This is a genomic window from Cellulomonas phragmiteti, assembly GCF_016862775.1.
Classification (GTDB): Bacteria; Actinomycetota; Actinomycetes; order Actinomycetales; family Cellulomonadaceae; genus Cellulomonas; species Cellulomonas phragmiteti.
Genome location: NZ_BONP01000030.1, coordinates 1 through 45420, shown reverse-complemented (window position 1 = coordinate 45420; position 45420 = coordinate 1). Strand labels below are relative to the sequence as shown.

The following is a 45420-nucleotide window of genomic DNA, read 5'->3' as shown; positions in this document are numbered from 1 at the left end:
TGAGAGAGCAATCCAGCCCGGGGGTCAGCTGGTGCGGCCGCTGTCGGTGCTGTCCACGGCCTTGCCGGCGATGCTCGCGACGAGCGTGTTGAGGTCCAGGCCGGTGAGGGACTTGATGACCTCCTGGCCCTCGCCGAGCACCTGCCCGACGGTCCGCGTCATGGCCGACGCACCGTCGGTCGAGACCACCGTGAGCTGGTCGATGTTGCCGATCGGCTCGGCGGCGGCACGGACGATCTCCGGCAGCAGGGCGATGACCTGCTGGGCCAGGACCGCGTCGCCCTGCTCGCGCAGCGCCTCGGCCTGGGCGCGGGTCGCGTCGGCCTGGGCCAGACCCTCGGCGCGGGTCGCGGTCGCGCGGGCCGCACCGAGCGCCTCGACGGCCTTCGCCTCGGCGAGCTGGCGGTCGCGCTCGGCGTTACCGGCGCGGATCGTGGCCTCGGCCGCGGCCTCGGCGTCCTGCACCGTCGCCGTCTTGTTGGCCTCGGCGATCTTCATGCGCCGGTACGCGTCGGCCTCCGTGGCCGCGTTGGCGGCGTCACGCTCGGCGTTGGCCTGCTGGACCGCGGCGTACGCGGACGCCTCGGCCGGCTTGCGGATGTCGATGTCGAGCTGCTCCTCGGTGACCTTGGCCTTCTCGGCCAGCGCGTCACGCTCCTGCAGGGCGACCAGCTTGTCCTGCTCGGCGCGGGCCAGCTGACCCGCGGCGTTGGCCTCGGCGTTGGCGCGGTCGGTCTCCGCCTTGATGCCCGCCTGCTTCAGCGCGAGGTCGCGCTGGCGCTCGGCGATCGACTCCATCGCCTGGATCTTGGCGAACTCCGAGACCTGCTGCGCCTCGGCCTCCTTGACCTCGGCGACCTGCCGGGCGCGCGCCGCCTCGGCACGGCCCAGGTTGGACAGGTAGTCCGAGCCCGGGGTCGAGATGTCGGAGATGTTGAGCAGGTCGACCTGCAGGCCCTGCTCCGCCAGGTCCGTCTTGGTCGAGTTGACGACCGCGTCCTGCAGCGACTTCCGGTCGCTGATGATCTGCTCGATCGTCATGTCGCCGATGATCGAGCGCAGCGAGCCCTCGAGGGACTCCTTGATGACGTCGGTCAGCGTGGCCTGCTGGGACAGGAAGCGCTGCGCGGCACGCCGCACGCCCTCCTCGTCGCCCCGGACCTTGAAGTTGATGGACGCCTTGATCGCGAGCTTGATGCGGTTCTTGTCGACGCCCTCGACGGTGATGCCGATCTGCCGCTGCTCGAGGGAGATCGGGAAGCCCTGCTGCAGCACGGGCCACACGAACACCCGTCCGCCGACGATGACCCGCTGCCCGGTGTCACCCGTCGCGGCCTTGCCCGCGCCGCGGCCGACGATGATCAGCGCCTCGTTGGGGGGCACGCGCCGGATGCGCTTGGTGATGAGCGCGATGACCGCGACGAACGCGATGATCAGCGCGCCCACGGCGAGGATGGTCGCGCCGTCCTGGAAGATTCCGTCCAACATGGTGTCCCGGCTGGGCCGGGCCCCTTTCCTCTCGGTGCTGCCTGGGTCCTGCTCGGGCCGCGGTGCGGCTCAGGTCGGTGGGTGGGCGGCGCGCAGCGGGTGGATACCGGCGCGGGTCACACGGCTCGGACGTGCACGCGCGACCCCGAGACGCCGATCACGACGACCCGGGTGCCGGGGGCGATCTCCTCGTCGGCCCAGGCGAGCCGCGCCTCGAGGTCGCGCACGCCCTCGAGGCGGACCTCCCCGCCCTGCGGGCCGGTGGTCGCGGTCGTCGTGCCGTACGCGCCGTCGACGGGCGGCGGCGGGGCGTCCTCGGTGTCGGACAGCCGCTTGATGGTGAGCTGCGCGACCGCCCCGGCCAGCACGGCGAAGCCGGCGCCGATGACGTACGCCCAGACGAGCTCCAGGTCGGAGGACAGCGCGATGACGCCGCTCGCGCCGAACACGACGGCCCCGACCCCGGCCGCGATGCCGGAGAACCCGCCCTCCCCGATGTCGAAGGACTCGAAGATGTCGCCGAAGACCAGCGAGGCGAGCAGCAGGACGAGGCCGATGCCCCCGATGACGAGGAAGACGGTCACGGGCGTAGGTCCCTTCGGTGGGGTGCGCGGTCAGTATGCCGCAGGCCGTGCACCCCCCGGGTGGGCCCCGGGACCCCCGGTGGACGCCGACCGGGTGAACCGGGGCTGTGGACGGCTCGGGACGTCCGCCGCGACCCGCCCCCGGGTCCGCCCGGTCCTGTCAGCGGACGCCGACCGGCACGTCCGGCGTCCCCTCCAGCGTGACCGTGGCGCGCACACCGCCTGCGGGCCGCGGCTCCAGGGTGAGCACGCCCTCGTGGGCCGTGACGATCCGCTCGGTCAGCGGCAGCCCCAGCCCGTTGGACGTCGCCGGGCCGCTGCGTCCGCGGGACGTCCCGCAGCCCGGCACGACCGCCTGCACCTGCCGCGCGAACGGCTCGAGGGCCACCGCGAGCCGGTCCGCGTCCAGCAGCGCGCCGTCGTTCTCGACGCGCAGCCGCACGCGGTCACCCCCGGTGAGCGTCACGGCCACGCGGCCGCCCGCGGGCAGGTTGTGCCGGACGGCGTTGCGCAGGAGGTTGTCGACGACGCGCGCGAGCAGCGTCGCGTCGCCCGGGACCGTCGCCGGGTCCACCCGCGCGGTCACCTGGACCCCCCGCTCGCGCGCCTCGGGCCGCAGGTCCTCCAGCGCGTCCTCGACGATCACGTCCAGCGCGACCGGTCGCCGCGCCAGCGCGCCGTGGTCCAGCGCCGCGAGGTCCAGCAGCGCGGCCACGAGGTCACCGGCACGTCGCGTCGTCTCGTCCATCCGGTCCAGGAGCACGGGCAGGTCGGTGCCCTGCGGGTCGTCGCGTGCGACGTCGAGCAGCGCCCGCAGGACCGCGAGCGGGGTGCGCAGCTCGTGCGACGCGTTCGCGGCGAACCGGCGCTGCGCGTGCAGGTCGCGCTCGAGGCGGTCGAGCATCGCGTCGAACGTGTCGGCCAGGTCCGTGAACTCGTCGCGACGCGCGCCGCGCAGCCCGACCCGCCGCGACAGGTCCCCCTCGGCCGCCGCCCGCGCCGCGGCGTTGAGGTCCTGCAGCGGCGTCAGGACGCGCCCGGCCAGCCACCACCCGCCGACGGAACCCACGACGAGGAGCACCGCGGTGGCGATCCCGCACGCCCGCACGACCGCGGCGAGGATCTCGCGGCGGGACGCGATGGGCATGTCCAGGTCCTTGGGGTTGGCCGCCGTCAGCGGGTAGTTCGGCACGAACCGCATGACCGCCCACACGCACACCGACATGACGAGGGCCGCCACCAGCAGGAACGCGACGTAGCTGAGCGTCAGGCGCAGCCGTGCGGTGACCCGCGGGCCGCGGCGCCCGCCCGGGCTCACGCGTCCTCCGGGTCACCGACGCGGTACCCCACGCCGGGCACGGTGTGCACCACCCACGGCGTCCCGAGCCGCTTGCGCAGGCCGGAGATGGTGATGCGCACCGCGTTGGTGAACGGGTCGGCGTTCTCGTCCCAGGCGCGCGCGAGCAGGTCCTCGGCGCTGACGACCCCGCCGCCGGCGGCGAGCAGCACCTCCAGCACGGCGAACTGCTTGCGGCTCAGCGGCACGTGCAGCCCGTCGCGGAACACCTCGCGCCGGAACGGGTCGAGCCGCAGCCCGGCCGCCTCGAGCACCGGCGGCGGCGTGGCCCCGCGCCGGCCCAGCGCGCGCACCCGCAGGACCAGCTCGCGCATCTCGAACGGCTTGGTGAGGTAGTCGTCGGCCCCGACGCCGAACCCGCGCGCCTTGTCGTCCAGCGTCGCCGCGGCCGTGAGCATCAGCACGCGGGTGCCCGTGCCCGACGCGACGACGTGCCGGCCGACGTCGTCGCCGTGGATCCCCGGCAGGTCGCGGTCGAGCACGACCACGTCGTACGCGGTGTGCGCGAGACGCTCGAGCGCCTGCTCGCCGTCGTCCGCGACGTCCGCGGCGACCGCCTCGCGGCGCAGCGCCGTCTGCACGGCCTCCGCCAGGTAGCGCTCGTCCTCGACGACCAGCACCCGCACCACGTCACCCCGGTTCCGTCGACGACCCGACGCCCCGAGTCTAGGAACGGGCGTGTATCGCCGGCGTCTGCGTTCGGCGAGACGCGCTCGCAACGTCGGGACGCCTGGACTGGCGGCATGACAGCGACCACCAGCTCCACGACCACCACCACGACCGCACCTCGCGACCCTCGACCGGCCCGCATCCGCCGCACCGCACGTCCGCACGCCGTCCGCCGGGGCTCGCGAGCCGCCCGGGCCCTGGTGGCCGCGCTGCTCGTCGGCACCCTCGGGACGGCGTGCGCGCCGGGCGTCGTCCTGCGTCCCGGGGAGCAGGCGTCGACCGCCGTGGACGACCCCCGCCTGCTCGACGACCAGATCGACCCGTTCGACGACGCGCACCCCGCGATCGCCGGGCTGGACCAGGTGCTGCGGGTCGCCGTGCAGAGCGCCGCCCGCGACGCGCACGCGCGCGGTGTCGACCTGTGGGTGACGTCCGGGCTGCGCACGGCGAACCAGCAGCGTGCGCTCATGGACGCCGCCGTGCAGCGCTACGGCTCCGAGGAGGAGGCCCGCCGCTACGTCGCGACCCCCGAGACGTCGAGCCACGTGACCGGCGACGCCGTCGACATCGGGCCGACGGACGGCGCGGACTGGATGGTGCGCCACGGTGCCGCCTACGGGCTGTGCCAGACGTACGCCAACGAGATGTGGCACTTCGAGCGGGCGACCGAGCCCGGCGGGACGTGCCCGGAGCCGAAGGCGGACGCGACGCAGTGAGCGTGACCCCGCACGCCGGGCCGACGCCGGCGTGCGGGGCCGGCGTGCACTGGGCAGGGTGGGGGGATGGACGAGGTGACGGGACGGGACCCCCACGACGGCCCCGACGAGCAGCACGTGCCCCCGGCGGGTGTCGACGACGCGACCGTCGCCGCGGTGGGGGGTGTGACGGCGGCGTTCGAGGTGGTGGAGCACGCCCGCGGCATGCTGTACGCGTTCCACCGGCTGATCGGCCGGGCCGACCTCGAGCTGCAGGAGGCGCTGGACGACCTCGAGGCGGCCGGGCACGGGGAGCTCGCCGACCGGGTCCGGGCGGACGTCGTCGGGCGCAACGTGCTCGAGGGGCGGTGGACGTTCCAGGTCGTGGAGGACTTCGACGACGGGTACCACCGGGCGTTCGCCGACGCGGAACGGCAGGTCCGTGAGGAGCTGACGGCTGGGCGACGGCACGTGTTCGAGGCGCAGCTCAAGGAGCGCGAGCGCACCCACGGTCGTCGGGGTCACGAGGCGCGGCCGGCCGAGCCGGTCGTCTGAGCCCGGCCGCGCCTCACCCCACCGCGGATCAGTCCTGGACGAGCTCGACCGGCACGCCGTAGCCGTCGCTGTCGTTGAGCACCTCCTCGACGGCGGTGCGCTCGGTCCCCGCGCGGTAGCGGACCTCGACGACCGCGCGGTCGGGGTCGTCGGCGCAGGGCACTCCGCTCGTGACGCGCACGCCGCCGCCGACCCCCTCGATCCGGGTGGTCAGGTCGGTGTGCGCCTCGAGCGCCGCGGCGACCTCCGCGGCCGACGGGAGCTGATCGCACGGGGGACGCGCGACGTCCGATCCGAGCGGCCGGATCACACCGAGGGCGACCAGCAGCACCACGAGCACGACCAGCGAGACCGCGGCCAGGACCCAGGTCAGCGGACGCCGCCGCACGCCGGTGGCGCGTCCGGCGCTCACGGCTGCACCGCCGCGGCGACCGCGGCACGACGCGCACCGACCGTGTACTGCGTGTCGGCGGCCGCGACGACGTCGTCGTCGTGCGTCGCGACGACGACGGTGCACCCGGCGCGCGCCCGCGCGACGAGCAGGTCGATGACCGTGCGCCGGTTCGCGTCGTCGAGGGACGCCGTCGGCTCGTCGACGTACAGCACCCGCGCGTCCTTGTAGACGGCGCGCGCGATCGCCAGCCGGTGCTTCTCACCACCCGAGAGGTGGGCGGCCCGCTCCTCCTGGCGGCCGGCGAGCCCCGCGACACCCAGGGCGTCGAGCATGCGCGCGCGGTCACCGCGGGCCCGGTTGGTGAGCACCCCGGCGCGCATGGTCACGTTGAGGGCGACCGACTCCTCGTCCATGATGCCGGTGTCCTGCAGCACGAAGGCCGAGTGGTCCCGCCAGAACCGGCGACGCCGGCCGGAGCGCCAGGCGGTCGTGTCGGTCCCGTCGACGAGCACGCGTCCCGAGCTCGGCACCTGCAGGAGCCCGAGGCAGTTGAGCAGGGTCGTCTTGCCCGAGCCGGAGGGCCCGACGAGCACGGTCATGCGACCCGGCGCGCACGTCAGGTCGACCCCGTCGAGCACGGGCACGCCGTCGATGACGACGCGGAGGTCCTCTGCGGTCAGTTCCATGTCCTCCTCCTTCACTGCTTGCGCAGACCGAGGTTCGTGAAGCTCCAGCGCGCCGCTGCCAGGTGGGTCAGCGGCGAGACGAGCAGGGCGAGCGCGGCGACCGTCACGACGAGCGCCAGCTCGCGACCTTCCTGCCAGGCGACGACGAGCGCCGTGATCGCCAACCCGGCAACGACCTCACGGCCCACGCGCGGCGCGAGGATCTGCGCCCACGACCGACCCGCGAGGCGCATCGGGAAGTCGCGGCGGGCTCGCAGCATCGCGGTGATCAGGGCACCCACCGCCGCCGTGAGCGTGAGGGCAGCGGCGAGGGCGAGCAGGGACACCCCGCGCAGCCAGGCGAAGTGCGCCGTGTACTGCGCCTGGAGCGCGCCCGCCTCGGCCACGTAGCGGACCTCGACGCTGCCCTCGAGCCCGTGCGCGCGGACGAGCTCGAGGGTCGGCGCGAGTCCCGTGAGCACGATGTTCTGCGACGACGTGAGTGACGCGAGGAAGTCGTCGTCGAAGGTCTGGTGCAGGGCGGGGACGACGGCGACGAGGGCGTCGTCGAGGAACTCCAGCTCGCCGCCCCCCGCCGTGGCCATCGGGAGGGTCACGCCGTCCGCCACCCGGTAGAACTGCAGCTGGGCGTACACCTCCTCGCCGGGGCGCGGGTCCCGCGACCAGATCTCCAGCGAGGGCACGAGGAAGTCCCGGACCTCGGCGGGGACCTGGCCCGCCGGCACCTGCACGAGTCCGCCGGACCCCGTGCGCACGGAGCCGCGGCGCATGAGGTCGAGCCAGTCCTGGTTGACGAGCGCCAGGTGACCGACCTCGCCGAGGTCGTAGCCGTAGGCGGGCTCGGAGGCCCAGGTCGAGGAGAGCGCGGCGCCGCCCGCCTCCTCGGCGTCGGCGAGCAGGGCCCCCACCGCCGGCATCAGCTCGACGAACCCCTCCTCCCCGAGCGCCGACGGGAACACCAGGGACACCTGGTCCGCGAGCGCGTACCAGGTGGCCTGCTGCTCCGCGGCACGGCTCGCCTGGTTCCAGGCCGTGACGGCGGGGCCGACGGCGGAGACCACGAGCGTGAAGACCAGCGCGGCGACCACCGTCGTGACGCCACGCAGACCGGTGACCGGGGACCGTCGCGACGCGAGCGACTCGGCCGTCGGCCACGACGCCGCCGACACGGCGAGCGCGGCGACGGCGGACGTCGCGACGACCGCACCGCTCAGCACGAGCAGAGTACGGAGGTAGAAGGGGACGAAGACCGCGCCCTGGCCGACCGCCACGACGGCCGTGGCGAGCACGACGACCGCGGCTGCGGCCACCGCGACCGCGGCGAGGAACCCGCCGACGTCCTCGAGCTGGATGCGCCACGCCGGGACGCCTCCGAGCACCCGGACGGCGCGACCCCGCGCCCGCACCGACAGCCAGAAGAGGACGAGCGTGACCGTCAGCACCGAGGCGGCGAGCAGGGAGCTCGCGAAGCTCGCCTCGCGGACGACCAGCTGCAGCGTGGACACGAGGTCGGCCTCGGCCCAGTCCACCGACACCCGGTGCTGCGCGGCCCAGGTCTCCAGCGCCTCGCGGTCGCCGGCGGCGCGCGTGACGAGGTACTCCCCGGTCGCGAACGAGTTCGCCAGCGCCTCGGGAGGGGCGACCCGCACGTCGTCCCGGCCGCCGAACGTCGCGACGCTCGACGGGACGTCGGCGTCGGGCCCCACGGGGACGTAGACCGTCCCGGCGCCGCCGCCCGTGAGGTCGGCGGCGACGCGGACGAGGCCGAGGCCGCCCTCCTCGCTCACCCGCGCGAGCTCGGTGAACGCCCGCTGGTCACCCAGGTGCGCGTCCGCGAAGTCGAGGGTCACCGCGGCGCGGGCGCCGAGGCCCTGGGGCAGCGAGCGGTCGTGCAGGTCCGTGACGATCGCGGCGACCAGCGCCACGAGCGCGAAGAGGACCAGCGTCACGCCGGTCACCACCCTGCGGTACATCGCACCGTCTCCCCCGTCCGGCGGGCGCTCGCGCCCGTCCCCCCGCACCGGATCCGGTGCTGCGTCGAGCCAACACCGCGCGGGCCCGGAGTGTCATCGGGTCTGGGTCGGGAGCCGGGCGGGCCGTCTCGGACCTCGGTCCCTCAGACCTGGGTCCGACGACGCGCCGCCGCCCCGGCGCCTACATTCGTCGTGTGACGTTCGCCCGACCGCGGTCCCTCGTGCTGCCGGTCCTCGGTGCCGTGCTGCTGGTCGCCGTGCTCGCGACGGTCGCCCTCGGGCCGGTGCCGTGGGTGGTCGCCCTGGCGGGTGGTGGCGTCGGCATGGTCACCGCCGCCTGGGCGGCGATGCGGCTGCGGTCGGAGCGGCTCGCCCACGCGCGCGACCTCGCCCGCTGGAGCGCGGCCGAGGCCGTCCTCGGTGAACGCATCGCGATCGCCCGGGACCTGCACGACCTGGTGTCGCACGGGCTCGGACTGATCACCGTGCGCGCGGCGGCGGTCCGGCACACCGCGGCCGTCGCGGAGCTCGCCGGACCGGCCGGGACGTCGACCACCGGATCGCCGACCACCGTGACCGCGCCCACCGTGACCGAGCTGCGCGCCGCGCTGGAGGACGTCGAGCAGATCAGCCGGGACGCGACGCTCGAGCTGCGCCGCATGCTGCGCGCGCTGCGCGGCGCCGACGACCCGGCCCCGCTGCGGCCCTCGGAGTCCCTGGCAGCCGTGCCGGAGATCGTGGAGGCGACACGGCGGGCGGGTCTCACGGTCGACCTGCAGGCCGACCCCCTCCCGGACGTGTCCCCGGGCGTGCAGCTCGCGGTGTGCGCCGTCGTGCGCGAAGGGCTGGCCAACGCGGCTCGGCACGCCGGGGCGACCCACGCGCAGGTGCGGCTCGCCACCGACAGCGACGGCGCCGTGCGCGTCGAGGTCACCGACGCGGGCCCCGCCCCGCACTGGGTCCCAGCACCCGGCGCCGGGCACGGCGTCACCGGGCTGCGGGAGCGCGTGCTGACGCTGGGTGGCACGCTCGAGGCGGGGCCGCAGGGGTCCGGGTACCGCCTCACGGCGTGGCTGCCGGACCGCGAGCGGTGAGCGCCGCCCCCGTCCGCGTCGTCCTCGTCGACGACCAGGACCTGCTCCGGCGCAGCCTCTCGATGGTGCTCGACGCCCACCCGGGCACCACGGTCGTCGGGGAGGCCGGCGACGGTGCGGAGGCGATCGACGTCGTCACGGCGACGTCGCCGGACGTCGTCCTCATGGACGTGCGGATGCCCCACGTCGACGGCATCGAAGCGACCCGTCGGCTGTGCGCCGACCCGACGCTCGCCGGGACCCGGGTGCTCATGCTCAGCATGTTCGAGCTCGACGAGTACGTGTACCTGGCGCTGCGCGCGGGTGCCAGCGGCTTCCTGCTCAAGGACACCGACCCGGCGGACCTGCTCACCGCCATCGAGCGGACCGCCCGGGGCGAGTCCCTCTTCGCCCCGTCGATCCTCACGCGTCTCGTCCAGCACTTCGTCCAGGAGGCGCCGCCCGGTGCGCCGCCTGCGCCGAGCGCGCTCACCGCGCGGGAGATCGACGTCCTGCGCCTCGTGGGGCGGGGACGGTCGAACGACGAGATCGCCGGCGACCTCACGATCTCGGTGAAGACGGTCAAGACCCACATCACCCACCTGCTCGACAAGCTGGCGGCACGGGACCGCGCCCAGCTCGTGATCGCCGCCTACGAGTCGGGGCTCGTCGGCGCACGCTCCGGCTGACCCGCGGACGACACCCTGCCGGGCGCACGCCCGGGGACGACGCGGGCCGCGCCCGGCCACCCTCGTGGTGACCGGACACGGCCCGCGGTCGCGCGTGCCGACCGAGGTCAGCAGGTGCGGTAGTAGTAGGCGTCCGTGGCGTCCCAGTAGTTCAGGCCGAACTTCTCCGCGATCGACTTCTGGCCGCTGGCCGTGTTGACGCTGCGCACGAGGCTGCCGTTGTAGCTGACCGACGACCCGTGGCACTTGTTGACGGTGTAGTAGGAGCGCACGTACGCGTTCCAGAAGCCGTAGTTCCAGGTGCCGCCGGCCGACGGGTACTGGGTCTTGGAACCGGCACTCAGCCAGGTGGGCAGGGCCCCGCCGGGTGCAGCGCCGGCGGGCAGCGCGACGCCCACGGCCAGCACGGCCGTGATCCCGACGGCCAGGGCGGAGAAACGAGTCTTCTTCACGGGTGACCTCTCCTGATCCTGGGGGGTCACGGTGACGGCAGCGGCCGCGCCCCCCGCGGTGTCCCACGCACGCCCGACGGACCGCGTGGCGGTGACCGGCGGGCCGTCCGACCGGGCTGGACGGCTGCCGAGCACTGCGACCAGTCGAGCGCACCTGCCCATACCGGCACATCTGCCGCAGGGCAGCACGGATCTGCCAAAGGTCAGAACCTCGACGATCTGCCGCATGACCCGAGACAGACGCCCGCGGCGGCCACTACTCTGCAGCCGCACGACGTGGAGGCCGACCAGCTGTGCTGCGTCGTCGCCCGCGGACATCACAGGCGGGGGGCCGGTGTGATTCGGGTGGTGGTCGCGGATGACCAGGCGGTGGTCCGGTGGGGCTGGCGTGCGTACCTGCAGCCGGCCGAGGACATCGTCGTGGTGGGTGAGGCCGCCTCGCGCGTGGAGACGGTGGCGCTGGCGCGCGAGCGCGACGCCGACGTCGTCCTCATGGACTCCCGCCTGGCGGGCTCCGACGGCCTCGCCGCGATCCGGGAGCTCACCGGGCGGCACGGCCCGCGCGCGGCCGTGGTCGTCGTGACGACGGCCGACGAGCACGCCTGCGAGGCGTTCGACGCCGGTGCGGTCGGGTTGCTCCTCAAGGACGCCACGCAGGACGAGGTCGTCACGGCCCTGCGCACGGTGGCGCGCGGCCACGGCTGGGTCACCCCCTCGGTCGCGCGGCACGTGATCGGCGAGCTCACCCGCCGCCGGCACCGGCACGCCACGGAGCAGCGGGCACCGGCCTCGACGGTCTCGTCGCTGACGGCCCGGGAGATCGAGATCGTCCGCGCCCTCGGTCAGGGGATGAGCAACGCGGAGATCGGCTCGGCCCTCCACCTCGTGCCGGGCACCGTCAAGTGCCACCTGGCGCGCATCAGCGCGAAGATCGGGACGCGGGACCGCGTCCAGACCGTCGTGTGGGCCTACACCCACGGCATCCTGCCCCTGCCCTCCCCGGAGCACGCGGACCACTGACACCCCGCCACCCGACCACCGCCGCCCGGGCAGGGACGCTCTGCACATTCCGGGCGTGTGCGGCACCCGGGTGTCGGTCCGGTGCGGCAGGGTGCTCCCCGTGACCTCGACGAACGACCTGCTCCGCCGCGCCGCCCGCCGACGTGACCCGCGGTCCTGGGTGGTGGTCCTGGTGGCGGCACTGGCGGTCGGCCTCGGTGCGCCCCTGTGGCTGGACGCGCGCGCGTCGGCCGGGTACCCGGTCACCGCCCAGGACCTCGCGACGGGCCGGGCCGCGCTGGACTCCCTCGTCGTGAAGGGCCGGGCCCCGCGGACCGGGTACGACCGCGACCAGTTCGGTCCGGCGTGGGCCGACGTGGACCGCAACGGCTGCGACACCCGCAACGACGTGCTGCGGCGCGACCTCGTCGACATCACCGTCAAGCCCGGCACCCAGGACTGCGTCGTCCTCACCGGGGTCCTCGACGACCCGTACACCGGTGAGTCGATCGCCTTCGAGCGCGGCGAGCGCTCGTCCGAGGTGCAGATCGACCACGTGGTCGCCCTCGCGGACGCGTGGCAGAAGGGCGCCCAGGGCTGGCCCGCGGAGCAGCGCAGGGCGTTCGCCAACGACCCGGCCAACCTGCTGGCCGTCGACGGCAGCGCCAACCAGCGCAAGGGTGCGGGCGACGCGGCCACCTGGCTGCCGCCGAACACCGGGTACCGCTGCGCGTACGCCCTGCGCCAGACGGTCGTGAAGGCGGCCTACGGCCTGTGGGTGACCCAGGCGGAGCACGACGCGCTGTCGCGCGCCATCGACAGGTGCGTCGTCGTGGAGTGACTCACGCGCCCCGGCGGGCCTGCAGGTCCTCGGTGGCCCCACCTGGGCGACGCTCGACGCCCGCGGCGCCCCCGAGGCGCCGGGTGACGGCACGAGCCGCGAGGACGACGGTCCGCGCGTGCTCCTGGACGACGGCGGCCGGCATGCGCGACGCGGGCGCGACGACCGCCAGCGCCCCGACGACGTCGCCGGTGTGGTCGAGCACGGGCGCGGCGACGGCCCGGATGTCCGGGTCGAGCTCCCGGTCGTCGACCGCGAACCCGCGGCGGCGCGTCCGCATCAGCTCGGCGCGCAGCTCACCGGGATCGGTGATCGACCGGGACGTCACGGGCCGCAGCCCGCCGGCGACGGTGCGCTCCACGAGGCTCGCGCCGGCGACCGACAGGATCGCCTTGCCGGTCGCGGAGCAGTGCATCGGCACGCTGGAGGGCCAACGACCCGACGTGCGGGCGGCACCCGGCGCGGAGCGGTGGCCCGCGAGGCGGACCTGCAGACCGTCGGGGACGGCCAGGACGGAGGTGCAGCCGCTCGTGCGGGCGAGCTCGTCGAGCGACCCGGCGGCGACGGTCTCGACGTCGAGACCCGAGAGGTACGCGTGGCCGAGGCGCAGCGCGCCGGGCCCGAGCCGGAACCGACCGGTCGCGGTGTCGCGGCGCAGCAGCTCGGACTCCAGCAGGGGGGCGGCCAGCCGCAGGACGGTGGACTTGTGGACACCGAGCCGGCGGCCGATCTCGGCGGCCGTGAGGCCCGCGGGGTCGGTGTCGAGCGCGCACACGTCGAGCAGTGCCAGAGCCCGACGCAGCGACAACGACTCGTTGCGGCCAGGCCGCGGTTCGGTGTCGGGAGGTGTGCTCACCGCTTCACTATCGCAGACACTGGACGCCCGTCCGATTGCTCGGGGCACCCGATTTTCGGGGCACTCCGGGGCACAGGTGGCACATCGTCACACAACGGGTGGGTGATTCAGGCGGAGGGCCACGCCGCCAGGAGCCAGGCCCCGCCGACGGCCAGCAGCGCGCCGCAGACCAGCAGGAAGACCCCGACCCAGACGACCGCCGGCACGTGGGTCAGGCCCGCGAGCAGGCCCGCGTCGGACTCGTCACGCCCTCCACGGCGGCGGACGCGCCGACGCTGCACCTGCATCTCCAGGACGGCGCGCGGCGCGCCCAGCAGGAAGAACCAGGTGAGCCCGGCGGCGACCACGGTCTGCACCTGCGCGGACGCCCACAGCGTGACCACGACGAGCACCGCGCCGCTGACCAGGACCGCCCACAGGCCGTACCAGTTGCGGATCTGCAGCAGCACGAGGGCCACGACCACCAGCAGCAGCCACAGCACGCCCAGCGCGTACCCCTGGGACAGGAGCCACGCGGCCGCGACACCGAGGACGGCAGGACCGGGGTAGCCCGCGGCCACCGTCGCGACCATGCCCGGCCCGCGGGGCCGCCCGCGCGACACCGTGAGGCCCGAGGTGTCGGAGTGCACGCGGATCCCCGACAGACGCCGTCCGGCCAGCACGGCGACGGCGGCGTGCGCGGCCTCGTGGACGATCGTCAGACCGTGCCGCAGCAGGTGCCACACGAACGGCAGCGTCAGGGCCGCCAGCACCACCCCGCCGACGACGAGCACCATGACGCGCCCGGGGGCGGGCTGGGGCGTGGTGACCTCGTCCCACAGCCCGCCGAGCCCGGCCCCACCACCGGGCGCGGACGCCGTCAGGGCCATGACGCCGACGGCGGCGGCACCGGCCGCGCTCACGGCAGCTGCTCCAGCACGACGTCCGCGCCGGTCGCGGTGAACCGCACCCCGTCGGGGACCACGACCGCCTGCTCGAGCACGATGCCGGCGGGCAGCCCCTCGAGCGGCACCTCGATCCCGACGAGCCGCTCCGCGACGTCCCCGGGGAGCTCCTCGAGCCGCAGCGTCCCGGCGCCGAGAGTCACGTCCTGCACGTCGACGAGCAGGCGCCCGTCGGCGACCCGCGGCACGAGGCCGGCCGTGAGGGGGATGCCGAAGAGCTCGCCCGTGGCCCGCAGCAGGTCGCCGTCCACGGCGAGGTCCATGTCGACGCGCGCGCCCACCACCTGCTGCACCGACGACGTCGGCACGGTCGCCTCGAGCCTCACGCCGCCGACGCGGTAGGGGGCGTCGAGGGAGACGTCGGTGGCGTCGAGCGTGACGTCGGTGGCCGCGATCCCCTCGAGCGTCACCCCGTCCGCCGTGGCGTGCACGTCGTCCAGCGAGCGCGCGAACAGCTGCGGGAGGAACGGGAAGCCGTCGATCCGCACCTGGGGCGTGCCCTGGACGTCGAGCTGCTGCGTCACGACGGCCGCCGCCTGCTCCTCGGCGCTGCTGCGTGCGAACCCGTCGGCCACGTAGGCCCCGGCCGCGACGAGTCCCAGCGCGACGACCGTCGACACCACTGCTCTGGCTCCCATGCGTTCCCTCCGTCGTGCCCCCCGTCCGGGGCCCACCGTAGGGGGCGGGACGAGGGGTCGCCCGCGGGTGAGCGTAGGGGGTCGGCGCGGACCCCGGGTGCTGTGGCGTCCGTCACATCCTCTGTCTAGGCTCAGGGCACGTTCAACGGAGGACGCGATGGTCTGGGCTCTCCTGATCCTCACCTCGGTGGCACCCACCGTGCTGCTGTGTGCCGCCTGGGCGCTCATCCCCTCCTCGGACGAGACGCCGCGGTGGCGCGTCGCGCTGGCCGAGAGCCTCGAGGCCGTCGCGGAGCGGCTGCGCCACCGGCACGTCGAGCCGTTCGACCCGTTCCTCACGCTGCGGGTGCAGGAGCGGCTCGGCGCGGTCGCGGACCACGTCCGCCGCCTCGAGGGCGACGAGCGGGCCTTCGCGCGCGCGGAGCGGATCATCGCCTCCCAGCTCGCGTACGACCAGCTGCTCGCCGAGGCGTGCCACCTGGCGGGTGTCGAGGTGCGACCCGCGGCGGCCGGCGACGCGCAGGAGAGGTTCCGTGAGGAGGTCGAGCTGGCGGCTCGCGGCTGGACGTGGTGAGCCCCGCCCCGCCCGACCGGATCAGCCCGCCCGACCGGCTCAGCCCGCCAGGACGGCTCAGCCCGCCAGGACGGCTCAGCCCGCCAGGACGGATCAGCCTGCGAGGACGGTCAGGGTGCTGGGGCCGGCGGGAGTCGGACGGACCTCGATGCGGTCGGCGATCGCCTGCTTGAGCGCCTCGACGTGCGAGACGATGCCCACGACGCGGCCGCCGTGGCGCAGCCGGCCCAGCTCGGCGAGCACCTGGTCGAGAACGTGCGGGTCGAGCGCCCCGAAGCCCTCGTCGACGAACAGCGTGCCCAGCTCGACGCCCCCGGCCTCGGCGGTCACGACGTCGGCCATCCCGAGGGCGAGGCACAGGGAGACGTAGAACGTCTCGCCACCGGACAGCGTGCGCGGGTCGCGTGCGCGCTCGGTCCGGTGGTCCACGACGCGCATCGCCAGGCCCACGGCACGCGAGCGGACGTCCTCCTTCTCGTCGGAGCGCACCAGCTCGTACCGGCCGTCCGACATCACGGCGAGCCGCTCGTTGGCGGCGGCGACCACGTCCTCGAACCGCCGGCCCAGCACGTACGTGGCGAGGGACAGCGCGTGGGCGTTGTCGCTGCCCGTGCCGGAGGCGAGGTTCGCCATGCGGGTCACGGGGGCGGCCGCCGCGACGGCCGCGTCGAGGTCCTCGGCAGCCCGGCGCACGCGCGCGGCGGCCTGTCCGGCGGCCTCGGCCCGGGACGCGGCGACGTGCGCGCGACCCTCGACGTCGGCGGCCGCCGTACGGGCCGCGAGCTCGGCGGTCCGGGCCGCGGCCACGTCGGCGACGACGTCCTCCGGCAGCGCCACGACGGCCGGGTCGGCGAGGCCGGCGGTGACGCGTGCCAGGTCGGCGGTGTGGCTGAGCACGCGGCGCTCCAGCTCGGCCAGCGCGGGCGGTGCGCACCAGGCGTCCCGGGCCTCGTCGTCGTCCGCGAAGCCGTGCTCCGCCAGGGCGAGGTCCAGCTCCGTGCGGCGGCGGCCCGCGTCGGCGGACGCGGCGCGCTCGGCGTCCAGGGCGTCGAGCAGGTCGGCGGCCTGGGCGGTCCGGGCGTCGAGCGCGGCGTACCTCGCGGCGACCGTGGGGTGGTCCCCGCGCGCCTCGACGACCTCGGCCTCGGCCCGCCTCAGCGCGTCCCGCTCGGTCTCCACGGTGACCTCGGCGGTGCGCACCTGGGTCAGGACCTCGTCCCGCACCGCCTCGCGGCGACGCGTGGCGGCGTCGTGGGCGGCGAGCTGTGCCTCGAGCGCGGTCGCGCGGGTGGCCGCGGCCGTGACCGCCGCCACCTCGGCCTCGGCCTCGTGCAGCGCTGCGGCCGCGGACCGTGCGTCGTGCGCGCCGGTGCGTGCCGTCAGGCCGTCGACGCGCTCGACGAGGCCGGCGCGGCGGGCGGCGGCATCCGCGACCCGGGCCTCCGCCGCGGCCCGCGCCTGCTCCGCGGCGAGCACCTGCTCGGCGGTGACGTGGTCGGCGCCGACGGACGCGGGGGCGGGGTGCTCGCACGCCCCGCACACGGGGCACGCGTCGCCGTCGACGAGGCCGGAGGCGAGCTCGCCGGCAAGGCCGGCGACGCGCGCCGCCCGCAGCGCGGCCTCGTCCGCGAGGGCGGCCCGGGCCACGTCCGCGGCCGAGGCGACCGCGGCCTGCGCCGCGGCGAGGTCCGCGCGGGCCGCGGCCAGCGCGTCGACGTCCGCGACGAGCACGCGAGCAGCGGCCCGGGCCGCGTCCGCGGCGTCGGCCCGCCCGGCGTGCGCACGCGCCGCGTCACGCTCGCCCTCGAGCGCGGCGCGCGCCGCCGGGCGCGCGGCGAGCCACTCCTCGGCGGCGGCCACCTCGGTCCGCAGGTCCTCCAGCGCGGCCGCCAGGGCGCGGACGGTCCGCCGGCGGTCGGCCAGTCCTGCCTCCACCGCCACGGTCCGGCGCAGCGCCGCCGCGGCGTCGGCCGCCGCGTCGCGCTGCGCCCGCAGGTGCGGGCGCCACGCGTCGGGGTCGCCGCCGGCGGGCAGCAGGTCGTCGGGCGCCGCGTCCGACGCCGCGACAAGGGCCTTGGCGGCTGCCTCGTGCGCCGTCGCGGCGTCGTGCCAGCCGGTGAGCAGCGGCCGGACCGCGGCGGCCGACCGCGCACGGCCCAGACGCCGGACGTCCTCGTCGTGCTCACCGGCCGCGGCGTCGAGCCGCGCGTGCTCCGTGCGGAGCGCCGCCCGCCGGGCCACCAGGGCCGAGGTGTCCCGGGCGTGCTCGTGCGCGGCGCGGGCCACGTCCCACGCCTCCCGGGCCGCGGCGGACTCCTGCGCGAGCGCGTCGGCCGCGGCGTCCAGCGCCGTGGTAGTCGCCACCAGGACCTGCGCGACACGCTCCGCGACGGGCGTGCCGACGACGGCCGCGTCGAGCGCCGCCCGGGTGGCCGCCTGCTCGTCCGGGCCCAGCGCGCACGCGCCCAGCAGGTGCGCGACCGCCTCGCCGCAGCGGGCACGGGACGCCTCGACGGTCCGTGCGGCCTCGGCGCGCAGCGCAGCCAGCCGCTGCTGCAGCTGCTCGTAGACCTGCGTGCCGAAGATCTTCTGCAGCAGCACCCGGCGCTCCTCGCCGGTGGCGCGCAGGAACCGCGCGAACTCCCCCTGCGGCAGCACGACGGTCTGGACGAACTGCGTCCGGTCCAGCCCGACGACCCGCTGCAGCTCGGCCCCGACCTCGTCGAGCCGGGTCCCGAGCAGCACCCCGGACCCGTCGAGCGCCTCGGGGCCGCCGCTCACGTCGGCGCCGGCGGGGAGCCGCCACGCCGTGACGCTCGCCTGCGCGGTCGTCGTCCCGGTGCCCCGCCGCTTCGCCCGCTGGTACGCGGGGGTGCGGCGCACCCGGTAGACGCCCGCCGGCACCTCGAACACCAGGTCGACGACGCTCTGCACGTCGTCCGCGGCGTACGCGGACCGCAGCCGCTCGTCCGAGGCGTCCGCCCCCGCGACCTTGCCGTACAGGGCGAAGACGACCGCGTCGATGAGCGTGGACTTGCCCGCGCCCGTGGGCCCCTCGAGCAGGAACAGACCGGACTGCCCCAGCGCGTCGAGGTCGACGGTGTGCCGGCCCGCGAACGGGCCGATCGCCTGGACGGTGAGCGAGCGCAGGTGCATCAGGCGCTCCGCTCCGCCGCGGCGACGTGCTCGTGCGCGTCGCGCAGCACCTGCAGCTCGGCGGCCGACGGCCGGGCGCCGGTGACGTGCGCGACGAAGTCGGCGGCGACGAGGACGGGGTCGGCCGCGGCGGTGACGAGCACGGGGCGCGTCGCCGCGTCCTGCGGACGCTCGGGCCGGTGCTGGACGACCAGCGCGTGGGCGAACCGCTGCCGGACGCGCCGGAACAGGTCGGCGGGACGCACGGGGTCGGTGACCGTGACGCGCACCCAGTCGGACACGTGCGGCTCCCCGGCCGGACCGAGCAGGTCCTCGAGCGTGCCCGTCACGTCGGCCATCCGCCGCGGGACGGGTGCCGGCACGAGGGTGGCCACCGGCGCGTCGCCCGCGAGGTCCACCAGCACCGAGGACTTGGGGTGGTGCTGCTCGGAGAACGAGTACGCCAGCGGTGAGCCCGAGTAGCGCAGCAGCGTGCCCGCCGGCCCGTTCACCACCTGGGGACCGTGCAGGTGCCCCAGCGCGACGTAGTCGACACCGGCGAAGACGTCGGCCGGCACGTGGTCGACACCGCCGACGCGGATGTCACGCTCCGACTCGCTGGCCCGCCCGCCGACGACGAAGGCGTGCGCCGCCACGACGACCCGCGGGCGCCCGGCACCGCGGCGCGCGGCCACGTCGGCCCGTACGCGGGCCATCGCGGCGCGCGTGACGGCCTCGTGCGAGCGGGCCAGCAGGGTGCGCGCCCCGTCGGCGGCCACGGGCGCCAGCTCGGCCCGGCACACGTCGGGGTCCAGGTAGGGCAGCCCGTAGACGAGCGCGCCCGCCACCTCGACGGGCTCGGCGAGCGACGCGACGCGCGTGCGCAGCCGGACCCGCTCCCGCATGAGCGCGGAGCCGAACCCCAGGCGCGTCGCGGAGTCGTGGTTGCCCGAGGTCACGACGACCGTCGTGTGCTCCGCGAGCCGCGCGAGCGTGTCGGACAGCAGCGTCACCGCCTCGACGGGCGGGATCGCGCGGTCGTACACGTCACCCGCGACGACGACCCCGTCGACCTGCTCCGTGCGCACGACGTCGACCAGGTGGTCGAGGTAGGCGGCCTGGTGGTCGAGCAGGTCGACCCCGTGCAGGGTCCGGCCCAGGTGCCAGTCCGACGTGTGCAGCAACCGCATGCCCGGAACGTAACCGAGCCCTCCGACATCGCCGCGACCGACCCGCGGCGGGCGTCACACGTCGTCGTCGATGACCTCGCCCATGCCCACCATGTCGAGCAGCTCACGCAGGACGCCGTGCGGGTCGTGCAGCGTCAGCCCGACCCCCGACTCCGAGGCCGCCAGGTGCAGCTGCAGGACGAACGCGACGCCGGAGGAGTCGATGAACGTCGCCGCGCTGGAGTCGACGACCAGGGGCAGGCCGCTCATGAGCGCGATGCCCATGGCCGCCGACGCGGACTCGCGCAGGGACGCGTCGATCTCGCCGACCAGACAGACGAACGCGCGACCGCCGCGGTGCTCGACGCGGATCTCGTGGTCCGCGGGCTCCGGGGTCAGCTCCACGGCAGCGGTCAGCTCGGTCATGGTGGCGTTCGTGCTCCTCGTGCCTCGGGCCGGTACGTCGTCGTACCGGGGTGCGACGGGCGGGACGACGGTACCCACCGCCGCCCACATCGGCGCGACGGGAGGACGCCTCGCCCCGTGACAACGTGCGGCCGCGCGCGCCTGTTCCCGGGCACGACGGTTCCCGGTCCCGGACTTGACCCGGGCTTGACCCGATCGGGTCAGCCCGCCTCGCTGACGTCCGCGACGGTCGCGCCCAGGGCGCGCACCAGGTCGTCCGTCGCGAGCGTGATCCCCACCCCGTGCCCGCCCCCGCCGATCGAGACCCGCCGCCCGGCCGCGCGCTCGTCCACCACGACCGGCCACGTGCGCGTGGTCCCGAAGGGCGTGATCGTGCCGCGCTCGAACCCCGTCACGTCCTGGGCGACGGCCGCGTCCGGCATCGACAGCCGGCTGACGCCGAGGAGCGCCCGCAGCTTCGGCCACGAGATCGTGCGGTCACCGGGCAGGAGCACCAGCAGGTGGTCGTCGTCGCCCCGGCGCACGACGATCGTCTTGACGAGGTCGGCAGGCTCGATGCCGCGGGCGGCGGCCGCCTCCGCGAGCGAGCCCACGCGCCCGTGACGCGTGCGCACGTACGCGACGCCGGCCGCGTCGAGCGCCTCGACGGTCCGCCGCTCGCCGTCCGAGCGCAGCTCGGCGTCGGGGACGGCAGCGGGGGCAGGGGTCGCGTCGCTCACATCCCCCACGGTAGCCACCGCACACCGCGACGGCGCCGGTGAGCACCGGTCAGGCGAGCACGACGACGAGCGCGACGACCGCCCCGAGACCCGTCAGCAGCGCTCCCGCGAGGAGCCACCACCGGCGGGCGCCGCGCGGCGCGTCGACCGGTGCCGCAGCGACGGCCTCCTCGCGCGCGGCGAACACGCTCAGCCAGTCCTGCTCGGGCGTCCAGCGCTGCTCCGGAGCCGGCCACGGGTCGGGGATCCACTCCTCCTGCGGCACCCACCGCGCGGGGAGCGGGCGAGGCCGGTGGTCGTGCTCCCGCCCGTCGGCGTCCTGGTCGTCGTGCCCGCGGCCGCCGCGCTCCCGGCGCTCGTCGGTGACGCGCCGGCGGGCGACGCGCTCGCGGCCGGGCAGGTCACCCCACGCCTCCGCGTCCGGGTCCGACGACGCGGCACGGGCGGGACCACGGGCACGGCGGGCCGCGTCGTTGGCCCACTGCGCCCCGTGCGCGTCACGCGGCTGCTGCGGGCCGGGCGCGGGCGGCGGCCACGGCTGCTCGAGCACGGCTGCGGGCTCCCGTCGTCGGGGTCGGTCGATCCGGACGAATCGCCCAGAGCCACAGCATGCCGCGTCGCGCGCCGTCACCGCGCGCCGTTCACCCCAAAGGGTGAGGGCTCTCATCGTCGTGACGCCGCGCGCCGCGACCGGACGCGCGCCCGACGCCCGGGTCGAGCAGCGCTCAGACGGGTCGGCGGTGGTGCGGCGGCACCTCGTGCAGCAGGTGCTCCGTGTGCTGCAGCACGTTGGTGACCAGGGCTGCGACGTGCTCGTCGGGCTGGCCGTAGTAGACGGTCGTGCCCTCCCGGCGGGCCGTGACGAGCCGGCCGGCGCGGAGCTTGGCCAGGTGCTGCGAGATCGCCGGCCCGGGCCGCTCCAGCGCATCGGCGATCGCGGAGACCGACATCTCCGTCCCGTCGAGCATCGCGAGGACGGACAGCCGCGTCCGGTCGGCGAGCAGGCGCAGGACGACCACGGCCTGGTCGAGCTCGACATCGGCCGGGACGTCGCGCGAGCGGGTCTGCACGACCGTCATGGTCGCACCTGCACAGGGACCTGCACAGTCGGCGCGGTCGTGGGCCGCGCACGCGGCCACAGGAGGGTGCCGGCGGCCGTGGCCACCGCTGCCACCGCCGCCATGGTCAGGGCCACCACGTCGAGGCCTGCCAGGCCGAGCCACCCGACGGCGGGGTACGTGAGCAGCCAGAACGCGTGCGACAGCGAGAAGTGCGCCGCGAAGGCTGCGGGCAGGTCCGGTGCCGGAACGTGGCGCCGCAGCATCCGTCCCACCGGCGTCTCCACGGCGGACCACCCCGCCCCCACGGCGACCCAGAGCCCTGCCACGGCGAGCAGCGCCGTGCGGGGCCCGCCGGCACGCAGCGCCAGGGGCAGCAGGGCCGTGGCGACGGTCAGCACGCACGCGCCGGACAGCATGACGGCCCGGTCGCCGACACGCCGCAGGAGGGGTGGCAGCGTCACCGCCGCCGCCATCGATCCCGCACCGTGCACGGCCAGCACGAGCGCGACCGTGCCGTCCCCGCGGCCGAGCACCGAGCGCACGAGCACCACCGTCTGCACCAGGACGACCGCCCCCGCCGCGGCGACCGCCAGGTCGAGTGCGAGGACCGGCCGCAGGGCGGGGACGCGGACGAACAGACCGGTGCCGCGTCGCACCGCACGCCCGACGTGGCCGCGCGGACGCTCGGCGCCCCCCGGGGGCGCGACCCGGGGCACGACGGTCGCCGCGACGAGCAGCGCCGACCCGGCGAAGCCCACGGCGGTGCCGGCGAAGAGCGACCCGAACGGCACGACGAGCAGGAGAGCCGCTGCGAGGACGGGGGCCAGGACCGCCTCGAGGTCGTAGGCCAGGCGCGACAGCGACAGGGCCGCGGTGTAGTCGTCCTCGTCGGCGAGCACGTCGGGGACCACCGACTGGAACACCGGGGTGAACGTCGCGGACGCAGCCTGCAGCACGACGACCAGCAGGTACACCTGCCACACGTCGCCGACCCACGGCAGGGCGGCCGCGGCCGCGAGCCGGACGAGGTCCGCGCCGACCAGCACCGTGCGCCGGTGCACCCGCGCCAGCACGGCGGTGGCGACCGGCGCCACGAGGACGTACGCGACCATCTTGAGCGCGAGGGCGGTCCCGAGCACGACCCCGGCGTCGCCGCCGGCGAGATCGTAGGCCAGCAGGCCGAGCGCCACCGTCGCCAGGCCGGTGCCCGCGAGAGCGACGACCTGCGCGCAGAACAGCCGCCGGTAGGTGGGGTTCGCCAGGGCACGCCGCATGGTGCGAGCATGCTGCGTCTCTGCGCATCTACGCAAGCAGTGCGTCCACCGGCGCCGGTCCGGACCCGATCACCTCGGCGAGCACGTCCCGGCCGGCGGGCGCGATGATGGGCGGTGCCGCCGGAAGGAGCGCCCGTGCTGACCAGCCTCGTCGTCGGGGTCCTGCTGATGAACCTGTTCGCGGCGGCGCTCGTCGTCGCCCGTGCACCCGTCTACCGGACGCGCCTGTACCGGCCGATGCTGCTCAACCTCGTCCTGTCGGCGGCGCCGCTGGTCGTCCTGGGGGTCGCGGTCGTGCTGGTGCTGCCGCTGCTCGTCGTGGGGGCGCCGCGCGCGGTCGTCGGGGTGATCGCGGCCGTGCTGGGTCTGGTGTGGCTGCTGCTGCTGCCCAACTCCGGGTACCTCATCACGGAGCTCAACCTCAACCACCGCCAGGAGGGCGAGCGCGTCCCCGAGTGGTACGACGTGCTGCTCGTCCTCGTCCTGGCGATGTCGGGCGTGCTGACGACGGTGCTCAACGTGTTCCTCGTCCTGCTGGTCGGCCTGGCGGCCGTCGGCGACGACTCCGCGACCGCGCTGACGAGCCCGCAGGCCCGCGCGTTCGAGGGGGCGCTGCTGCTGCTCGTCGCGTTCGGCATCTACCTGGGCCGGCACGTGCGCCTCAACTCGTGGGACGTGACGCACCCGCACCTCGTCGCCGGCAAGGTCCTGCGGCACCTGCGGTCCCCCGGCGCCCGCGGGAACGCGATCGGGTTCACGCTCCTGGGGGCGCTGTTCTTCGCCCTCATGTACCTGGTGGTCATCGGTCCGGTCGTGCAGGGGCTGGTCGATCTCGAGCGGCTGCGGGACGCCGGCGCGGGCTGACGGGTCGCCCGCCCCGGCGTGCGCATCCGTCCCGCGCCCCGTACCGTTGGCCCAGGTGAGCCGGGAAGCCTGGTCGGCGCCGTCTTGACGACCCTCCAGGAGCCGCACATGAGCAGTCGCACCACCACGCGTCACCACCTCGACGCCCGCCCCGCCCCCCGCACCGTCCGCACCCTCGCCCTGTGAGCCTCGGCCTCGCTATCGGCGGGGCCTGGGCACTGGTCGCTGCGGCGCCCCTCCTGACCCGCGTCCTGGGACGCCGTGCCGGATGGCTCCTCGCTGCGTGCCTGCTCGGGCTCACCGCCCTCGTCGTCTCGGCACGCAGCACCGGGGACGTGCAGGCCGAGTACGCCTGGATGCCCACGATCGGCGTCTCGCTGCGCCTGCGCCTCGACGGCCTGTCGTTCCTGTTCGCCCTCGTCGTGCTCGTCGTCGGCGCGCTGGTGCTCGTGTACTCCAGCAGCTACGTCCGCACCCGGACCAGCGGGTTCTTCACGCTCATGACCGGGTTCGTCGCCGCGATGCTGCTGCTGGTCCTGGCCGACGACCTCGTCGTGCTGTTCGTCGCGTGGGAGCTGACGACCCTCTGCTCGTACCTGCTCGTGCTGCGCTCCGGGTCACGGGCCGGCGCCCCGGCGACGCGTGTCCTGCTCGTCACCGCCGCGGGCGGGCTCAGCCTGCTGGGTGCCGTCGCCGTCATGGTCGTGCGCACCGGGACGACCCACCTCACCGCGGTCCTCGAGCACCCCGCCTGGCAGCAGGACCCGACGTTCGCCGGGACCGTCGCCGTGCTCGTCGCGTTCGCCGCGATGACCAAGTCCGCGCAGATGCCGTTCCACTCGTGGCTGCCCGACGCGATGGTCGCCCCCGCACCTGTCAGCGCGTACCTGCACGCGGCCGCCATGGTGAAGGCCGGCATCTTCCTGCTCATGCTGCTCGCGCCGGGCGCGTCCGCCTCGGCCCTGTGGACGCCGCTGCTGCTGACCGTCGGACTGACGACGTCGGTCGTGGGCGGCCTGTTCGCGCTGCAGCGCACCGACCTCAAGGAGCTGCTCGCCTACTCGACCGTCAGCCAGCTCGGCCTGCTCGTCGCGGTCATCGGCGTCGGGACGTCCGGGGCGATGCTCGCGGCGAGCGTGCACGTCGTCGCGCACGCCCTGTTCAAGTCGGCCGCGTTCATGTCGGTCGGCCTCATCGAGACGCGCACCGGCAGCCGCGACATCCGTGAGCTGCGGGGCCTGTGGCGGGCGATGCCGGGGGACAGCCTCATGCTCGTCCTCACCGCCGCCAGCATGGCCGCGCTGCCCCCGCTGCTCGGGTTCGTCAGCAAGGAGCTGGTGCTCGACGCCATGCTGCACTCGCCCGCCGGGGCCGTGACCGGCTGGGTCACCGCGCTCGTCGTCACCGCCGGCGCCGTGCTGACCGTCGCGTACAGCCTGCGCATGCTCGTCACCACGCTGCCCGGCCCGGCCGCCCAGGTCACGCCGTGGCGCACCACCGTGCCGATGTCCCTGGCCATCGGCACGGCCGCCGTCGGCGGCCTCGTCCTGGGCCTGGCCGTGCCCCTGCTCGACGCGGTCGCCGCACCGGCCGCCGCCGTGGCCGCGGGCGTCCCCGTCGCCGACGTGTACCCGCTCGCCCTGTGGCACGGCCTGAACGCGGCCCTCGCGCTGTCCGCGGTCGCGATCCTCGGGGGCGTCGGCCTGACCGTCGCCCGGCACCGCGTCGACCGCGTCCTCGTCGGGCGCGCGCTGCTGCCGTTCACCGGCGCCCAGGTCGTGCAGCGGTGCTACGAGGGCGCGATCGCCCTGGGACGTCGCGTGGGCGACGTCACGCGGTCCGACCAGCCGGCCGCCCACCTCGCGCTGCCGCTCGCGGGCGTCGGCGCCGCGGGCGTCCTGGTCGCGATGCTGTGGCAGGGCGTCCCCGCGGGGAGCACGCAGCCCCTCGACGTCGCGCTGCTCGCCGCGCTCGCGCTGGGCGTCGTGATCGTGGCCCGCGCCGGGTCGCGGCTCACCTCGGTCATCGCCGTCGGCGTCGTCGGGTTCGCGGTCGTCCTGTGGTTCCTCGTGCTCGGCGCGTCCGACGTCGCCCTGACCCAGCTGCTCGTGGAGATCCTCACGGTCGTCGTCATGGTGCTGGTGCTGCGCCGCATGCCGCCGCGGTTCGCGCCCGAGCCGCGGCGCCGGCACGTCGGCTCCCTGGTGATCTCGGTCGCCGCGGGCGTGGCCGCGACGCTGGCGACCCTCACGTTCACCGGTCACCGCGGCCTGTCGCAGGTCGGCGAGTTCTTCCTGCGGGAGGCCAAGACGCTGACCGGCGGCACCAACGTCGTCAACACGATCCTCGTGGACTTCCGGGCGCTGGACACCCTCGGCGAGCTGGTCGTCCTGGCGATCGGCGCGCTCGCCGTGACCGCGCTGCTCGACGCGCGCCCGGCCGCGCCCCGTGCGGACGTCGCCCTGCTCGACTCGCCCGTCGCCGACCCCCACCGCAACGCCCTGTTCCTGCAGGTGCTCGACCGTGCGCTCGTGCCCGTGATGCTCGCGGCGTCGCTCTACGCGCTGCTGCGCGGGCACAACGCGCCCGGCGGCGGCTTCATCGCCGCGCTCGTCGGAGCGGCCGCCCTGGTGCTGGCGTACCTGGCGGCGCCGACGGACGCGGTGAGCCGCCTCGAGCGGCCCTTCCTGTCCATCGCGGGAGCGGGGGTGGTCGTCGCCGTGGGCACCGGCCTGCTGGGGCTGCTCGACGGCTCGTTCCTGCGTCCGCTGCACGTCGACGTCCTCGGCCTGCACCTGACCAGCGCGCTGCTCTTCGACGTCGGCGTGTACCTGGCCGTCCTGGGGGTGGTGCTGGCCGCCATCCACCGGCTGGGCCTGTCCCCGTCCGACGACGCGCGACGTGAGGCCGACGCGGACGCCGACTGGCGCGCCGTCGAGGACGAGGAGGTGGGAGCCCGATGACCCTCGCCCTGACCGTCGGCGTCCTGGTCGCCGGCGCCGCGTACCTGCTGCAGCGGCGCGAGCTGCTGCGCGTCATCCTCGGGTTCGTCCTGCTCAGCCACGCGGTGAACCTGCTGCTCATGGCCGCCGGCGGCACCGACCGGCGCGGTGAGCCCCTCGGGACGGACCCCGACCCCCTGGTGACGGGCGACCCGCTGCCGCAGGCGTTCGTCCTCACCGCCATCGTCATCGCGTTCGCCATCACCATCTACCTGCTGGTGCTGGCGGTCACGGGGTCGCGCAGCGAGGCCGCGGGGACCGTGGCGCCGGGCGACGACGACGACCCGCACCCGGACGACCTGGACACGGACCAGCACCGGACCGGGCAGCACCAGACCGAGCAGTACCGCACCGATGACCACCGCACAGTCGGCGAAGGGAGCACACCGTGAACCTCGTCGCCGTGAATCCCGCCGCCCTGCCGCTGCTGGTGGCCGGCCCCCTGCTCGCGTCCGGCGCCGCCGTGCTGCTGCGCGGCCGGGGACGCACCGGGCTCGTCGTGCTCCTCGCCACGCTCACCGCGCTGCTCGGTGCCGCCGTCGCGCTCGTCGCGGCCACGTCCGACGGCTCGGTGCTCGCCCACCAGGTCGGCGGGTGGCCCGGCGGCATCGCGATCCCGCTGGTGTCCGACGCGTTCTCGGCCCTCGTCATGACGGTGGCCGTCCTGCTGACCCTGGTGTGCAGCGTCTTCGCGATCGCCACCGGCCCGGGGCGCCACCGGCTGTTCGCGCCGCTGGTCCTCGCGCTCACCGCGGGCGTCAACGGCGCCCTGCTCACCGCGGACCTGTTCAACCTGTTCGTGTTCATCGAGGTCATGCTGCTGCCGTCGTACGGGCTGCTGGTGCTGGCCGCGCGCCGCCGCGGCACCCTGCGCTCGGTGCAGGGCTCGCGCCTGTACGTCACGTTCAACCTGTTCGTCTCGACGGTGCTGCTCACCGGCGTCGCGCTGGTCTACGGCCTGACCGGCACGGTGCAGCTCGGCGAGCTGGCCGGCGCCGCGTCACGCGACCCCCGCGTCGCCGCGGCCGTCGGGCTGGTGCTCGTCGCGTTCCTCATGAAGGCCGCGGTCGTGCCGGTGCACGGGTGGCTCGCCCGCACCTACCCGTCGACGTCCCCCGCGGTGACGGCCCTGTTCTCGGGTCTGCACACCAAGGTCGCGATCTACGTGGTGTACCGCGTGTACGCCGTGGTCTTCGAGGGCGACTCCCGGTACCTGTGGATCGGGGTCGTCGTGTTCAGCGCGACCATGCTCGTGGGCGTCCTGGGGGCGGCCGGGCAGTCGCGGATGCGGTCCGTGCTCGCGTTCCACATGGTCAGCCAGATCGGCTACATCCTGCTCGGCGTCGCGATCTTCACGCTGGCCGGGCTGACCGCCGGCATCTTCTACCTGCTGCACCACATGGTGGTGAAGGCGGCGCTGTTCCTCGCCGCCGGGGCCGTCGAGGTGCGGCACGGCACCGACGAGATCGAGGCGCTGCGCGGGCGGGTCGGGCGCGAGCCCGTGCTCGCGCTGGCCTTCGGGGTCGCCGCGGCGTCCCTGGCAGGGCTGCCGCCGTTCTCCGGGTTCGTCGCCAAGCTCACGCTCGTCGTCGCGGCGCTCGACGCCGGCCAGGTCGCGGCGGTCGTCGTCGCGCTGGTCGTCTCCCTGCTCACGCTGCTGTCGATGCTCAAGATCTTCGGCACCGTGTTCGCCCCGAGCCTGTGGCCCGGTACCGACGAGGCGCCGGCGCCCGCCCCCGTCGTCGCCCCTGACGGCGGGCCCGTCCCCGGCGACGGACCCCTCGGGGACCTCGCCCGGCAGAGCGGGACGGCGACGCTGACGGCGACGACGAGCGGCGAGCCCGGCCGGACGCGCGCGACGTGGACCGCCCCCGCCGTGGCGCTCGCGGCCGTCACCGTCACGCTCGGCCTCGGCGCCCAGCCGCTGCTCGCCCTGTGCGAGGTCGCCGCGCTCGGGCTGCTCGACACCAGCGCGTACGTCGCGGCGGTGCTCCCGTGAGCGCGCACGACGAGGTCCGCACGGGCCGACCCCGCTGGCTCGGGTACCTGACGCTGCCGTGGCGGGCCGGCGTGCTGGCCGTGTGGTTCGCCGGGCAGGTCCTCGCGTCCTCCGGTGCCGTGCTCGTCGACGCGCTGACGCCGCGGCACCGCAGCACGCCCCGCGTGGTGCGCGTGCCGCTCGGGGAGGTCGGTGACCGGCACGTGTTCGCGCTGGCCGTGCTCGTCACCCTGACCCCCGGCACGCTCGCGCTCGGGGTCGTCCCGGACGGCGACGGCCGCGCGCTGCTCGTGCACTCGATGTACCACCCCGACGCGGCCACCGCGCTCGCCGACGTGGCGCGCATGGACCGGCGGCTCGTGCGGGGCCTGACCACCGGAGGTGGCGCATGACCGGGCTGGACATCGCCGTCGTCGGCTGTGGCGTGGCGTTCGTCATGGCGGCCGTGCGGATCGCGCGCGGTCCCACCCCCGCGGACCGGGTCGTCGCCGCCGACCTGCTGACCTTCAGCCTCGTCGCGCTCGTCGCGCTCATCGGGGTGCGGCTGCACCGCACGGGCACCTTCGACGTCGTGATCGTCGCGACCCTGGTCGCGTTCCTCGCGGCCGTCTCGCTCGCCCGCGCCCTGACGGGAGGCCGGCGATGATCCTGCAGCTCATGGGCGACGTGCTGGCCGTGATCGGTGCGGCCGTGTTCGTCGTCGCCGCGATCGGGCTGTGGCGCTTCCGCGACCCGTACGCCCGCATCTCCTCGGTCGCGACGGCCGCCGGCGTGGGCGTGGTCCTGGTGACCGTCGGGGCCGCGCTGAGCGACCCCGAGGTCGGCACCGTCACCAAGGTCGTCCTGGCCGTGGCCCTGCAGCTCGTGACGTCCGCCGTGGGCGGCATCGCGATCGCCCGCGCCGCCGTGGAGTCCGGGCACGTGTTCGCCGCCGGGACGGACACCGAGGGTGTCGACGGCCTGCCGGAGCAGGTGCCCTGATGGTGCTGCCGCGGTACGACGCACGCGGGCAGCGCGTGAACGGCGGTGCGGTGCTGCTCACCGCCACGGTGCTGCTGGTGGCGGTGCTCGCGTGGTGGGGGCGTCGGTTCGCGGCCGGGGCCGAGGACCAGGAGCCCGACGCGGCCGACGCGGTGCAGGTGCTGGGCGGGTGGGCGACGGCGGTGCCGGTCTGGGGATGAGGCCCGGCGTGCGGCGCGCGACGGCTCGACGTCACCCGCGCGCGGGTATGAGCGTGAGCGGGCGCGGCGACTCCTGCGAGGATGGACGGTCGTGAGCACGTCCGATCCCGCCGCCCCCGACGCCGCACCCGCCTCAGGCGCGCGCGGCGCCGGTCGTCGGCGGGGTGGTGGCCGGCCCGGTCGTGGTGGCGGTGCACGGCGCGACGGCGCAGCCACCGACCGCTCCCGCCGCGACGACGCCCGGCTGACCCGCTCCGCGCAGGCCCGCGCGGCGGTCGTCCTCCCGGCGATCGTCTACCCCGAGCAGCTGCCCGTCTCGGCACGCCGCGAGGAGATCTCCGCGGCGCTGCGCGACCACCAGGTGGTCGTCGTCGCGGGCGAGACGGGCTCGGGCAAGACGACGCAGATCCCCAAGATCGCGCTCGAGCTGGGCCGCGGCCGCGCCGGGCAGATCGGCCACACGCAGCCCCGCCGGATCGCGGCGCGCACCGTCGCCGAGCGCATCGCCGACGAGCTGGGTGTGCCGCTGGGCGGGGTCGTCGGGTACCAGGTGCGGTTCACCGACGAGTCGTCCGACGCGACGCTGGTCAAGGTGATGACCGACGGCATCCTGCTCGCGCAGATCCAGCGCGACCCGATGCTGCGGATGTACGACACGCTCATCATCGACGAGGCGCACGAGCGCAGCCTCAACATCGACTTCATCCTCGGGTACCTCACGCGGCTGCTCCCGCAGCGGCCGGACCTCAAGGTCGTCATCACGTCCGCGACGATCGACTCCGGGCGGTTCGCGCGGCACTTCGGCAGCCCGTCCACCGACGCAGCCCCCGACGGCGTGCCTGCGCCCGTCGTCGAGGTCAGCGGCCGCACCTACCCCGTCGAGCTGCGGTACCAGCCGCTGACCGGCGAGGACGCCCCAGACCGCGACCTCGTCACGGGCATCACCGAGGCCGTCGACGAGCTCATGGCCGCCGGGCCCGGCGACGTCCTGGTGTTCCTGTCCGGGGAGCGGGAGATCCGCGACGCGGAGGACGCGCTGCGTGCGTCGCTCGGGCCGCGGACCGACCCGAAGCACGGGCAGGGCGTCGACATCGTGCCGCTGTACGCGCGGCTGTCGGCCGCCGAGCAGCGCCGGGTGTTCGAGCCGCACACCCGGCGCCGCGTCATCCTGGCGACCAACGTCGCCGAGACGTCGCTGACGGTGCCGGGCGTGCGGTACGTCGTCGACCCCGGGACCGCGCGCATCTCCCGGTACTCCAAGGCGACCAAGGTGCAGCGGCTGCCGATCGAGCCGATCTCGCAGGCCTCCGCCAACCAGCGCTCGGGGCGGTCGGGGCGCGTGGCGCCGGGCATCGCGATCCGCCTGTACAGCGAGGAGGACTTCGCGTCCCGCCCCGAGTACACCGAGCCGGAGATCCTGCGGACCTCGCTCGCGTCGGTGATCCTGCAGATGATCGCGGTGGGCGTCGTGACGTCCCCGGACGAGGTCGTCGACTTCCCGTTCGTCGACCCGCCGGACGTGCGGTCCGTGCGCGACGGCGTCGCGCTGCTCACCGAGCTGCACGCGCTCGAGGAGGTCCACGGACGCACCCGCCTCACCGAGACGGGCCGCCAGCTCGCGCAGCTGCCGATCGACCCGCGCCTGGCCCGCATGGTCGTCGAGGCGGGCCGCCGCGGCGTCGCGCGCGAGGTGCTCGTCATCGCCGCCGCGCTGTCCATCCAGGACCCCCGGGAGCGTCCGGCCGAGTCCCGCGAGGCCGCGGACGCGCTGCACCGGCGCTTCGCCGACCCCTCGTCGGACCTGCTGTCCTACCTCAACCTGTGGACGTACCTGCGCGAGCGGCAGCGTGAGCTGTCCGGGTCGGCGTTCCGGCGCACGTGCAAGGCCGAGCACCTGCACCACCTGCGGGTGCGCGAGTGGCAGGACGTCGTCACGCAGCTGCGCGAGATGGCCAAGGGCCTGGGCGTCGACGCGAAGGGCGCCCCGACCCCGGTGTCCGACGTCGCGCCCGCGGCCGACGGGCACGGGCGAGACGGCCGACGCGACGGCGGGCGCCACACCCCCACCGGCGCGCCGACGCAGGAGGCGGCCGCGACCGCCGCCCCCGACGCGGTGCAGACGCGCTGGACGTGGGACGGCGACGCGATCCACCGCGCGATGCTCCCCGGCCTGCTCTCGCAGATCGGCATGCAGCTCGTCACCGACGTCGCCGCGGGCAACGCGCCCAAGGGCCGCGACGGCAAGCCGCGCAAGCCCGACGCGCGCGCCCGCAACGAGTACCTCGGTGCCCGCGGTGCGCGGTTCGCGATCTTCCCCGGCTCCGGGCTCGCGCGCCGGCCCCCGTCGTGGGTGATGGCCGCCGAGCTCGTCGAGACGTCCCGGCTGTGGGCGCGCGACGTCGCCCGCGTCGACCCCGACTGGGTCGAGGAGGCCGCCGCGCACCTCGTCAAGCGCACCTACTCCGAGCCCGCCTGGTCGACGCGTCAGGGCGCGGCGACGGTCAACGAGAAGGTGCTGCTCTACGGGGTGCCCGTGGTCGCGCAGCGGCGCTCGCTGCTCGCCAAGGTCGACCCCGAGCAGGCGCGCGAGCTGTTCGTCCGGCACGCGCTCGTGCAGGGCGAGTGGACGACCCACCACCGGTTCTTCCACGAGAACCGCCGCCTGCTGGCCGAGGCCGAGGGGCTCGAGGCGCGTGCGCGACGGCGTGACCTCGTCGTCGACGACGACACGCTGTTCGACTTCTACGACGCGCGCGTCCCCGCCGACGTCGTCTCGGCCCGGCACTTCGACCGCTGGTGGAAGGGCGCGCAGCGCACCGACCCCGACCTGCTGTCGTTCACGCGGGAGCTGCTGGTCGGCGACGACGCCACCGAGATCGACGAGGGCGCGTTCCCGTCGCGCTGGCCGCAGGGCGAGCTGTCCTTCCCGCTGACCTACCAGTTCGAGCCCGGCACCGAGGCCGACGGGGTCACCGTCCACCTGCCGATCTCCCAGCTGCCGCGCGTGCGGCCCGAGGGGTTCGACTGGATGGTGCCGGGCATGCGCGCCGAGCTGCTGACGGCGACGATCCGCGCGCTGCCCAAGCCGGTGCGCGTGCAGCTGGTCCCGGCGCCGGACGTCGCGCGGGCCGTCGACGCGTGGCTGACCGAGCACTCCGCGTCGTGGGTCGACACGGTGCGCGCCGCGGACGCCGCACCGTCGTTCCGCGAGATGTTCGCGCGGGCCGTGCGCGCGCTGCGCGACGTCGAGGTGCCCGCCGACGCCGTCGACGAGGACCGCCTGCCGGCCCACCTGCGGGTGACGTTCCGCGTGGTCGGCGACCGCGGGGGCGTCCTCGACGAGGGCAAGGACCTGCTCGCGCTGCAGCGCCGGCTCGCCGACCGCGCGCAGGACGCCGTCGCCTCCGCGGTGCGCACGGCCGTGCGCGCGGCGATGGAGGAGGCCGCCGCGCAGGCCGGCACCCCCGCGCCCGGTGCCGCCGGGCCGACGTCTCCCGCCACGACGCCTCCGGCCACGGCACCGCCGGCGACCGGTCGCCCCGGCGTCCCCACGCCCCGGGCCGCGGCCGGCCGGCCCGGCCCGGGCCCCACGCTGGAGCGCACCGCCCTGACCACGTGGCCCGCCGACCTGCCCGGGCCGCTGCCCGACGTCGTCGAGGCGCCGTCCGCGGCGGGCGACGTGGTCCGCGCCTACCCGACGCTCGTCGAGGAGGGCAGCGGGACGCGCGCGGGCGTCGCGCTGCGCGTGCTGGCCGACGCGACCGCCGCCGAGGCCGCGGCCCGGCGCGGGCTGCGCCGCCTGCTGCTGCTCGACGTGGGCCTGACGCCCGGCCGCGTCACCAGCCGCTGGACGGGGACGCAGGCCCTGGCGCTCGCGGCGTCGCCGTACCCGTCGACCGACGCGCTGGTCGCCGACGTGCAGCTCGCGTCGATCGACCGGCTCGTGACCCGCCACCTGGGCGGGCGCAGCCCGCGCGAGGTCCGCGACGCCGCCGCGTACGCCGACCTGCGCCAGGCGGTCCGCGCCGGGCTCGAGGACGACGTGCACCGCGTCGTCGGCGACCTCGTCGCCGTGCTGGGCGCGTGGCGGGAGCTCGACGCGGACGTGCGCGCGTCCGGCAGCCTCGCGCTGCTGGCCACCGCCCAGGACGTGCGCGAGCAGGCCGCGGCGCTGGTGCACGACGGGTTCGTGTCACGCGTCGGCGCCGACCGGCTGCCGCAGCTGGTGCGGTACCTGCGCGCCGCGCGGCACCGGCTGGCCAAGGCCGCCGACAACCCGACGCGCGACGCGGACCTCGCGTGGCAGGTGCACGACGTCGAGGAGCTGCTGACCACCGCCCGCGAGCGCGCCGCCGCCGCGTCCCGCGACCCCGCCCGCGACGCCGCCCTCGACGACGTGCGCTGGTTGGTCGAGGAGCTGCGCGTCAGCCTGTTCGCGCAGCAGCTGGGCACGCCCGTGCCGGTGTCGCCGACGCGGATCCGCAAGGCGCTCGCGGCCCTGGGCGCCTGACGCGGCCGGCACCCGCGGCGGTGGCCGGGCGCACCTCCTAGGCTGCGGGGATGGCCACCGTCCTGCTCGTCCGTCACGGGCGCACCGCCGCCAACGTCCAGGGCGTCCTGGCGGGACGCACCGCCGGGGTGCGGCTCGACGACGTGGGGCGGGAGCAGGCCGCGCGCGCCGCCGACCGCCTCGCCGCGGTCGCGTTGGCCGGCATGGTCACGAGCCCGCTGGAGCGGTGCCGGGAGACGGCGGACCTGCTGCTGGGCCGGCAGCCCGGCTCGCCGGCCCTGACGGTCGACGAGCGGCTGACCGAGTGCGACTACGGGACCTGGCAGGGCAGGTCGCTGACCGACCTCGCGCAGGAGCCGCTGTGGGCGACGGTCCAGTCGTACCCGTCGGCCGTGACGTTCCCGGGCGGCGAGTCGCTGGCCGGGATGCAGGCCCGCGCCGTGGCCGCGGTGCGCGCGCACGACGCGGCGGTCGAGGAGCGGCACGGCGCCGGTGCGCTCTGGGCGGCGGTGAGCCACGGCGACGTCGTCAAGGCCGTCCTGGCGGACGCTCTCGGCATGCACCTCGACCTGTTCCAGCGCCTCGAGGTCGGGCCCGCGTCGGTCTCGGTCGTCCGGTACGGGCGCGGGCGGCCGCGCGTGCTGGGCACCAACACCCCGCTCGACGACCTCGGCAGCCTCGTCACCGCGCCCCCGACCGACGACGCGCCGGTGGGCGGTGGGGCGGGTCACGGCTCGACCGACGGCACGGCCTGACCCTTCGTAGACTCGAGCCATGACCGCACTCGTCCACGAGTTCGACTGGCCGGACCGCGTCGTCGTCGGCACCGTGGGGCGCCCCGGCGAGCGCACGTTCTACCTGCAGGTCCGCATGGGCGCGCGGTCCACGAGCGTCGTGCTGGAGAAGCAGCAGGCCGCGATGCTCGCCGACCGGATGGCGGAGCTGCTCGACGACCTGGCGACCGACGCCTCCCACCCGGTCACCGTGCCCCGCGAGACCCCGCCCGAGCTGGTGGACGACGACCCGATCGACCCGCCGGTGGACGCCCTGTTCCGCACCGGGACGATGCGCCTGGGCTGGGACCCGCGCACGGCGCAGGTGGTCGTCGAGGCGTTCCCGCTCGAGACGGCGCCGGACGGGCAGGACCTGCCGCCGGACCTCGACGACGCCGAGCCGCGCGAGGTGCTGCTGGTCCGGATGCCGGTCGGCACGGCGCGGGCGTTCGCCCAGCGCACGCAGGGCGTGGTCGACGCGGGGCGGCCCACCTGCAGCCGGTGCGGGGAGCCGATCGACCCCGACGGCCACGTCTGCGGATCGCGCGACGGAGCGTGACGGCGCCGGGCGACGAGCCGGACGACGTCGGGCTGAGCGACGACGAGCTGAGCGACGACGAGCTGCGGGTCGTCGGTCGTCTCACCGCCGCGTCCAACGCGACGTTCGTGGGCACGATCGGGGACGTCGCGGTCGTCTACAAGCCGGTGGCCGGCGAGCAGCCGCTGTGGGACTTCCCGGACGGCACCCTGGCGCGGCGGGAGGTCGCGGCGTACCTCGTCTCGGAGTCGCTCGGCTGGGACGTGGTGCCGCGCACCTGGTTGCGGGACGGGCCGCTGGGCCCCGGGATGGTGCAGCTGTGGCAGGAGCCGGACCCGCAGCAGGACCCGGTGGACGTCGTCGCGGCGTCGGCCGTCCCGGCGCAGGGGTGGTGCACGGTGCTCGAGGGGACCGACGAGGCGGGCCGGCCGGTGGCCGTGGTCCACGAGGACTCGGCCGCGCTGCGCCGGATGGCGGTGCTCGACGTGCTGGTGAACAACGCCGACCGCAAGGGCGGTCACGTGCTGCCCGTGCCGGGCGGCCACCGGTACGGGGTGGACCACGGCGTCACGTTCCACACCGAGCCCAAGCTGCGGACGGTGCTCTGGGGCTGGGTGGGTCAGGAGCTCGACGCGGACGAGGCGGCCGGTGTGCGGCGCGTGCGGGACGCGGTGGACGCCGGCCTCGGGGGGCGGCTGTCCGCGCTGCTCGCCGCGGCGGAGGTCGACGCGCTCGCGCAGCGCTGCGACCGGCTGCTGGCCGACGGCCGGTTCCCCGCGCCCGGCGGCCGCTCGTCGCCGGTCCCGTGGCCGCTGTTCTGACGGCCGGTCCGACGGCCGACGCCCTGGGGGCGGGTCAGGGCTCGATGACGACGCCCCGCCAGAACGCGACGTGACCGGCGATCTCGACGGCGGCGGCCTTGGGGTCCGGGTACGCCCAGGCGACGTCCCGCCCGGACGGCCCGGCGCCGGCCACCGACCAGTAGCTCGCCACGCCCTTCCACGGGCAGGTGGTCCGGGTGTCGGAGGCCTCCAGCAGCTCCCAGTCGACGGATGCCGGGGGGAAGTAGTGGTTGCCCTCGACCACGACGGTGGAGCCGCTCTCGGCCAGGACCTGTCCCTCGAAGGTCGCGCGCATGGGACCAGCATGCGCGCACCGCGCCGTCGCGACAACGGCAGGGGGACCGTGAGCCGACCACAGGCCCCGCCCCGCGACCGCTCGTCCACCGACCGCCCGCGCGGCCCCGACCGGGCGGCGCGCGCAGGAGCAGACTCGTGCCCATGACGACTCCCGCCCCGACCGGCGCCGCGACCGGCACCGGCGCGCCGTTCCGCTGCTTCGGCGGCTCCGACCCGCTCTACGCGGCCTACCACGACGACGAGTGGGGCGTGCCGGTGCACGACGAGCACGCGCTGTACGAGCGCATCTCGCTCGAGGCGTTCCAGTCCGGGCTCGCCTGGATCACCATCCTGCGCAAGCGGCCCGCGTTCCGGGAGGCGTTCGCGGGGTTCGACCCGCACGTGGTCGCCGGCTACGGCGAGGACGCCGTCGCCCGGCTCCTGGCGGACGCGGGCATCGTGCGCAACCGGGCCAAGGTCGACGCGACGATCGCGAACGCGCGGGCGCTCCTGGCGCTGCACGAGTCCGGCCGCACCCTGGACGAGGTGCTGTGGTCGCACGCGCCCGACCCGCGGCCACGGCCGCGCACGTTCGCCGAGGTCCCGGCGCGCACCGCGCAGTCGGCGGCGCTGGCGAAGGAGCTCAAGGGGCTCGGCTTCCGGTTCGTCGGCCCGACCACGGCGTACGCCGCGATGCAGGCGTGCGGCGTGGTCGACGACCACCTCGCCGACTGCCTCGTCGCGCAGCGTGCGTCGTCGGGGGGCGGGGCGGTCGTCACTACTCCTGCGGAGTGATACAAGCGCCCCCAGCGATACAACCGTCCAACTCTTGGCTAGGGTGCCCACATGACCGACCACGCCGAGCACGACGCACGGCACGACGCCGTGCGTGCGGCGCACGACGCGTGGCTGTCCCCGGGGGACCCGGACCCCTACGTCCTGGAGGCCGTCCAGGACGGTCTGCTCGCCGTCCCGGTGAGCGCCCCGACGTCCTCGTGGTTCGGCCTGCCGCACCAGCGGACGTCGCGCGAGTCCCGCGCGGCGCTCCAGCGCCGCCGGCGCTGACGTCAGCGCCCCACCCGGCGCTCCTGCTCGGCCGACCCCAGCTTGTCGGGGTTCCGCACGGCGTACAGGCCGACGACGCGGCCGTCCTGCACCGCGAAGCTGAACACCCCCTCCATCCGGTCGCCGTCGCGCAGCACCACGCCCGGCGCCCCGTTGACCACCGCCGTGCGGAACGTGTGCGTGGGCGTCGCCCGCCGGAACAGGCCGAGCACGAACCGCGCGACGTCCGGCGCGCCGTGCAGCGGGCGGCGCGCGGCACTGGCCCTGCCGCCCCCGTCCGACACCCACACGACGTCCGGGTCCAGCACCCGGAGCAGGGCGTCGAGGTCGCCCGTGCCCGCCGCGTGCAGGAACTGCTCGACGACCCGCTCGGTGTCCTCGCCCACCGGCTCGTACCGCGGCCGGCGCGCCTGCACGTGCTCGCGCGCGCGGTGCGCGAGCTGCCGCACGGCCGCCGGCGAGCGCCCCACGGCGTGCGCGATCTCGGTGTGCTCGAACCCGAACACCTCGCGCAGCACGAAGACCACCCGCTCGGCGGGCGACAGCGTCTCGAGCACCAGCAGCAGCGCCATCGACACCGACTCGCCCAGCAGCACGTCGTCCGCGACGTCGGCCGCGGTCTGCACCAGCGGCTCCGGCAGCCACGGCCCCACGTACTCCTCGCGCCGGCGCGACGCCGCGCGCAGCGCGTTGAGCGCCTGCCGGGAGACCACCTGCGCCAGGTACGCGCGCGGGTTCGCGACCGTCGCGGCGTCCACCGCGGACCACCGCAGCCAGCTCTCCTGCAGCACGTCGTCGGCGTCCGCCGCGGACCCCGTGACCTGGTACGCGATCGTGAAGAGCAGCGGGCGCAGGTCCGCGAACGCCCGGGCCCGCTCGTCCGCGTCGTCCGGCGCCGTCACCTCCGCCGCCGGTACCTGCCCGGGTGCCGGGCCTCGGTCCGCAGCCACCTCACCGTCGCGCGGCACACCTGCTCCTTCACCCACGCGGCCGGGCGGCCGCTGACCAGCACCCGGGGCGGCCTCGCGTCGTCGTGCACGCGCACGACGACGCCGCGCCGCCTGCCCAGGCTCACGCACTGCGCGACGAACGCCAAGCCGAACGGCGCGGCGGGTGCACCGCGCAGGCCCGCCGCGACCACGTCGGCCGCGTGCGCGCCCATGGGCAGCGCGGCCTGGCAGGTCATGCGCAGCGGCAGGCCCGCCACCACCACCGCGTCCCCGGCACCGACCACGCGGGGGTCGGACCCGCACACCAGGTCGGGCCCGACCTGCAGCCGTCCCGCGTCGTCGACGGGCAGGCCGCTGACCCGCGCCAGGTCCGGGACGCCGAACCCGGCGGCCCACACCGTGACGTCGCCGGCGAACCCGCGGCCGTCGGCCAGGACCACGCCGTGGGCGGTCACCTCGACCACGCGCCCGCCGGTCGTCACCTCGACCCCCAGCCGTGCCAGCGGTCCCGCGAGCACGGCCGCGGGTGCCGCGGCCCCCGCGTCCGTCAGCAGCCGCACCCGCAGCCCCGGGTGCGCCGCGGCCAGCTCGGACGCCGTCTCGACGCCCGTCAGCCCGCCGCCGACCACGGTCACGGCCGCGCCCGGCCCGGCCGCCGCGAGCGCCTCCCGCAGCCGGTGGGCGTCCTCGAGCCCGGCCACCGGCACCGCGTGCTCGCGCGCGCCGGGCACCTCGGCCGGCACGCGCGCGTGGCTGCCGACGGCGAGCACCAGCCGGTCGAACGCCAGGTGCGTGCCGTCGTCGAGCACCACGTGTCCGTCGCCGACCCGCTCGGCGCGGGCGGTGCGGCGCTCGACGCGGGGGGAGAGGAGGTCGTCGTGGGTGGCGGTGCCGGTGCCCGCGGCCACCTGGTGCAGCCGGATGCGCTCGACCAGGTGCTCCCGGGCGTCGACGAGCACCACGTGCCCGACCTCCGGCACGCCCGTCAGCCGGTTGGCCGCCATGGTCCCGGCGTACCCGCCGCCGACCACCACGACCCGGGCCCCTGCCCCACCGTGTCCCGCCTGCTGCTGCGTCCTGCGTGCCACGTCCCCTCGTTCCCCGGGCCGCGCGCAGGCGTGCCCGATCTCGTCGACCCGCGCCGCCGGGGCGGCCGCGGGAGGTGCCGACGGGCCGGACCGGTCCGTCACCCCTGGGACACCGCCCGAGCGGCAGGTGTGACACCGTGGCGGGGTGCGCGCACGCCGGCGGCACGGGGCCGCCCGCCGACCGGACGATCCCGTCTCACCTGGCGGTCCGTCCTGTCCGCCATCCGGTCAGCCGGGCTACGCTGCACGCCGACCATCCAGAGCGGCTGAGAGACCTGGCTCGACGACGCCGCAGCAACCCCCCTCCTCGTGAGGGTGTGGGTGCTTCCGCCAGGAACGATGGAGTAGACGATGAACGTGCGCACCCCTGCCTCCGACCCCGCGTGCGGAGTCCCGGCCCACGCCCGCACCGGCCGATGAGCGCCGTGGCCGAGCTCGGGACCGCCCCCGCCGCCGCACCCGCGCGCGCCGCCCGGCGTCGCGCCGAGCAGGCGGGCGCGCTGGACCGGCCGACCGTCTCGTTCGAGCTGTTCCCGCCCCGCAACCCCGACGCCGCACCGCGCCTGTGGTCGACCGTGCGCGAGCTCGAGACCGTCGAGCCCGACTTCGTGTCGGTCACCTACGGCGCGTCGGGCCACACGCGGCAGACCACGCGGGCCCTGGTCCGCCGGCTGCTGCGCGAGACGTCGCTCAACCCGATCGCCCACCTGACCTGCGTCGGGACCTCGCGCGACGAGATCACGACGATCGTCGAGGAGTTCCTCGACGAGGGCGTGCGCTCGTTCCTGGCCCTGCGGGGCGACCCGCCCGCGGGCGAGCCGGACTGGCGCCCGCACCCCGACGGCGTGCACACGGCCGCCGAGCTCGTGGAGCTGCTGCGCGACATCGAGCAGCGCCGCTGCGGGCGCAGCCCCGCCCAGGCCGTCCGCGCCCGGGTGCGGCCGCTGTCCGTGGCCGTCGCGGCGTTCCCGCGCGGCAACCACGCCACCGGCGGCACGCGGGCCCAGGACGTGCAGGCCCTGCTCGCCAAGCAGGAGGCGGGCGCCGACTTCGCGATCTCGCAGGTCTTCTTCGACGCCGAGGCCTACCTGGGGCTCGTCGCGGAGGCCCGCGACGCCGGGGTCACCATCCCGATCGTCCCCGGCATCATCCCGACGACCGACCCGGCGCGCCTGCTGCGCGTCCAGGAGCTCACGGGAGTCCCGGTGCCGCAGCACCTGCTCGACCTGCTCGGTGCCGCCGACGACGCCGCGGAGCGCCACCGCCGCGGCACGCAGGCCGGGGTGGACCTCGTGAACCGCGTCCTCGACGGCGGCGCGCCCGGCGTCCACGTCTACACCTTCAACAAGCACGAGGCCGCGCTCGACCTGCTCGACGGCGCCGACCTCGTCGGCGGCCGCCGCTGCGCCGTCACGCCCCCCGACCTCACCGCGCCCGACGGCACGCCCGCGGACGCGACCACGACGACCCCGCGAGGAAACCTGTCATGACGTCCACCACGCCCACCCCGACCTTCCCCGCCGGCTCCGTCCTCGGCTACCCCCGCATCGGCCCGCGCCGCGAGCTCAAGAAGGCGCTCGAGGCGTTCTGGGCCGGGCGCACGACGGCCGACGAGGTCGAGGCCGTGGCCGCCGACCTGCGCCGCCGCACGCGCACCCGCCTCGCCGAGCTGGGGCTGGCGACCGACGTGCCGGCGATCCCGAGCGCGTTCTCCTTCTACGACCAGGTGCTCGACGCCACCGCGCTCGTCGGTGCGGTGCCCGCGCGCTTCGCGGACCTGCAGGACGCCGACGGCCGCCTCGACCTGGCCGGCTACTCGACGGTCGCCCGCGGCCGCGGCGACGACCTGCCGCTCGAGATGACCAAGTGGTTCGACACCAACTACCACTACCTCGTCCCCGAGATCGGCCCGGACACCACGTTCCGCTACGCGTCCGACCGCCCGGTCGCCGAGTTCGCCGAGGCGCTCGCCGACGGCGTCCTCACGCGGCCCGTCGTCGTCGGTCCCGTGACGTACCTCGCGCTGGCCAAGGCGACCGAGGACGCGCCGGCCGGGTTCTCCCCGATCGACCGCCTCGACGACATCCTGCCCGTCTACGTGCGCCTGCTGACCGAGCTGGCCGCCGCCGGTGCCACCTGGGTCCAGATCGACGAGCCGGCGCTCGTCTCGGACTCCGTCGGCGTGTCCGCCGAGGTCCTGGCCGAGGCGACGACCCGCGCCTACCGCGTCCTGGCGACCGAGCTCGCGCGGCCGCAGCGCCCCGCGATCCTGCTCGCCGCGCCCTACGGCGACCTGGGCTCCGCGCTGCCCGTGGTGGCCGCCACCGACGTCGAGGCGCTCGCGCTCGACCTGGTCCGCGGCGACGCACCGACGGTCGCCCTCGCCGGCCTGGCCGGCAAGACCCTGGTCGGCGGCGTGATCGACGGCCACAACATCTGGCGCGCGGACCTCGACGCGAAGCTCGCGGTGCTCGAGCAGCTCGAGACCCTCGGCGCCGCCGCCGTCACCGTCGGCACGTCCACCTCGCTGTTCCACGTGCCGCACACCCTCGAGGACGAGCCCGCCCTCGACCGCACCCTCGTGCAGTGGCTCGCGTTCGCGGACGAGAAGGTGCGGGAGGTCGCGACCCTCGCCCAGGGCCTGACCGAGGGCCGCGAGGCCATCCGCACCGAGCTGCTCGCCGCGTCGGACGCCGTCGCATCGCGGGCCGCCGCGCCCGGCGTGGTGCGCCCCGAGGTCCGCGAGCGCGTCGCGGCCCTCACCGACGCGCAGTTCCGTCGCGGCCCGTTCGCCGAGCGCAAGGCCGCGCAGGCCGCACGCCTGCACCTGCCCGCGCTGCCGACGACGACGATCGGCTCGTTCCCCCAGACGCCCGAGATCCGCAAGGCCCGCGCGGCCTTCGGCAAGGGCGAGCTGACGGCGGAGCAGTACGAGGACGAGATGAAGGCGGAGATCCGCCGGGTCGTCGAGCTGCAGGAGCAGATCGGCCTCGACGTCCTCGTGCACGGCGAGCCCGAGCGCAACGACATGGTGCAGTACTTCGCGGAGAACCTCGACGGGTTCGCCGTCACGCAGAACGGCTGGGTGCAGTCGTACGGCTCGCGCTGCACGCGCCCCTCGATCCTGTGGGGCGACGTGTCCCGCCCGGCGCCGATCACCGTCGCGTGGGCGCAGTACGCGCAGTCGCTCACCGAGAAGCACATGAAGGGCATGCTCACGGGCCCCGTGACGATCCTCGCGTGGTCGTTCGTGCGCGACGACCAGCCGCTGGGCGACACGGCGAACCAGGTGGCGCTCGCCCTGCGTGACGAGATCACCGACCTCGAGGCCGCGGGCATCGGCATCATCCAGGTCGACGAGCCCGCGATCCGCGAGCTGCTGCCGCTGCGCGAGAAGGACCACGCCGCGTACCTCGACTGGTCGGTCCGCTCGTTCCGCCTGTCGACGGCCGGGGTGCGCGAGGAGACCCAGATCCACACGCACCTGTGCTACTCGGAGTTCGGCGAGATCATGGAGGCGATCGACGGGCTCGACGCCGACGTGACGAGCATCGAGGCCGCCCGGTCCAAGATGGAGATCCTCGGCGACATCGCCTCGGCGGGCTACCCGCGCGCCGTCGGGCCGGGCGTCTACGACATCCACTCCCCGCGCGTGCCCTCGGAGTCCGAGGTCACCGAGCTGCTGGCCGAGGCCGTGCGGACCATCGACGTCGACCAGCTCTGGGTCAACCCGGACTGCGGCCTCAAGACCCGCCGCTACGAGGAGGTCACCCCCTCCCTCGAGCACCTGGTGACCGCGACCCGCACGGTCCGCGCGACCCTCTGACGCACCCGCACGACCCGCGGCCCCGGCGCCGCTCCCACGGCGCCGGGGCCTCGCCTACCCTGCAGGACATGGGATCACCGTTCGACGTCACCGTCGCCGAGATGCGCCGTCGCACGTCGCTGAAGTGGCACACCTACCCCGACGACGTGCTCCCGGCCTTCGTCGCGGAGATGGACGTGCAGCCGCTCGACGCCGTGGTCAGCGCGGTGACCGGCGCGATGCTGGCCGGCGACACCGGCTACGAGGCGGGGCCGACGAGCCCGCGCGGGACGGCGTACGCCGAGGCGTTCGCCGGGTTCGCGGCACGGCAGCACGGCTGGGACGTGCCCGTCGAGCGCACCCGCATGGTCCCCGACGTCATGCTCGGGATCGTCGAGGTGGTCGGCGCCGTCTCCGCGCCGGGCGACCGGGTCGTCATCAACCCGCCGGTGTACCCGCCGTTCCGCGCGTTCCTCGAGCACGCCGGGCGTGAGGTCGTCACCGCGCCGCTCACCGCGCAGGGCCGTCTCGACCTCGACGCGCTCGCAGCGGCGTTCGCCGACGCGTCCGTCTACCTGCTGTGCCACCCACACAACCCGACGGGAACCCTGCACACCGCGGACGAGCTGCGGGCGGTCGGCGAGCTCGCGGCCCGGCACGGCGTGCGCGTCGTCGCCGACGAGATCCACGCACCCCTCACCGTCGGCGACGAGGCCTTCGTCCCGACGACCACCGTCATCCCCGACGCGATCGCGCTGCACTCCGCGTCCAAGGCGTTCAACCTCGCCGGGCTGAAGGCCGCGCTGGCCGTCCCCGGCCCGGCCGCCGACGACCTGGCACGCCTGCCGGAGATCGTCGGGCACGGGGTCAGCCACGTCGCGTCGATCGCGCACCAGGCCGCCTACGACCACGGCGACGCGTGGCTCGACAAGGTGCGCGCGGCCGTCCGCTCGCGCGCGGACCTGGTCGAGCGGACGCTGGCGGACCGGTTGCCGCAGGCGCGGTGGGACCGGCCCGCGGCGACGTACTTCGCGTGGCTGGACGTCCGCGACACCCCGGCCGTCGTGTCGTCGGGCGCCGACCCGGCGCGTCTGCTGCTGCAGCGCGGCCGCCTCGCGGTGAACTCCGGCCCGACCTTCGGCGCCGGCGGCGAGGGGCACGTCCGGCTCAACCTCGCGACGTCCACCGAGATCCTCACCGACGCCCTCGACCGGCTGACCACCACGCTGGCTGCGCCGGGCTGACGCCCCGGCCCGGGCTGGATCGCACTCTCACG

General features: G+C 75.7%; 45 protein-coding genes and 1 riboswitch. Of the genes, 24 read left to right on the top strand and 21 right to left on the bottom strand.

All coding sequences use genetic code 11. The annotated features are described in order from the left end of the window. Window positions 1-24: 24 nt before the first annotated feature. The 4 genes from Cph01nite_RS16995 to Cph01nite_RS16980 all read right to left on the bottom strand — a co-directional run bounded on the left by Cph01nite_RS16995 (window position 25) and on the right by Cph01nite_RS16980 (window position 4055). Window positions 25-1488 carry a flotillin family protein gene (locus Cph01nite_RS16995; protein ID WP_203675880.1) on the bottom strand — a complete coding sequence of 488 codons (1464 nt, stop codon included), beginning with the start codon at window positions 1486-1488 and terminating at the stop codon, window positions 25-27. Between the two features lie 116 nt (window positions 1489-1604). Next, window positions 1605-2072, bottom strand: a complete 468-nt coding sequence (locus Cph01nite_RS16990) for an NfeD C-terminal domain-containing protein (RefSeq protein WP_203675879.1) — start codon at window positions 2070-2072, stop codon at window positions 1605-1607. Between the two features lie 160 nt (window positions 2073-2232). Further along, complete coding sequence (locus Cph01nite_RS16985) at window positions 2233-3390, bottom strand: sensor histidine kinase (RefSeq protein ID WP_203675878.1); 1158 nt, start codon at window positions 3388-3390, stop codon at window positions 2233-2235. Then, window positions 3387-4055, bottom strand: a complete 669-nt coding sequence (locus tag Cph01nite_RS16980) for a response regulator transcription factor (protein WP_203675877.1) — start codon at window positions 4053-4055, stop codon at window positions 3387-3389. The genes Cph01nite_RS16985 and Cph01nite_RS16980 overlap by 4 nt, the downstream gene beginning before the upstream one ends. A gap of 117 nt (window positions 4056-4172) precedes the next feature. Here Cph01nite_RS16980 and Cph01nite_RS16975 point away from each other — a divergent pair, with 117 nt between their 5' ends. Both Cph01nite_RS16975 and Cph01nite_RS16970 read left to right on the top strand, forming a co-directional pair. Next, complete coding sequence (locus Cph01nite_RS16975; RefSeq protein WP_203675876.1) at window positions 4173-4814, top strand: M15 family metallopeptidase; 642 nt, start codon at window positions 4173-4175, stop codon at window positions 4812-4814. A gap of 66 nt (window positions 4815-4880) precedes the next feature. Beyond that, window positions 4881-5348 (top strand): hypothetical protein, encoded by a 468-nt coding sequence (locus Cph01nite_RS16970; protein WP_203675875.1) that lies wholly within the window; start codon window positions 4881-4883, stop codon window positions 5346-5348. A gap of 28 nt (window positions 5349-5376) precedes the next feature. Here Cph01nite_RS16970 and Cph01nite_RS16965 read toward each other — a convergent pair whose 3' ends face one another. The 3 genes from Cph01nite_RS16965 to Cph01nite_RS16955 are packed head-to-tail and all read right to left on the bottom strand — an operon-like array spanning window position 5377 to window position 8377. Beyond that, window positions 5377-5760, bottom strand: coding sequence for a hypothetical protein (locus Cph01nite_RS16965; RefSeq protein WP_203675874.1), 384 nt, complete (start codon window positions 5758-5760; stop codon window positions 5377-5379). Continuing rightward, a complete protein-coding gene (locus Cph01nite_RS16960) occupies window positions 5757-6428 on the bottom strand; it encodes an ABC transporter ATP-binding protein (RefSeq protein WP_203675873.1) in 672 nt (223 codons plus the stop codon). Before Cph01nite_RS16960 ends, Cph01nite_RS16965 begins: the two co-directional genes overlap by 4 nt. Window positions 6429-6439: 11 nt before the next feature. Further along, window positions 6440-8377, bottom strand: coding sequence for a bacteriocin-associated integral membrane family protein (locus Cph01nite_RS16955; RefSeq protein ID WP_203675872.1), 1938 nt, complete (start codon window positions 8375-8377; stop codon window positions 6440-6442). 218 nt (window positions 8378-8595) lie between these two features. On the opposite strand from Cph01nite_RS16955, the gene Cph01nite_RS16950 reads away from it, so the two are divergent. Together Cph01nite_RS16950 and Cph01nite_RS16945 are read left to right on the top strand one after the other, a co-directional pair. Continuing rightward, entirely contained in the window at window positions 8596-9495 is a 900-nt protein-coding gene (locus Cph01nite_RS16950; RefSeq protein ID WP_203675871.1) for a sensor histidine kinase, read from the top strand. Then, entirely contained in the window at window positions 9492-10163 is a 672-nt protein-coding gene (locus Cph01nite_RS16945) for a response regulator (RefSeq protein WP_203675870.1), read from the top strand. The genes Cph01nite_RS16950 and Cph01nite_RS16945 overlap by 4 nt, the downstream gene beginning before the upstream one ends. Before the next feature lie 107 nt (window positions 10164-10270). Here the strand turns inward: Cph01nite_RS16945 and Cph01nite_RS16940 are convergent, their stop codons facing one another. Beyond that, window positions 10271-10615, bottom strand: coding sequence for a lactococcin 972 family bacteriocin (locus Cph01nite_RS16940; RefSeq protein ID WP_203675869.1), 345 nt, complete (start codon window positions 10613-10615; stop codon window positions 10271-10273). A 348-nt stretch (window positions 10616-10963) separates the two neighbouring features. Between Cph01nite_RS16940 and Cph01nite_RS16935 the strand changes: the two genes are divergently transcribed. Then, window positions 10964-11635, top strand: a complete 672-nt coding sequence (locus tag Cph01nite_RS16935) for a response regulator transcription factor (protein WP_239069335.1) — start codon at window positions 10964-10966, stop codon at window positions 11633-11635. Window positions 11636-11735: 100 nt separating this feature from the next. After that, complete coding sequence (locus Cph01nite_RS16930; RefSeq protein ID WP_239069334.1) at window positions 11736-12455, top strand: HNH endonuclease family protein; 720 nt, start codon at window positions 11736-11738, stop codon at window positions 12453-12455. A gap of 1 nt (window position 12456) precedes the next feature. On the opposite strand, the gene Cph01nite_RS16925 is transcribed toward Cph01nite_RS16930, so the two are convergent. The 3 genes from Cph01nite_RS16925 to Cph01nite_RS16915 all read right to left on the bottom strand — a co-directional run bounded on the left by Cph01nite_RS16925 (window position 12457) and on the right by Cph01nite_RS16915 (window position 14893). Next, window positions 12457-13311, bottom strand: a complete 855-nt coding sequence (locus tag Cph01nite_RS16925) for an IclR family transcriptional regulator (protein WP_203675867.1) — start codon at window positions 13309-13311, stop codon at window positions 12457-12459. A gap of 107 nt (window positions 13312-13418) precedes the next feature. After that, window positions 13419-14213, bottom strand: a complete 795-nt coding sequence (locus Cph01nite_RS16920) for a M50 family metallopeptidase (RefSeq protein WP_239069333.1) — start codon at window positions 14211-14213, stop codon at window positions 13419-13421. Next, the gene (locus Cph01nite_RS16915; protein ID WP_203675866.1) at window positions 14210-14893 is read right to left on the bottom strand and encodes an LmeA family phospholipid-binding protein; all 684 of its coding nucleotides are present in this window, start codon (window positions 14891-14893) and stop codon (window positions 14210-14212) included. Before Cph01nite_RS16915 ends, Cph01nite_RS16920 begins: the two co-directional genes overlap by 4 nt. A gap of 157 nt (window positions 14894-15050) precedes the next feature. On the opposite strand from Cph01nite_RS16915, the gene Cph01nite_RS16910 reads away from it, so the two are divergent. Beyond that, a complete protein-coding gene (locus Cph01nite_RS16910; RefSeq protein ID WP_203675865.1) occupies window positions 15051-15467 on the top strand; it encodes a hypothetical protein in 417 nt (138 codons plus the stop codon). Between the two features lie 93 nt (window positions 15468-15560). On the opposite strand, the gene Cph01nite_RS16905 is transcribed toward Cph01nite_RS16910, so the two are convergent. The 7 genes from Cph01nite_RS16905 to Cph01nite_RS16875 all read right to left on the bottom strand — a co-directional run bounded on the left by Cph01nite_RS16905 (window position 15561) and on the right by Cph01nite_RS16875 (window position 23251). Continuing rightward, window positions 15561-18623 (bottom strand): AAA family ATPase, encoded by a 3063-nt coding sequence (locus tag Cph01nite_RS16905; RefSeq protein WP_203675864.1) that lies wholly within the window; start codon window positions 18621-18623, stop codon window positions 15561-15563. After that, on the bottom strand, window positions 18623-19792 hold the full coding sequence (locus Cph01nite_RS16900; RefSeq protein WP_203675863.1) for an exonuclease SbcCD subunit D: 1170 nt from the start codon (window positions 19790-19792) through the stop codon (window positions 18623-18625). Before Cph01nite_RS16900 ends, Cph01nite_RS16905 begins: the two co-directional genes overlap by 1 nt. A 54-nt stretch (window positions 19793-19846) precedes the next feature. Further along, complete coding sequence (locus Cph01nite_RS16895) at window positions 19847-20197, bottom strand: STAS domain-containing protein (RefSeq protein ID WP_203675862.1); 351 nt, start codon at window positions 20195-20197, stop codon at window positions 19847-19849. A gap of 200 nt (window positions 20198-20397) precedes the next feature. After that, window positions 20398-20916, bottom strand: a complete 519-nt coding sequence (locus Cph01nite_RS16890; RefSeq protein WP_239069332.1) for an aminoacyl-tRNA deacylase — start codon at window positions 20914-20916, stop codon at window positions 20398-20400. Between the two features lie 49 nt (window positions 20917-20965). After that, the gene (locus tag Cph01nite_RS16885) at window positions 20966-21466 is read right to left on the bottom strand and encodes a hypothetical protein (RefSeq protein WP_203675861.1); all 501 of its coding nucleotides are present in this window, start codon (window positions 21464-21466) and stop codon (window positions 20966-20968) included. A gap of 175 nt (window positions 21467-21641) precedes the next feature. Then, a complete protein-coding gene (locus Cph01nite_RS16880; RefSeq protein WP_203675860.1) occupies window positions 21642-21995 on the bottom strand; it encodes an ArsR/SmtB family transcription factor in 354 nt (117 codons plus the stop codon). Continuing rightward, window positions 21992-23251 carry an MFS transporter gene (locus Cph01nite_RS16875; RefSeq protein WP_203675859.1) on the bottom strand — a complete coding sequence of 420 codons (1260 nt, stop codon included), beginning with the start codon at window positions 23249-23251 and terminating at the stop codon, window positions 21992-21994. The genes Cph01nite_RS16880 and Cph01nite_RS16875 overlap by 4 nt, the downstream gene beginning before the upstream one ends. Window positions 23252-23386: 135 nt before the next feature. Here Cph01nite_RS16875 and Cph01nite_RS16870 point away from each other — a divergent pair, with 135 nt between their 5' ends. The 12 genes from Cph01nite_RS16870 (at window position 23387) to Cph01nite_RS16815 (ending at window position 36939) form a co-directional block, all read left to right on the top strand. After that, window positions 23387-24115 (top strand): DUF1361 domain-containing protein, encoded by a 729-nt coding sequence (locus tag Cph01nite_RS16870; protein WP_203675858.1) that lies wholly within the window; start codon window positions 23387-23389, stop codon window positions 24113-24115. Window positions 24116-24297: 182 nt separating this feature from the next. After that, window positions 24298-27078, top strand: a complete 2781-nt coding sequence (gene mbhE / locus Cph01nite_RS16865) for a hydrogen gas-evolving membrane-bound hydrogenase subunit E (protein ID WP_203675857.1) — start codon at window positions 24298-24300, stop codon at window positions 27076-27078. Beyond that, the gene (locus Cph01nite_RS16860) at window positions 27075-27509 is read left to right on the top strand and encodes a sodium:proton antiporter (protein ID WP_203675856.1); all 435 of its coding nucleotides are present in this window, start codon (window positions 27075-27077) and stop codon (window positions 27507-27509) included. The genes mbhE and Cph01nite_RS16860 overlap by 4 nt, the downstream gene beginning before the upstream one ends. Continuing rightward, a complete protein-coding gene (locus Cph01nite_RS16855; RefSeq protein ID WP_239069331.1) occupies window positions 27506-29116 on the top strand; it encodes a monovalent cation/H+ antiporter subunit D family protein in 1611 nt (536 codons plus the stop codon). Before Cph01nite_RS16860 ends, Cph01nite_RS16855 begins: the two co-directional genes overlap by 4 nt. Continuing rightward, window positions 29113-29508: a Na+/H+ antiporter subunit E gene (locus tag Cph01nite_RS16850; RefSeq protein ID WP_203675855.1), complete on the top strand. Its 396-nt coding sequence runs from the start codon at window positions 29113-29115 to the stop codon at window positions 29506-29508. The genes Cph01nite_RS16855 and Cph01nite_RS16850 overlap by 4 nt, the downstream gene beginning before the upstream one ends. Then, the gene (locus Cph01nite_RS16845) at window positions 29505-29762 is read left to right on the top strand and encodes an MrpF/PhaF family protein (RefSeq protein ID WP_203675854.1); all 258 of its coding nucleotides are present in this window, start codon (window positions 29505-29507) and stop codon (window positions 29760-29762) included. Before Cph01nite_RS16850 ends, Cph01nite_RS16845 begins: the two co-directional genes overlap by 4 nt. Continuing rightward, window positions 29759-30097 carry a cation:proton antiporter gene (locus Cph01nite_RS16840; RefSeq protein WP_203675853.1) on the top strand — a complete coding sequence of 113 codons (339 nt, stop codon included), beginning with the start codon at window positions 29759-29761 and terminating at the stop codon, window positions 30095-30097. The genes Cph01nite_RS16845 and Cph01nite_RS16840 overlap by 4 nt, the downstream gene beginning before the upstream one ends. Then, window positions 30097-30297, top strand: a complete 201-nt coding sequence (locus Cph01nite_RS16835; protein ID WP_203675852.1) for a hypothetical protein — start codon at window positions 30097-30099, stop codon at window positions 30295-30297. The genes Cph01nite_RS16840 and Cph01nite_RS16835 overlap by 1 nt, the downstream gene beginning before the upstream one ends. A 91-nt stretch (window positions 30298-30388) precedes the next feature. Next, on the top strand, window positions 30389-34807 hold the full coding sequence (gene hrpA, locus Cph01nite_RS16830) for an ATP-dependent RNA helicase HrpA (protein ID WP_203675851.1): 4419 nt from the start codon (window positions 30389-30391) through the stop codon (window positions 34805-34807). A 50-nt stretch (window positions 34808-34857) separates the two neighbouring features. Beyond that, entirely contained in the window at window positions 34858-35562 is a 705-nt protein-coding gene (locus Cph01nite_RS16825; protein WP_203675850.1) for an MSMEG_4193 family putative phosphomutase, read from the top strand. 19 nt (window positions 35563-35581) lie between these two features. Beyond that, window positions 35582-36139, top strand: coding sequence for a DUF3090 domain-containing protein (locus Cph01nite_RS16820; RefSeq protein ID WP_203675849.1), 558 nt, complete (start codon window positions 35582-35584; stop codon window positions 36137-36139). A gap of 32 nt (window positions 36140-36171) precedes the next feature. Then, window positions 36172-36939 (top strand): SCO1664 family protein, encoded by a 768-nt coding sequence (locus Cph01nite_RS16815; protein ID WP_203675881.1) that lies wholly within the window; start codon window positions 36172-36174, stop codon window positions 36937-36939. A 34-nt stretch (window positions 36940-36973) separates the two neighbouring features. On the opposite strand, the gene Cph01nite_RS16810 is transcribed toward Cph01nite_RS16815, so the two are convergent. Beyond that, window positions 36974-37255: a DUF427 domain-containing protein gene (locus Cph01nite_RS16810; protein ID WP_203675848.1), complete on the bottom strand. Its 282-nt coding sequence runs from the start codon at window positions 37253-37255 to the stop codon at window positions 36974-36976. Between the two features lie 143 nt (window positions 37256-37398). On the opposite strand from Cph01nite_RS16810, the gene Cph01nite_RS16805 reads away from it, so the two are divergent. Together Cph01nite_RS16805 and Cph01nite_RS16800 are read left to right on the top strand one after the other, a co-directional pair. Beyond that, window positions 37399-38031, top strand: coding sequence for a DNA-3-methyladenine glycosylase I (locus tag Cph01nite_RS16805; protein WP_203675847.1), 633 nt, complete (start codon window positions 37399-37401; stop codon window positions 38029-38031). 51 nt (window positions 38032-38082) lie between these two features. Continuing rightward, a complete protein-coding gene (locus Cph01nite_RS16800; RefSeq protein WP_203675846.1) occupies window positions 38083-38301 on the top strand; it encodes a hypothetical protein in 219 nt (72 codons plus the stop codon). Window positions 38302-38303: 2 nt separating this feature from the next. Here the strand turns inward: Cph01nite_RS16800 and Cph01nite_RS16795 are convergent, their stop codons facing one another. Further along, entirely contained in the window at window positions 38304-39203 is a 900-nt protein-coding gene (locus Cph01nite_RS16795; protein WP_203675845.1) for an RNA polymerase sigma-70 factor, read from the bottom strand. Next, window positions 39200-40339, bottom strand: a complete 1140-nt coding sequence (locus Cph01nite_RS16790) for an NAD(P)/FAD-dependent oxidoreductase (RefSeq protein ID WP_203675844.1) — start codon at window positions 40337-40339, stop codon at window positions 39200-39202. Before Cph01nite_RS16790 ends, Cph01nite_RS16795 begins: the two co-directional genes overlap by 4 nt. A 250-nt stretch (window positions 40340-40589) precedes the next feature. Beyond that, window positions 40590-40697: riboswitch (SAM riboswitch) on the top strand. 58 nt (window positions 40698-40755) lie between these two features. Between Cph01nite_RS16790 and Cph01nite_RS16785 the strand changes: the two genes are divergently transcribed. The 3 genes from Cph01nite_RS16785 (at window position 40756) to Cph01nite_RS16775 (ending at window position 45388) form a co-directional block, all read left to right on the top strand. Continuing rightward, complete coding sequence (locus tag Cph01nite_RS16785; protein ID WP_203675843.1) at window positions 40756-41829, top strand: methylenetetrahydrofolate reductase; 1074 nt, start codon at window positions 40756-40758, stop codon at window positions 41827-41829. After that, complete coding sequence (gene metE / locus Cph01nite_RS16780) at window positions 41826-44165, top strand: 5-methyltetrahydropteroyltriglutamate--homocysteine S-methyltransferase (protein ID WP_203675842.1); 2340 nt, start codon at window positions 41826-41828, stop codon at window positions 44163-44165. Before Cph01nite_RS16785 ends, metE begins: the two co-directional genes overlap by 4 nt. 68 nt (window positions 44166-44233) lie before the next feature. Beyond that, window positions 44234-45388 (top strand): MalY/PatB family protein, encoded by a 1155-nt coding sequence (locus Cph01nite_RS16775; RefSeq protein WP_203675841.1) that lies wholly within the window; start codon window positions 44234-44236, stop codon window positions 45386-45388. The last annotated feature ends 32 nt before the right edge of the window (window positions 45389-45420 follow it).

Bases quoted from the DNA above. Each gene is read 5' to 3' on its own strand.
- Cph01nite_RS16900 (WP_203675863.1), bottom strand. From the start codon at position 19,792: ATGCGGTTGCTGCACACGTCGGACTGGCACCTGGGCCGGACCCTGCAC.
- Cph01nite_RS16970 (WP_203675875.1), top strand. From the start codon at position 4,881: ATGGACGAGGTGACGGGACGGGACCCCCACGACGGCCCCGACGAGCAG.
- Cph01nite_RS16915 (WP_203675866.1), bottom strand. From the start codon at position 14,893: ATGGGAGCCAGAGCAGTGGTGTCGACGGTCGTCGCGCTGGGACTCGTC.
- Cph01nite_RS16960 (WP_203675873.1), bottom strand. From the start codon at position 6,428: ATGGAACTGACCGCAGAGGACCTCCGCGTCGTCATCGACGGCGTGCCC.
- Cph01nite_RS16895 (WP_203675862.1), bottom strand. From the start codon at position 20,197: ATGACCGAGCTGACCGCTGCCGTGGAGCTGACCCCGGAGCCCGCGGAC.
- Cph01nite_RS16775 (WP_203675841.1), top strand. From the start codon at position 44,234: ATGGGATCACCGTTCGACGTCACCGTCGCCGAGATGCGCCGTCGCACG.
- Cph01nite_RS16975 (WP_203675876.1), top strand. From the start codon at position 4,173: ATGACAGCGACCACCAGCTCCACGACCACCACCACGACCGCACCTCGC.
- Cph01nite_RS16995 (WP_203675880.1), bottom strand. From the start codon at position 1,488: ATGTTGGACGGAATCTTCCAGGACGGCGCGACCATCCTCGCCGTGGGC.
- Cph01nite_RS16860 (WP_203675856.1), top strand. From the start codon at position 27,075: ATGACCCTCGCCCTGACCGTCGGCGTCCTGGTCGCCGGCGCCGCGTAC.
- Cph01nite_RS16825 (WP_203675850.1), top strand. From the start codon at position 34,858: ATGGCCACCGTCCTGCTCGTCCGTCACGGGCGCACCGCCGCCAACGTC.
- Cph01nite_RS16820 (WP_203675849.1), top strand. From the start codon at position 35,582: ATGACCGCACTCGTCCACGAGTTCGACTGGCCGGACCGCGTCGTCGTC.
- Cph01nite_RS16905 (WP_203675864.1), bottom strand. From the start codon at position 18,623: ATGCACCTGCGCTCGCTCACCGTCCAGGCGATCGGCCCGTTCGCGGGC.
- Cph01nite_RS16805 (WP_203675847.1), top strand. From the start codon at position 37,399: ATGACGACTCCCGCCCCGACCGGCGCCGCGACCGGCACCGGCGCGCCG.
- Cph01nite_RS16845 (WP_203675854.1), top strand. From the start codon at position 29,505: ATGACCGGGCTGGACATCGCCGTCGTCGGCTGTGGCGTGGCGTTCGTC.
- Cph01nite_RS16875 (WP_203675859.1), bottom strand. From the start codon at position 23,251: ATGCGGCGTGCCCTGGCGAACCCCACCTACCGGCGGCTGTTCTGCGCG.
- Cph01nite_RS16835 (WP_203675852.1), top strand. From the start codon at position 30,097: ATGGTGCTGCCGCGGTACGACGCACGCGGGCAGCGCGTGAACGGCGGT.
- metE (WP_203675842.1), top strand. From the start codon at position 41,826: ATGACGTCCACCACGCCCACCCCGACCTTCCCCGCCGGCTCCGTCCTC.
- Cph01nite_RS16880 (WP_203675860.1), bottom strand. From the start codon at position 21,995: ATGACGGTCGTGCAGACCCGCTCGCGCGACGTCCCGGCCGATGTCGAG.
- Cph01nite_RS16800 (WP_203675846.1), top strand. From the start codon at position 38,083: ATGACCGACCACGCCGAGCACGACGCACGGCACGACGCCGTGCGTGCG.
- Cph01nite_RS16785 (WP_203675843.1), top strand. From the start codon at position 40,756: ATGAGCGCCGTGGCCGAGCTCGGGACCGCCCCCGCCGCCGCACCCGCG.
- Cph01nite_RS16810 (WP_203675848.1), bottom strand. From the start codon at position 37,255: ATGCGCGCGACCTTCGAGGGACAGGTCCTGGCCGAGAGCGGCTCCACC.
- Cph01nite_RS16910 (WP_203675865.1), top strand. From the start codon at position 15,051: ATGGTCTGGGCTCTCCTGATCCTCACCTCGGTGGCACCCACCGTGCTG.
- Cph01nite_RS16840 (WP_203675853.1), top strand. From the start codon at position 29,759: ATGATCCTGCAGCTCATGGGCGACGTGCTGGCCGTGATCGGTGCGGCC.